Annotated in this window: 45 protein-coding genes and 2 pseudogenes (1 of these 47 running past the window's edge); 15 read left to right on the top strand and 32 right to left on the bottom strand. The window is 54.2% G+C overall.

Features of this window, described 5'->3' with window-relative positions:
- The 4 genes from WG929_RS08010 to rep all read left to right on the top strand — a co-directional run.
- On the top strand, positions 1-1,163 hold the 3' portion of the coding sequence (locus tag WG929_RS08010; RefSeq protein WP_416205625.1) for a YifB family Mg chelatase-like AAA ATPase. The gene continues 361 nt to the left of window position 1, outside the view; only the last 1,163 of its 1,524 coding nucleotides appear in the window; its start codon lies beyond the left edge, outside the window; its stop codon occupies positions 1,161-1,163.
- A gap of 397 nt (positions 1,164-1,560) precedes the next feature.
- Entirely contained in the window at positions 1,561-2,778 is a 1,218-nt protein-coding gene (locus WG929_RS08005; RefSeq protein ID WP_416205624.1) for a YbfB/YjiJ family MFS transporter, read from the top strand.
- Between the two features lie 94 nt (positions 2,779-2,872).
- Entirely contained in the window at positions 2,873-3,091 is a 219-nt protein-coding gene (locus WG929_RS08000) for a hypothetical protein (protein ID WP_416205623.1), read from the top strand.
- A gap of 56 nt (positions 3,092-3,147) precedes the next feature.
- Entirely contained in the window at positions 3,148-5,175 is a 2,028-nt protein-coding gene (rep, locus tag WG929_RS07995) for a DNA helicase Rep (RefSeq protein ID WP_416205622.1), read from the top strand.
- 58 nt (positions 5,176-5,233) lie between these two features.
- Here rep and WG929_RS07990 read toward each other — a convergent pair whose 3' ends face one another.
- Positions 5,234-6,574: an NAD(P)/FAD-dependent oxidoreductase gene (locus tag WG929_RS07990; protein ID WP_416205621.1), complete on the bottom strand. Its 1,341-nt coding sequence runs from the start codon at positions 6,572-6,574 to the stop codon at positions 5,234-5,236.
- A 511-nt stretch (positions 6,575-7,085) separates the two neighbouring features.
- Here WG929_RS07990 and WG929_RS07985 point away from each other — a divergent pair.
- Complete coding sequence (locus WG929_RS07985) at positions 7,086-10,037, top strand: TonB-dependent receptor (RefSeq protein WP_416205620.1); 2,952 nt, start codon at positions 7,086-7,088, stop codon at positions 10,035-10,037.
- 455 nt (positions 10,038-10,492) lie between these two features.
- Here WG929_RS07985 and WG929_RS07980 read toward each other — a convergent pair whose 3' ends face one another.
- The 4 genes and pseudogenes from WG929_RS07980 to WG929_RS07965 all read right to left on the bottom strand — a co-directional run bounded on the left by WG929_RS07980 (position 10,493) and on the right by WG929_RS07965 (position 22,596).
- Positions 10,493-12,313: a ShlB/FhaC/HecB family hemolysin secretion/activation protein gene (locus tag WG929_RS07980; protein WP_416205619.1), complete on the bottom strand. Its 1,821-nt coding sequence runs from the start codon at positions 12,311-12,313 to the stop codon at positions 10,493-10,495.
- Between the two features lie 24 nt (positions 12,314-12,337).
- Positions 12,338-19,537, bottom strand: coding sequence for a beta strand repeat-containing protein (locus WG929_RS07975; protein WP_416205723.1), 7,200 nt, complete (start codon positions 19,535-19,537; stop codon positions 12,338-12,340).
- Between the two features lie 858 nt (positions 19,538-20,395).
- Positions 20,396-21,325 (bottom strand): annotated as a pseudogene (locus tag WG929_RS07970) (two-partner secretion domain-containing protein); the annotation flags it as partial.
- A gap of 242 nt (positions 21,326-21,567) precedes the next feature.
- Complete coding sequence (locus tag WG929_RS07965; protein WP_416205618.1) at positions 21,568-22,596, bottom strand: helix-turn-helix domain-containing protein; 1,029 nt, start codon at positions 22,594-22,596, stop codon at positions 21,568-21,570.
- Between the two features lie 405 nt (positions 22,597-23,001).
- Between WG929_RS07965 and WG929_RS07960 the strand changes: the two genes are divergently transcribed.
- Positions 23,002-23,421, top strand: a complete 420-nt coding sequence (locus WG929_RS07960; protein ID WP_416205617.1) for a GFA family protein — start codon at positions 23,002-23,004, stop codon at positions 23,419-23,421.
- 149 nt (positions 23,422-23,570) lie between these two features.
- Positions 23,571-23,843 carry a hypothetical protein gene (locus WG929_RS07955; RefSeq protein WP_416205725.1) on the top strand — a complete coding sequence of 91 codons (273 nt, stop codon included), beginning with the start codon at positions 23,571-23,573 and terminating at the stop codon, positions 23,841-23,843.
- 347 nt (positions 23,844-24,190) lie between these two features.
- Here WG929_RS07955 and WG929_RS07950 read toward each other — a convergent pair whose 3' ends face one another.
- From WG929_RS07950 to WG929_RS07940, 3 genes are all read right to left on the bottom strand, one after another.
- Positions 24,191-24,505: a hypothetical protein gene (locus WG929_RS07950; protein ID WP_416205616.1), complete on the bottom strand. Its 315-nt coding sequence runs from the start codon at positions 24,503-24,505 to the stop codon at positions 24,191-24,193.
- Positions 24,506-24,644: 139 nt separating this feature from the next.
- Complete coding sequence (locus WG929_RS07945) at positions 24,645-26,477, bottom strand: ATP-binding protein (RefSeq protein ID WP_416205615.1); 1,833 nt, start codon at positions 26,475-26,477, stop codon at positions 24,645-24,647.
- Positions 26,478-26,479: 2 nt separating this feature from the next.
- On the bottom strand, positions 26,480-27,649 hold the full coding sequence (locus WG929_RS07940; RefSeq protein ID WP_416205614.1) for an SIR2 family protein: 1,170 nt from the start codon (positions 27,647-27,649) through the stop codon (positions 26,480-26,482).
- Positions 27,650-27,987: 338 nt separating this feature from the next.
- Between WG929_RS07940 and WG929_RS07935 the strand changes: the two genes are divergently transcribed.
- Together WG929_RS07935 and WG929_RS07930 are read left to right on the top strand one after the other, a co-directional pair.
- Positions 27,988-28,200, top strand: a complete 213-nt coding sequence (locus WG929_RS07935; protein WP_416205613.1) for a phage integrase N-terminal SAM-like domain-containing protein — start codon at positions 27,988-27,990, stop codon at positions 28,198-28,200.
- 17 nt (positions 28,201-28,217) lie between these two features.
- Entirely contained in the window at positions 28,218-28,802 is a 585-nt protein-coding gene (locus WG929_RS07930) for a tyrosine-type recombinase/integrase (RefSeq protein WP_416205612.1), read from the top strand.
- Between the two features lie 150 nt (positions 28,803-28,952).
- Here the strand turns inward: WG929_RS07930 and WG929_RS07925 are convergent, their stop codons facing one another.
- The 3 genes from WG929_RS07925 to WG929_RS07915 all read right to left on the bottom strand — a co-directional run bounded on the left by WG929_RS07925 (position 28,953) and on the right by WG929_RS07915 (position 32,970).
- Positions 28,953-29,843 (bottom strand): transporter, encoded by an 891-nt coding sequence (locus WG929_RS07925; RefSeq protein WP_416205611.1) that lies wholly within the window; start codon positions 29,841-29,843, stop codon positions 28,953-28,955.
- A 135-nt stretch (positions 29,844-29,978) separates the two neighbouring features.
- Complete coding sequence (locus WG929_RS07920) at positions 29,979-31,217, bottom strand: MFS transporter (RefSeq protein WP_416205610.1); 1,239 nt, start codon at positions 31,215-31,217, stop codon at positions 29,979-29,981.
- 124 nt (positions 31,218-31,341) lie between these two features.
- The gene (locus tag WG929_RS07915; RefSeq protein WP_416205609.1) at positions 31,342-32,970 is read right to left on the bottom strand and encodes a GMC family oxidoreductase; all 1,629 of its coding nucleotides are present in this window, start codon (positions 32,968-32,970) and stop codon (positions 31,342-31,344) included.
- A gap of 334 nt (positions 32,971-33,304) precedes the next feature.
- Here WG929_RS07915 and WG929_RS07910 point away from each other — a divergent pair, with 334 nt between their 5' ends.
- On the top strand, positions 33,305-34,249 hold the full coding sequence (locus WG929_RS07910; protein ID WP_416205608.1) for a helix-turn-helix domain-containing protein: 945 nt from the start codon (positions 33,305-33,307) through the stop codon (positions 34,247-34,249).
- Between the two features lie 139 nt (positions 34,250-34,388).
- Here WG929_RS07910 and WG929_RS07905 read toward each other — a convergent pair whose 3' ends face one another.
- The gene (locus tag WG929_RS07905; protein ID WP_416205607.1) at positions 34,389-35,795 is read right to left on the bottom strand and encodes an aldehyde dehydrogenase family protein; all 1,407 of its coding nucleotides are present in this window, start codon (positions 35,793-35,795) and stop codon (positions 34,389-34,391) included.
- A gap of 220 nt (positions 35,796-36,015) precedes the next feature.
- On the opposite strand from WG929_RS07905, the gene atzF reads away from it, so the two are divergent.
- Positions 36,016-37,821 carry an allophanate hydrolase gene (gene atzF, locus WG929_RS07900; protein ID WP_416205606.1) on the top strand — a complete coding sequence of 602 codons (1,806 nt, stop codon included), beginning with the start codon at positions 36,016-36,018 and terminating at the stop codon, positions 37,819-37,821.
- Positions 37,822-37,833: 12 nt separating this feature from the next.
- A complete protein-coding gene (locus tag WG929_RS07895) occupies positions 37,834-38,544 on the top strand; it encodes a GntR family transcriptional regulator (RefSeq protein WP_416205605.1) in 711 nt (236 codons plus the stop codon).
- 95 nt (positions 38,545-38,639) lie between these two features.
- Here WG929_RS07895 and hemW read toward each other — a convergent pair whose 3' ends face one another.
- From hemW to WG929_RS07800, 19 genes are all read right to left on the bottom strand, one after another.
- Positions 38,640-39,785 carry a radical SAM family heme chaperone HemW gene (gene hemW / locus WG929_RS07890; RefSeq protein WP_416205604.1) on the bottom strand — a complete coding sequence of 382 codons (1,146 nt, stop codon included), beginning with the start codon at positions 39,783-39,785 and terminating at the stop codon, positions 38,640-38,642.
- Positions 39,786-39,788: 3 nt separating this feature from the next.
- Positions 39,789-40,286 carry a hypothetical protein gene (locus WG929_RS07885; protein ID WP_416205603.1) on the bottom strand — a complete coding sequence of 166 codons (498 nt, stop codon included), beginning with the start codon at positions 40,284-40,286 and terminating at the stop codon, positions 39,789-39,791.
- A 95-nt stretch (positions 40,287-40,381) separates the two neighbouring features.
- The gene (gene rdgB / locus WG929_RS07880) at positions 40,382-40,990 is read right to left on the bottom strand and encodes an RdgB/HAM1 family non-canonical purine NTP pyrophosphatase (protein WP_369855996.1); all 609 of its coding nucleotides are present in this window, start codon (positions 40,988-40,990) and stop codon (positions 40,382-40,384) included.
- Positions 40,991-41,006: 16 nt separating this feature from the next.
- Positions 41,007-41,474 (bottom strand): DUF4426 domain-containing protein, encoded by a 468-nt coding sequence (locus tag WG929_RS07875; RefSeq protein ID WP_369855995.1) that lies wholly within the window; start codon positions 41,472-41,474, stop codon positions 41,007-41,009.
- On the bottom strand, positions 41,474-42,094 hold the full coding sequence (gene metW / locus WG929_RS07870) for a methionine biosynthesis protein MetW (protein ID WP_435873314.1): 621 nt from the start codon (positions 42,092-42,094) through the stop codon (positions 41,474-41,476). Before metW ends, WG929_RS07875 begins: the two co-directional genes overlap by 1 nt.
- The gene (gene metX, locus WG929_RS07865; RefSeq protein WP_369855994.1) at positions 42,091-43,245 is read right to left on the bottom strand and encodes a homoserine O-succinyltransferase MetX; all 1,155 of its coding nucleotides are present in this window, start codon (positions 43,243-43,245) and stop codon (positions 42,091-42,093) included. Before metX ends, metW begins: the two co-directional genes overlap by 4 nt.
- Positions 43,246-43,309: 64 nt before the next feature.
- Positions 43,310-44,071: a twin-arginine translocase subunit TatC gene (gene tatC / locus WG929_RS07860; protein ID WP_369855993.1), complete on the bottom strand. Its 762-nt coding sequence runs from the start codon at positions 44,069-44,071 to the stop codon at positions 43,310-43,312.
- A complete protein-coding gene (gene tatB, locus WG929_RS07855) occupies positions 44,068-44,490 on the bottom strand; it encodes a Sec-independent protein translocase protein TatB (protein WP_416205602.1) in 423 nt (140 codons plus the stop codon). The genes tatC and tatB overlap by 4 nt, the downstream gene beginning before the upstream one ends.
- Positions 44,490-44,759: a Sec-independent protein translocase subunit TatA gene (gene tatA / locus WG929_RS07850; protein ID WP_369855991.1), complete on the bottom strand. Its 270-nt coding sequence runs from the start codon at positions 44,757-44,759 to the stop codon at positions 44,490-44,492. The genes tatB and tatA overlap by 1 nt, the downstream gene beginning before the upstream one ends.
- Before the next feature lie 21 nt (positions 44,760-44,780).
- A complete protein-coding gene (locus WG929_RS07845; protein ID WP_416205601.1) occupies positions 44,781-45,113 on the bottom strand; it encodes a histidine triad nucleotide-binding protein in 333 nt (110 codons plus the stop codon).
- Positions 45,114-45,149: 36 nt separating this feature from the next.
- The gene (locus tag WG929_RS07840) at positions 45,150-45,482 is read right to left on the bottom strand and encodes a phosphoribosyl-ATP diphosphatase (RefSeq protein ID WP_369855989.1); all 333 of its coding nucleotides are present in this window, start codon (positions 45,480-45,482) and stop codon (positions 45,150-45,152) included.
- 41 nt (positions 45,483-45,523) lie between these two features.
- Positions 45,524-45,907, bottom strand: a complete 384-nt coding sequence (hisI, locus tag WG929_RS07835) for a phosphoribosyl-AMP cyclohydrolase (protein WP_369855988.1) — start codon at positions 45,905-45,907, stop codon at positions 45,524-45,526.
- Positions 45,908-46,136: 229 nt separating this feature from the next.
- Positions 46,137-47,774, bottom strand: a complete 1,638-nt coding sequence (gene ubiB, locus WG929_RS07830) for a ubiquinone biosynthesis regulatory protein kinase UbiB (protein WP_369855987.1) — start codon at positions 47,772-47,774, stop codon at positions 46,137-46,139.
- Between the two features lie 3 nt (positions 47,775-47,777).
- On the bottom strand, positions 47,778-48,482 hold the full coding sequence (locus WG929_RS07825) for a ubiquinone biosynthesis accessory factor UbiJ (protein WP_416205600.1): 705 nt from the start codon (positions 48,480-48,482) through the stop codon (positions 47,778-47,780).
- Positions 48,482-49,243 carry a bifunctional demethylmenaquinone methyltransferase/2-methoxy-6-polyprenyl-1,4-benzoquinol methylase UbiE gene (ubiE, locus tag WG929_RS07820; RefSeq protein ID WP_369855985.1) on the bottom strand — a complete coding sequence of 254 codons (762 nt, stop codon included), beginning with the start codon at positions 49,241-49,243 and terminating at the stop codon, positions 48,482-48,484. Before ubiE ends, WG929_RS07825 begins: the two co-directional genes overlap by 1 nt.
- 104 nt (positions 49,244-49,347) lie before the next feature.
- Positions 49,348-51,123: a C4-dicarboxylic acid transporter DauA gene (gene dauA / locus WG929_RS07815; RefSeq protein WP_416205599.1), complete on the bottom strand. Its 1,776-nt coding sequence runs from the start codon at positions 51,121-51,123 to the stop codon at positions 49,348-49,350.
- Positions 51,124-51,272: 149 nt separating this feature from the next.
- Positions 51,273-51,863: a YggT family protein gene (locus tag WG929_RS07810; RefSeq protein WP_369855983.1), complete on the bottom strand. Its 591-nt coding sequence runs from the start codon at positions 51,861-51,863 to the stop codon at positions 51,273-51,275.
- A gap of 57 nt (positions 51,864-51,920) precedes the next feature.
- The gene (gene proC / locus WG929_RS07805; protein WP_369855982.1) at positions 51,921-52,739 is read right to left on the bottom strand and encodes a pyrroline-5-carboxylate reductase; all 819 of its coding nucleotides are present in this window, start codon (positions 52,737-52,739) and stop codon (positions 51,921-51,923) included.
- Between the two features lie 33 nt (positions 52,740-52,772).
- Positions 52,773-53,477 (bottom strand): YggS family pyridoxal phosphate-dependent enzyme, encoded by a 705-nt coding sequence (locus WG929_RS07800; protein WP_416205598.1) that lies wholly within the window; start codon positions 53,475-53,477, stop codon positions 52,773-52,775.
- 148 nt (positions 53,478-53,625) lie between these two features.
- Here WG929_RS07800 and WG929_RS07795 point away from each other — a divergent pair, with 148 nt between their 5' ends.
- From WG929_RS07795 to WG929_RS07785, 3 genes are all read left to right on the top strand, one after another.
- Positions 53,626-54,660, top strand: coding sequence for a type IV pilus twitching motility protein PilT (locus tag WG929_RS07795; protein ID WP_416205597.1), 1,035 nt, complete (start codon positions 53,626-53,628; stop codon positions 54,658-54,660).
- Positions 54,661-54,711: 51 nt separating this feature from the next.
- On the top strand, positions 54,712-55,827 hold the full coding sequence (locus tag WG929_RS07790; RefSeq protein ID WP_369855979.1) for a PilT/PilU family type 4a pilus ATPase: 1,116 nt from the start codon (positions 54,712-54,714) through the stop codon (positions 55,825-55,827).
- Positions 55,828-56,633: 806 nt separating this feature from the next.
- Positions 56,634-57,281: a response regulator gene (locus WG929_RS07785; RefSeq protein ID WP_369858020.1), complete on the top strand. Its 648-nt coding sequence runs from the start codon at positions 56,634-56,636 to the stop codon at positions 57,279-57,281.
- A gap of 190 nt (positions 57,282-57,471) precedes the next feature.
- On the opposite strand, the pseudogene WG929_RS07780 reads toward WG929_RS07785, so the two are convergent.
- Positions 57,472-57,671 (bottom strand): annotated as a pseudogene (locus WG929_RS07780) (IS630 family transposase); the annotation flags it as partial.

Here is a 57,671-nt window from a genome sequence, read left to right as displayed (position 1 = left end):
GCGCTTTGCCCAGTGCGGTGCAATGCGGACAGGCACAAAGAACGTTGGTACTCAGTGACGGCAATGCCGGTGAAGTTGCTCTGACTCATACCGGCCGGGCGCTGACGGCTCGCTCGTTAACGGAGGTGGTTAATTATCTGCTTGGCAAGGGAGCCCTGACGGACGTCTTGCCGACGCCAGGAGGTAGCGGAGGGCTGCTGGATGTTCCGGATTTGGCCGATGTCCGGGGCCAGCCACAAGCACGCCGGGCGTTGGAAATCGCCGCAGCGGGGCAACATAACCTGCTGTTTATCGGCCCGCCGGGTACAGGAAAAACCATGCTGGCCAGCCGCTTGCCCGGCATTCTGCCGCCAATGAACGAGGAAGATGCGCTGGTATCGGCCTCGGTGTATTCGATCTCCACGTCGGGCGAGGGCTGGCTCGAACGCTGGCGGCGGCGGCCGTTTCGAGCACCGCATCATACCGCCTCGGGGGTGGCGCTGGTGGGCGGTGGCAGTAACCCCCGGCCGGGAGAGATTTCACTGGCACACGCTGGGGTGTTGTTTTTGGACGAATTGCCAGAATACAGCCGCAAGGTGCTGGATGTACTGCGAGAGCCGCTGGAAAGTGGCCGAATTGTGATCAGTCGTGCGCAGCGCAGCGTCACCTTTCCGGCCCGGTTTCAGCTGGTGGCGGCAATGAATCCCTGTCCGTGCGGCTATTTTGGTGATCCGTCTGGCCGGTGTCGTTGCAACGAAGAACAAGTACGGCGTTATCAGGGCCAGGCATCCGGCCCCTTGCTCGACCGTATTGATCTGCATGTCGAGGTGCCCGCGATTCCGGCGGCGCTGCTGCATCAGTCGGCCCCTGGCGAAAGCAGTGCGGCGGTTCAGCAACGGGTTTTGGTCGCACGCCAACGGCAGTTGCACCGACAGGGTTGCTGCAATGCCGAACTGGGCGGCAACGAACGTGACCGGGTCTGCCAGCTGGCCGAGGCCGACAGTGCCTGGTTTCTGGCGGCGGTGGAAAAACTCAACCTCAGTGCGCGGGGTTATCATCGGGTACTCAAGTTGGCGCGCACGATTGCCGACCTTGATGGGGCCGAGCAGATTGGTCGTCCGCATTTACTGGAAGCGGTTGGTTATCGCAGTCTGGATCGGTTTATCCGAGCCTCCGAGGCGTAGGGACGCCCTCCGTGGCTGTCCTAATAACGGCCACGCAATACGAATCCGTAATACGGCCACGGATGTAGGGACGCCCTCCGTGGCTGTCCTAATAACGGCCACGCAATACGAATCCGTAATACGGCCACGGGTGTAGGGACGCCCTCCGTGGCTGTCCTAATAACGGCCACGCAATACGAATCCGTAATACGGCCACGGGTGTAAGGACGCCCTCCGTGGCTGTCCTAATAACGGCCACGCAATACGAATCCGTAATACGGCCACGGACGGAGCCGGGCCCTACGTGACCCTGCATTTTAATGCAGATAATGGACGGGAGCCGTACACTCTGGTGGCTGACGTGGTCGTGTGATTATTCACGTAGGTATCCGATAACAACAATAAAGGGAAATATCCTGTGCAAACATCCGATCATGACGCGCCGCTGACCAGCGACGCAGAGCGCTACCGCGTTGTTTTTGCGGGTGTGTGTGCGCTGATTCTCAGTGTCGGTCTGGCGCGTTTTGCTTATACCCCGCTGCTGCCGGTAATGCAGCTGGAGGCGGGCATGTCGCCCTTGATCGGTGGCTGGCTGGCGACTTTTATTTATATCGGTTACACCGCTGGTGCACTGATGGCGACCCTGATCAAGGATCCGTTGCGCAAGTACTACCTTTATCGGCTCTGTCTGGTGCTGGCGGTGGTCAGTACCCTGGCAATGGGGGTTGTCAGTCATCCGGTCGGCTGGATGTTGTTGCGCCTGGTCGGGGGCTTTTCCGGCATTGCCGGTTTATTGCTGGCTTCCGGGTTGGTGCTGAACTGGCTGATACGCCATCGGCATCGGCCCCAGCTGGGGCTGCATTTTACCGGTGCCGGGCTGGGGATTATCGTGTCTGGCCTGGGTGTCACGGGCATGGCGGGTTGGCTCAGCTGGGATCAGCAATGGATCGGGCTGGGCATATTGGGCATGCTGTTTTTTATTCCGGCCTGGCGCTGGATGCCGCGCCCGGAAGTGCTGCAAGCTGGCAGTGCGCCCGCTCATACACCGACGACTGCCACCTCCCGGCGCTGGCTGATGTTAATGGTGGCAGCTTACTTCTGTGCCGGATGTGGCTATGTGGTCGGCGCGACGTTTATCGTCGATATTCTGGAGGCGCTGCCGTTGCTGTCGGGTAATGGTGCCTGGGTCTGGATTGTCGTTGGTCTGGCGGCGACGCCATCGACCTTTTTGTGGGACAAGGTGGCCCATGGTCTCGGACAAATTCCGGCGCTGTTACTGGCTTATGGCCTACAAACCCTGTCGATGCTGTTGCCCGCGATCAGCGACAACCTGGCGGTTAATCTGATCAGTGCTGCGCTCTGGGGTGGCACCTTTGTGGGCATTGTGAACCTGACGCTGACGCTGATTGGCCGTCGCTTCCCTCATAATCCCGCCAGTGCCATGGCGGGGCTGACACTGAGCTACAGCGTGTCGCAAATGGTGGCTCCGGCGATGACCGGTTATGTTATGACGCTCACGGGCAAATACGAAATGGCATTGCTGGTTACAACGGCGGTGATGATGGTCGGGATGTTGCTGTTAGTGCTGACCCACTGGCTGGAACCGGAAAACCGTCCGCACGCGTCAACCGCATAGCACGACGATCGCGGCTCCCTGGTGGTGGCTGTCGATACTGGCAATCGCTGGCGCTTGATCCACACTGTAGAAAACAGTGTGGATGGATACCCCCATGTCGGATGACCCCAAGGGCAAGCACATACCAACCCCGAAACCGCCACGCGGGCCATTGGCGGGTCTGATGATCTTGCTGGGCGTCGTGGGTCTCATCGTCTGGCTGTTGTTGAGCTATCACGAGAATACGCCCAGCCCATTTCATAACGAGCTGTTTTTCGGGCCGTCGGATGCGGCCGAACCGCTCGACGGACAAGCTCGCAAAGCCGACAGCTGAGCCTGATTTTATTGCGCCTCTGAGCTAGAATGCAGGCCTGATTCAGAGGACATGTCGTGGTCGATTTAACCCAACTCAATCCCCGTCAACGCGAAGCTGCCAAATACGTTGATGGCCCGCTGCTGGTACTCGCAGGTGCCGGTTCCGGCAAAACCAGTGTGATCACCCGCAAGATCGCCTACCTGATCGATGCCTGTGGTATCAAGCCTCACCATATCGCTGCCGTGACCTTTACCAACAAGGCCGCCCGCGAAATGAAAGAGCGGGTCGCGGCACTGACCGGCAAGGGCGGCGCGCGCGGGCTGACGGTATCGACCTTTCACAATCTCGGCCTCAATATTATCCGGCAGGAACTGGCAACCGCAGGCTACAAGGCCGGTTTTTCGATTCTCGACCAGGATGACTGTCGCGGCATTATTCGTGATGTGATGCAACGGGAACACGGCGACGATGGCGACATGGTCGAGCTGGTTCAAAACACCATCTCCAACCTCAAGAATGACCTGATCACCCCGGCCGACGCCATCCATCAGGCGCAAAGTCAGCAGGAAATGCTGATCGCCCAGACCTACTCGATTTACCAGCGCATGCTGAAAGCCTACAACGCGGTGGATTTTGACGATCTGATCATGGTGCCGACGCTGTTGTTCCGGGATCATCCTGAGGTGCTGGTGCGCTGGCAGAAAAAAATCCGCTACTTGCTGGTAGACGAATATCAGGACACCAACACCTCGCAGTACGAAATGGTCAAATTGCTGGTGGGACATCGCACCGGCCTGACCGTGGTTGGCGACGACGACCAGTCCATCTACGCCTGGCGCGGGGCAAGGCCAGAAAACCTGTCGCTGCTGAAACAGGACTTTCCGACCCTGAAAATCGTCAAGCTGGAGCAAAACTACCGTTCCACCGGCTTGATCCTGAATGCCGCCAACCGCGTGATCGACAATAACCCCCACGAATTTCAAAAACGGCTCTGGTCCGATATGGGTTATGGCGACCCGATCCGTATTCTCAAATGTCGCAATGACGAAATCGAAGCGGAGCGTATTGCCTCCGAAATCGTCGAGCGCCGACTGCGTTACGGCGCTGGCTACAAGGACTTTGCCGTACTGTATCGCGGCAACCATCAAAGCCGGATGATGGAAATGAAACTGCAAGCGTTTCAGGTGCCGTACAAAATCAGCGGCGGCCAGTCGTTTTTTGGTCGCAACGAAATCAAAGACATCATGGGCTATCTGCGGTTGCTGATTAACCCCAGCGACGATGCCGCTTTTCTGCGCATTATCAACACCCCGCGCCGGGAAATCGGCCCGACCACCATCGAAAAGCTCAGTGAATACGCCATGAAACGCGGCACTAGCATGCTGTCGGCCACCACTGAAATGGGGCTTGAACAACTGCTGACGCCCAAAGCCGTGGATCGGCTGCGTCGTTTTGGTCACTGGCTGGCGGGCATCACCCGTAATGCCTACGCCGACGATGCCATCGCCGCGATCAAGGAAATGCTCGAAGACATCGACTATGAAGGCCACCTGGCGCAAAGCTCAGCGACGCCGAACCAGGCCGAACGGCGGATGAAAAACGTCTGGTTTCTGGTCGATTCCATTCAGAAAATGATCGACAAAGCTGAAGAAGTGGGCGACGAAGTCACCATCGAAGATGCTGTTGGCAAACTGATCCTGCGGGATATGCTGGAACAACAGGAAAACGAAGACGAATCTGACCAGGTGCAGCTGATGACTCTGCACGCCTCCAAAGGACTGGAATACCCGCACGTCTACATCGTCGGCATGGAAGAAGAACTGATGCCGCATCGTAATGCCATCGAAGCCGACACCATCGAAGAAGAACGCCGCTTGATGTACGTGGGTATCACCCGCGCCAAGCGTTCGCTAACCCTCACCTATGCCGGTAAGCGCCGCCAGTACGGTGATGTATCCGACACCACCCACTCCCGCTTCCTCGACGAACTGCCACCGGACGATATTGAATGGGAAGGCAAAACCGAAACCACCCCAGAACAGCAAAAACAGCGCGGCCAAGAGACTCTGGCCGGGCTGAAAAATTTGTTTGGGGATTTGTAGGGACGCCCTCCGTGGCCGTCCGCAATAGGACACCCGCCCTCCGTGGCCGTTCGGGCGGTTAATGCAATTTCATTTTTGGTTTGATCGCCCGGATCAGCCAGTCCAGCATCACGATAATGGTACCCCGGAATTTGCCGTGTATCGCCAGTTGGTGCATGCGATACAACGACACGTAGAACAAGCGAGCGAGGTTGCCTTCGACAAACATGGATTTGCTGCTGAGGTTGCCCATCAGGTTACCGACGGCGCTGTAGCTGCTCAGGCTGACCAGTGAACCATGGTCGTGGTATTTGAAGCCCTTGAGGGGTTTGTTATCGCGTTCGTTGATAATGTTTTTATACACGCAGCTGGCCATCTGGTGCGCCGATTGGGCACGAGGTGGCACCCGGTTGCCGTCGGCCATGGTGAAGGAGCAGCAGTCGCCGATCACCCAGACATCCTTGAGCGGGTCGCCAGCCGGGTTGTTGGCTTGCAGAAAATCGTTGACTTCAATCTGGTTGGCGCGGTTCAGTCCCAGCCCTTCAATCTGACGCATAAAATCCGGTGCCTTGACGCCTGCCGCCCAGACCATCAGGTCGGCATCGATACGGCCACTGTCTTTGGTTTGCAGTCCTTGCTCATCGGCGGCACTGACCATCACGGATGTCTGGATCGAGACTCCCAGCTCGCGCAGTTCGCGAGTCACGGCGGTGGAAATGCGTTCTGGCAGGGCAGGTAATACCCGTGGCCCGGCTTCTACCAGGGTCACTTGCAGCTGGTGCCGCGACATGCCCGACATGCCATAGGAACGCAGTAGCTCGGTCACCCGGTGCAGCTCGGCGGACAGTTCAACGCCGGTAGCACCTGCTCCGACTATGGCAATTCGCAGGCTGTCACCAGGACGGTTCTGGTGAATATCGGTGAACTGATCAATCAGAGCGGTATGGAAGCGCTCAGCCTGTTTGTGGGAATCGAGCATATAGCAATGCTGCTGAATACCTGGTGTACCGAAGTCGTTGCTGATACTGCCGACTGCCAGCACCAGCGTGTCGTAGTCTATGTTGCGTGGCTGCATCAGGGTTTCCCCTTCCGCATTGCGACGGGGGGCCAGCGTGAGGGTTTTGTTGGCCAGGCTGACGTTGGTCAGCTCGCCCAATTCAAACTGATAGCCATGGCGAGCGCCGTGGGCGTGGTAAGACACGCTCTCGGTGCCAGTATCCAGTGTGCCAGTGGCGACTTCATGCAGGAGCGGTTTCCAGATATGGGTGCGATTGCGGTCGAGCAGGGTAATACGGGCTTTGCCCTTGCGCCCGAGGGTGTGACCGAGTCGGGTCGCCAGTTCGAGACCTCCGGCACCACCGCCGACGATAACGATATGTTGTAAGGCGTTGTCTGGGTGCAGGTTGGTGTCAGCGTTCATGTTCGCTCCTGTAAAAGGTAAAAAACGGATCTGGAATCTGATGGAGCCTAACGGTTGTACAATAGTATGCCATCGTTGATTCAGGCAATGACTCTGGCGTATCAGAACAGAACGGATGCCCCAGTACCTGAGACAGTCGCCTTGGCTACGAATGAGGCGCTACGATCAGTGTACGACGATGTGTGTATGACAAGTAATCGATGCTCGCGATGGGTCATGACTTGTCTGACCATGGCCACCCGCAGATCTTCATCTCTGCCTGGCTTGTGTGACGCTCCCCTGCAGGTTTTTAACCGCCCTGTCATGGTTGCGGGCGTAGCATGCCCGATCGTGCTGGTTCTGTTGGACGTGCCGATGGCAGGGTTCCAGGTTCTCTTCTTCGTTGTTATACCGCTGCATCAGTATTATGCATAAATACAATTCATGGGTGTGGTTCATGGGTGTGATTCATAGGTGCGATGTATTCAGACTATAAAAGCGACGGCCACTGGTTTTGATATCGGAGCGATCAATGAATGACCAGCGTTGCGGTTGGGCGTTGCTGGTGTGTTTGCTGACATCTGGTAACAGCTGGAGTGACGATGGCTGCTTTTATGACGGAGTCAGTCAAACCTCTCTGGCGCACATTATCGAACAGGTGTCGAAACGGTATCAGGTCGGAGTCATCACCACCAGTCGCCAGCCTGAAACGGTGCGTTTATCCCAACCGCTGGGTGATTGCAGCCTGGATGAGTTTCTGACACTGGCGACAGCGCAAGCCGATTGGGCATTCCGGCAGCAAGATGCCGGAGTCGTGTTCTACTATTCTCCGCGTCAGCCTGCCGTGGCCAAACCATCTGCAACCCCATCAGCCGAACCGCTTGATGATCAGCGGGAAGAAGTCGTCGTGAAGGGTATCCGCTTTATTCATGACCCGGCGCTGGTCAGCCGTTATGCCAGCAATACTCTGACGGAAGTGGCGCTGTTGCCACCGGGCCAGCTGGGTGGGCATAACGGCCTTACCGCCGCCATCGGCCGCCGTGCGGCGGTAACTTTCAGCCAGGAAGCGGGGGTCGATCGTAATATCAGCGTGCGGGGCATGAGTTCTGACTTTACCCGCGTTACGGTGAACGGCATGCCAATGTTGGCGACGGGCACCAGTATTGATTCCCGTGGTGCAGTGAACAACTCGCGCAGTTTTGATTTTAATGTCCTGCCGGATGGCTTGTTCAGTGAAATCAGTGTCACCAAATCCAGTAACGCCCGCATCAACGAGGGTGCGATTGGCGGTTCGGTCGATATGAGCACACCGAAACCCCTGCCCGCGAGTGCTACCGATGCACTGGTGTCGCACCGCCAGTGGCTGAATATCCAGCGCGAAAACAATATCAGCAACGGCAGCGATGGCGGGGCAATCTCTGGTGGCTTGCAGGGCAGCGTTGATGATGGCTCGTTCGGCTGGCTGGTCGCTTTCAGCGTGCGTAAACGCACCACGTCGGAGCGGGGTTATTCTACCGTGCGTTGGCAAGTGGCCGACTGGGGAGAACAAAGTTCGTTGTCTGATGAGCAGCAGCAAACCCTGGCTGACGATCTGTTTTATCCCCGCCATAACCGTTATGACATTATTAACCGCGAGTTGACGACACTGGGAGCAACGGCGGTGTTGCAATGGCGTGATGAAAACTGGGGTCAGCTGGATCTGACGCTGGTTGGCTCGCACCACAAGCAGGACATGCACGAATATCACATCAGCTCTGCCGGTATTCGTACCCAGGATCTGAGTGATATCCAGGTCAATGAGTATGAGGTGGGTGCACAAGGGATGGTGTACGGCTCCTTCTCCAATGTGAATATCCGCTCGGAACACAACCATGAAGTGGACATCACGGATCTTGGCCAGATCAAACTGGACTGGAGTCTCCCCCTGTCGACACGCTGGAAAGTGCGATCTGCCCTGGGCTATCAAGCATCCATCTTTGATAGCCCAACCCACGACAACATCTCGCTGCTGGCCTACGGTCAGGACTTCAGTTTTGACTTGCGAGAGAACGACCGCCTGTCGGTGAATCGTTATGGTTTTGATATTACCGATCCCGGTGAATGGGAGCTGTGGCGTATCAGCCTGGCGCAAGATCAGGTCGTTAACCGTTATCGAGTGGCCGAGCTGGAATTTGAACTTAATCAGTCAAACACCTTGCAGCACTGGTTTGGTATTCAATATCAAGCCTTTACTAACGACCGTCAGGAAGCCACGTATACCTACAACAGCCCAGATGGGTTGGTGAATGGTTATTCCCAGCAAACATCGGGTAACTTCAGCCAGGGCTTCGGCTTGAGTGGGTTGCCAACGGGCTGGGTGGTTGCCAATCAGGGCATCATCCCGTCGCTGGGGCTGGATGACAGCTTGCTGGTGCGTGATCCGACCCAGCAGCGACAGCTCAACGAGTATACCTGGGCAGGCTGGTGGCAAACTGTATTCGAGGTTTGGCAACTACCCTGGCCCGTCCGGGGCGATGCCGGCTTGCGTTACGCCACGACGCGTCAGCAAGTACAGGGCAGCTTGCTGGTTGAAGGCGACGATAGTGAAAGCGTGGAAGCCGTTAACTCGCAATTCCGCTACGGTAACTGGCTGCCCTCGCTGCACCTGGTGGCTCAGGCCCGTGACAATCTGCTGTTCAGAGCCGGATACAGCCGCGAAATCGTCAGCCCATCCATCGATTCCCTCACCACGCCGTTATTGCTCAGAACCAGTGCCCGTATTGTGACCAACGGCAACAGCGAGTTGAAACCGATTCGCTCCCATGGCTTCGACCTGTCGGCGGAATGGTATGGCAGCCAACATGAATTTGTCGCCATGGGACTGTTCTACAATCGCATCGATAGCCTGATTGTTGAAGAAGTACAGCAGGTCACTCTCGACCAGCTGCCGTATTACAACCCACAGTGGGAAGCTCAGGACGACGGCGAAGGCGACTACTCTTACCGCCGACCAGTGAATGGCCCAGGCACCGACATCTCGGGTGTTGAAATCAATATCCAGTTGCCGTTTACACGGTTGCCTTACCCGTTGAATCGTTTTGGCATCGATAGCAGTTATGCGCTCAGCCATGCGGTCGCTCGTTATCCGCTGGATGACGGTTACGTCACCCTGCCGCCGCCGGGGTTGTCGCGCCATGTCTTTAATGGTGCCTTCTGGTATCGCGGCGACCACCTTGAAACGGGTGTTACCCTGCGTGCCCGTTCCCGCTATCTGACGCTGGTGCCTGGCAACAACGACAACGACCGGGAAGGCGTCAATGCTTCTGCCATACTGGGGGCTTACGGCAGCTGGCAGGTATCCTCCGAGCTGCAGCTGTCGCTCGACATCAACAACATCACCAACGAAGCCTTCGACAAGTTTGTGGACTCCAGCAACCGGGTTTACAGCTATTCGGTGACAGGCACAGAAGTACGCTTTGGACTGGGTTGGCAATTCGGATTGTGATTGAAACCCGCCCATCGGGAGACAAATCAGCCTTGAGATTCAGCTACCCTAAAGGGGACCTCTATTTAATCCTGCACGGCTCTGCGCGAGTGTTGCCGTTATTCAGGGCAAGGCGGCGAATGCAGTGAAATGACGCGTCCTTTTCACACTCGTCAACACCGCACTGGACGGCGGCAACCCACGCCCTGCGGGGGCTGCCGGATGATCTCGATTCTGTGTCGCCGACGTTTGACGTGACCCGTCAGGCCTGCAAGTCGGCTTCGTAATTCGAAACCATCCGCTAGCCCAGAGTGAGCACCGGCTTAAATAGATGCCCCCCAAAGTAATTTATCCAGCCCCTAATATACTGACTGCCCGGTGTGTCAATATAAGCCCGTTCTGTCAGGCAGCTGCTCGTGCAATATCCGAGTGAGCTGCCCGTCTCTCTGCTGAGTCCATTATTCTGCTTAATAACTCTAATAGCTCGCTTGTAGTGATACATGCAGGCGGCCATGGTCGCCGGAGTCGTTACTGCCGCTGTCTCGCAGTTGCCAGCCATAACTGATCTGGGCGTTGAGGTTGGGGAATAATTGGTAACGCAGGCCTGTTCCCATGCTGTGCAGCACAAAGTGTTTTTCTCCAACCAATGGGTCGGTACTCCATGCTCGGGCAGCATCCTGAAACAGGTAGAATCGCAAGGACTCTGGTGCCCGGCTGTTGAACAGCGCCTGGGCTGGGGCAAACGGCGGTAGAATCAGTTCCTGACTGAACAGCCGGGCGTTGTCGCCAACCACTTCACTTTCTTCATAGCCGCGTACCGAGTTGGCTCCGCCAGTGCTGTACTGTTCGCTGCTGAGCAGGTTGGCCCAGGATTTTTGGGCGGCTACTCGTATCATCCAGTTCCAGCCTTCAAACAATCCTGTCAGGGTGGTGTCTCGTGACAGGTCGAGGTTGGCGTAAACATAGTCTGCGGTAGCGTCGGCGCGGGTTTGCTGGAAGGTGGCGTCGTTGTTATCGCTGCCGAGCCCGCCGGGCGACGCTGTCAGTTGGAGACCCAGGCGGCTGGTGCTGAGCAGTTGTTTCCAATTGCCTTGGTAGCGGCTGCGAAACTGGACGATGCGTGTCAGGTTGTCACTGATGGGGATAATGATCGGCGGTAAAGACAGTTCTAGGGTGTTGTCGCTGGCTTTGCTGTCGAGGCCGAGAATCAGGCTCTGGGTGTAGTCTGTGCCGATTTTTTGCAGCGGGATTTCGTAGTTCAGGCCCAGTTGCCAGCTTTTGCCTTCCTGATTAAACAGCGGGTCTGTGATGGCATTAATGCGTGAGTAGGCCCCGAACAGGGTGAGGTAATGCCGCCATGGCAGGTCGATCTGATAATTCCCCGAGACTGAGCGCGAGTGATGAATATCAAAATCGGTGGTCCATTGCAGCGATGCCTGATGGCCTAGTCCGAAGGCATTACCCCAGTTGGCTCCTGCGTTGAGGCGATCCATGGTGGTGGTGGCTGAGCCGTTGTTGCTGTAACCGGTAAACAGCCGTAGCGGGTATTTCTCTTTGGCTTTGATGACGATGTCGGTGGTGGCCGGTTCGCTGCCTTTTTCTACCTGGAGTGCCGTTGCCCGAAAGGGGTTGCGGTTAATGCGCTCAATATCTTCATTCAGAGCCTGGGTATTAATCTCTGTACCCGGTTGCTGGCGCAGACGCGACAGGTAGCTGTCGTCGGAGAAATAATGGGCTCCTTCGACGCGGATGTGTCCGGCCAGACTGGGCTTGATCACAATACGCACAACCCCGTCGGTAATATCCTGGGGTGGGGTGTAGACCAGTGAGAAGGGTTTGCCTTCACTGCTCAGTTGCAAACGGATGGCCATCATCATGCGGTCGAGCGATTGCCGGGACACTGGCAAGCCGATAAAAACGTGAGTAATGGCGTTTAAGGCGGGAGTATCCCAGCGGTGAGCAGGGCTGTGGTTGTCCAATTCTGTCTCATCTTCCAGTAACACTACATCGACCAGTTTATCCAGTAACCGCTGTTCATCCGGCAATGCCCCAAGGGCCTCGTTACGAAAGCGTTCTATGGCTGCGGCTGGTGACTCTGGTGGCTGCCCATCAGCTAGTGCTTCTGCTTCTACTTGGGGTGGCACCGGTTCCGGCATGATGCGGTCGAGATCCTGGGCTGCTGCCGGAAGATTGATGCCCAGCGTTGATAACAATGGCAGTAGTAACAGCGCTCTGGTCGATATCCGGTGATCCTGGTGCTGGTGAGCGCGCACGGAATTCAGCAGTCTGTTGGTCATATTCAGATATTTCATGTGTCTGCCTTATCCCGGAAACAGCATGGAGGCGAGTGCGCCCACCATGATGGTGCTGTTGAGAACATCTTCTTCACCTTCGCTGTCTGTCACGCTGAACTGGCTAGTCGTGATGCTGTCACCCTTGCTGGCGAGGAGTGTGTCGAATTGTTTTTCTTGCTCGAGGTTGTCAAACACTTCAATACCACGGGCGATGCTACCAACTACGGCGGTCACCACGATGGTGACGGGTATCGCTACCAGACCGGCACCGGTGGCTCCGGTAAAGATTGACGCTTCGGCAGCAATAGCAGCGCCACCTTCTACTACTCCCCCGACAGAGACTGCGGCGTTAACTCCGGCAAAAACAGAAACGCTTGCGGTACTGACCATACCGGCGGCACCGGATGCAAACGGCATGATAAAGGACGTCAGTCCGCCAACAACCAGAGCAGTGGTTGCCCCTGCACCTCCGGCAATGGCGGTGGTGGTGGCAATGCGCTCTCCCACGTCATCTACCAGGTAGTCACCGGCGGCCTCGCTCATAAAGGTATCCCAGGGAACATCGGCTCCCAGGGTGTCGGCCATATTGCTGCCATTGGTTTGTTTGGCTGTGAGCCAGTCGTCATAGTTCTGCTGGGCATTGTCAACGATATCATCGCGGGCACTTTCCAGGTGTTCGGCGAGGAAATCGGAAAATACGGTTTCCGATTCGGTATAGGTCGCCGGATCCTTGCTCAGAAATTCAGTGCTGTAATACGCCAGGGGTTCTGCCAGCAGGGTCATGGCTTCCGGATTGTCGGCGTTGCGTTCCAGCCAGCGCTGGATCATAAAGGGCGTGACATCTTCAATACTGCCACCACTGGTTCGGGTGATTTCTGCCAGCAGGCTGCCGGATTCATAGGTGTAGGTTTCACCGGATTCCATGATGCTTTGCAGGAAACTGCTGATGATGTCGATACCGAGCTGGCTGTTGCCATCGGCGATCAGGGCCTGAATGCCACTGGGTTCACTGGAAGACGAGCTGCCATCACTGCCACTCACCACCAGGGGATCACGGGATACAGTGGGATCATCGCTCTCTGTTAAACGAAAGCCTGACAGGTCGATGCTGTTGTTGGTTTCGTCCAGATTCGGCGGATAGCTGGCCGCCGCGACATTCAGTGTGATATTGCCGTTGCTGACGTCGGTCAGTACATAGTTGGATTCGGTGTTGTAACCATCAAATACCGTAATGTAGAGCTGCAGTGTCAGGCCGTCCGTGCCAACGTCGGTCGAGGTGTAGGTGCCAGGCACCCGGCTGATGCTGGACGATTCGCTACTGCTGGTATTGAGGATCACACCACTGCCAACCAGTGTCGGGTTTTCAAACAGCTCGGCGGCGGTTGGAATATAGATATTATCCAGCGTCGGGACGGTGGGCAGGGTCGGCACCTGGTTACTGCTGACAATCTGGTAGCGAATAATCGGGAAGGCATCGTCGATATCTTCGACGTCGGGCAGGTTGCCGACCGTGGCATCCAGTACCAGATCCTCGTTATTGAGGAAGCTGTTCAGTTCTTCAACATAATCAAAACCGAGATCCTGATCGCTGATATCCAGCGTGATAGCACGTGGCAGAATGGTGAAAACACCGGGGATGCTACCGTCGAGAATATAGTTGGTGCTGTCACTCAGATGGTATCCCCAAATACTGTAATAACCGGCATTGTCTGGCGATTCGAGGAAATCCAGCACCAGCAGGCTGGTCAGGGAATCGTCTTCGGCGAGGCCGTCACCACCGATACTGATGGCATTGATATCACTGTCGCCGTACCAGGAATACAGGGTGTTGCCACCAACGGAAAGGGTACGTGGTGTGATGACCATTTCACTGCCGCTGGTGTAGCTGATGTTGTAGTTGGGGTTGATCTGGGTGACCAGTTCATAGGTGCCAGCATCGGCATATTGATCCGGCAGCGCCGCGATCTGGATGACGCTTTCGAGTGAGTCGAAATCAGACAGGCCAACGCCACTGATGGTTATCTCATTGCTTGAGTCGGGGTTGGCATCACCGTACAGGCGTTCGACGGCGTTGGTCAGCGTCAGGGTCATCGGACGTGTCTGAATGTTCAGGCTGCCTGGATCCAGAGTCACAATGTTGTAGTTGCTGTTCTGCAATGTGTAATAACCGGAATACAGGCCGACACCGGCCGACTGGTCGGGCAGGCTGAATACCAGCAGGTCATCAATGCTGTCAAAACTGGCCACTCCCTGTGCTTCGCTAACGCTGGTTACCTCGTCAATGCGGTAAAGGTCGCCCAGTGTGCTGTTGGCATCACCATACAAGCGGTCGAGATTGAAGAAGGTCAGGCCGATGGTGCGTGGCGTGATTTCCACCGTGGTCGAAAGACTGCTGCCGTAATCAATAGCGTAGTTGTTGTAACGGCTGCCGCGATTGAAGGTGATGGTATAGCTGCCAGCGTCAGCTTCTATGTCTGGCAGGCTGTAGGTGAGCAGGTCATCAATGCTGTCGAAGGATGCCAAACCGGTGCCAGCGACGTCGCCGCTGTAGACGGTGATCAGTGATCCATCCGGGTTCTCTTCACCATAAACACGGCTGTAACCGTCGGATATTCCCAGTACCAGTGCACGGGGTGTGACCGTCAGATTACCGCTGAAACCCATAAAAGTGTAATTGTCAGAGATCAGGCTGGCGCTGAGGTTATAGCTGCCAACGCTGGCGGTTGTGTCTGGCATGGTGATGTCCAATACGGTATTGAGCGGGTCAAACGCGGTCAATCCATAAGACAGGTCGCTGTCGATATAACTGCCGAGGTTCAGCGCATCACTTTCTCCGTAAATACGCTCCAGTTCGGTCAGGGTAATGGCCAGTGGCCGTGCTGTAATGGTCAGTTCACCGGTCACACTGTTAACCCGGTAGTTGGAGTTGATGCTGCTGATATTGATGGCATAACTGCCGACATCACTGGCGATATTGGTGCCGGTGCTGGCGGTTGTGAAAACGCTGTCCAGGGTATCTCCCGGTGCCAGCAGATCGGTGGTATCGAGATAAAAGCGCCAGTCGGAGTCTTCTTCACCGTAGACCCGGCTGACATTGGAGAAGGTTAAATCCACCGATTTCTGTTGAATCACAAAGCTGTTATTGGCAAATGACTGCAACTGGTAGTTGCCATCCAGCACCGTCGCCTGCAAGGAATAACTGCCTGTATCGGTCGTGGCATCGGTAGGGTCATAAACACTGACGACATCGGCGGCCAGGGCTCCAAACTGCAAGCCTGCCACATTCAGGGCGCTGCTGAAGTCGATGCTGTCATCACCGTAGGTGCGAGTCAGATCAAAGTCAGAATCAAGCAGCAGTACCAGCGCTGCCGGGGTAATCGCCAGGTTGCCGTTACTGACGTTCAGGTTGTAGTTGGGGTTGGCCGAGCTGACGCTGATGGCATAGTTGCCGACGTCAGACGTCGGGTCAGCCGCAGTGTTGTAGAACAGGAACAGATCGTCGAGGCTGTCGTCGAGTTTCAGATCACTGTTGAGGGTCGTGCTGAACTCCGGATTGGCCGTGGCATATTGGCGGGTGGCGTTATCCACAATCAGCGAAATCGCTGCCGGGGTAATGGTCAGCAGGCCGCTGTTATAGGTGATGGCGTAATTGGCATTGGCCGCTGATGAGGCCGCTGACGAGCTAGCCGTCAGGCCATAACCACTTTCCAATACACCGGAAGAGGCGGTTGCGGTGGTGTTGACGACAACACCGGCAATATCGTCCTCGCTATCAAAACTGGCCAAGCCGTCCATGCTGACGGTAAACACCGGGTTGTCTTCGCCGTATTCACGGCTGACATTGTCGGCGCTAATGGTTAACAGGCGTGGCAGCACATTCAGGGTGCCGGTGCCAAAGGTCAGGTTGTAGTTACTGGCGCTGCCGGCCACAACACTGACGTTATAACTGCCAACCCCGGCCTGGGTTGAGGCGCTGCTGACAAACTGTTCACCGGTGACCACCGCTGCGCTATCGCCGTTACGCAGACCAACGGCGGTGAGCACAAAGTCCGGATCATCATCACCGTAATAACGGGAAGACAGTTCTGGCAGTATCAGCAGGTTGGCGCGGGTAATGGTCAGGGTGCCGTTATTAAGGGTGACGTTATAGTTAGAGTTGATCACATCGGCTGTGGCGGTGATGGCATAACTGCCTGCGTTGGAACCGATCGTGGCGTTGGTACTGAGGCTCAGGTTGCTGAGTACATCCTCAATGCTGTCGTCGAGTTTATAGCCACTGGCGTCTCGATAGGTCAGTTCGGCGTTATCGAGGCCGTATTCACGGCTCTGATTATTGACATTAAAAACCAGCGTCGCCGGGGTAATCGACAGGGTGCCGTCAACATAGGTGAGGTCGTAATTGTTATTCATTATGCCAGTGGCACTGACGGCGTAACTGCCAACATCCGAGCTGGCCGAAGCCAATGTGGTGAAATCCAGTCCATCGGTGCCGACGGCTGCACCAGAGACCTGATTACTGATCTGGATGCTGAAATCGGCATTGTCATCGCCGTATTCACGGCTGCTGTTTACCACGGTGACGGTCGCGGCGCGCGGGGTAATGGTCAGCAACCCGTTGATACGGGTAATGCTGTAGTTGCTGTTATTGCCACCACTGACGCTAATGGCATAGCTGCCGACATCATTGTAAATCCCGCTGACTCCCGTGGCCGTTACCGTGCCGATATCGGCGGCGGTATCAAAGCTGGCCAGGTTGACGTAATTGAGGGTATAGGCAGAGAGCGTGTCACCAAAAATACTGCTCTGATCATTCGCGCTGATGGTCAGCTCGCGGGGATCAATGGTTAGCGAGCCAGACTGATAACTGATGCTGTAGTTATCGTTGACCGCTCCGGTAGGAGTGATACCGTAGGTGCCGACATCGGACTGCACCGTGGCACTGGTGAGGAAGCCCAGGCCACTGATATCTTCGGATTTATCCCCAGCCACCAAACCACTGAACAGAGCGGAGAAATCCGGGTTGTTATCCCCATACACCCGGCTGGTATCGATAGCGCTGATGGTAAGCGCCGCCGGGTTAATCGCCAGCACACCACTGACGTACTGGATATCGTAGTTACTGTTGCTGGCGCCAGTGGCGTTGATTTGATAATCACCCACGTCCGAGTCTATGGCGGCGGTGCTTTCCACGGTCAGGCCACTAATGTCGGTGCTGTCGTCTCCGGCCACCAGACCGGCATAACTGACATCCAATAACAGCTCATCGGTTCCGTAGATCCGTGACTGATCGTTGGCAGTAATGGTCAAAGCCGCTGGAGTAATGCTCAGGCTGCCACTTTCGTAATGGATACTGTAATTGGCATTGGAAGCATTGGCCGGGGTAATGCTGTAGGAACCGTTAACAGAGGAGGTGACCACCGCATTGGTGGTGAACGACAGGCCATTAATATCACTGGCGTCGTCACCGGCGGTGAGGCCGATATAGGTCGCACTGAACAGCGGGTCTGATGCGCCATAAATACGTGTAGCGTCATTGGCTTGGATGGTCAACAGGGCTGGATCAATAGTCAGAGTACCGCTGGTAAAGCTGACGTCGTAGTTCTCGGCACTGGCTCCATACGGGGTGATGGTATAGGTACCGACGTTGGAACTGGAGGTCGCCGTGGTGGAGTAACTGATCTCGGTAAGCAATACAGACGCATCGTCATCATCGACAAAACCGCTGATGCTGGCAGTGAACTCCGGGTTGTCCTCACCATAGAACCGGCTGAGGTCATCGGCCATGATCGACAGGATCTGGTTACTGATGGTCAGAGTGCCTGGTTCGTAACTGACGTTGTAATTGCCGTCGGTGATGCCAGAGGCATAAATATCAAAAGTACCCGTGCTGCTGCCATCCGCGTTGGTGCTGAACAACAACTGGCTGCTGTAATCGCTGGCCAGATCACCAGCCACCAGGCCAGACAGGGTGGCCGAATAATCACTGCTATCCGGTGTCAGGCCGTCGTAAACGTGGGCGAGGTTAGCCGCAGTGACGGTCAGCTCGGCCGGGGTAATGCTGAGCGCACCATCGATATAAGTGTAGGTATAGTTGGCATTGGTCGCGCCTTCCGGGCGGATAGCGTAGGTGCCGACAGCCGATGTGATTTCAGAGTCCGGGGTAGCAAAACCCAGCGTCAGAAAGTCGGCCTCAGTGTCGTCCGCTTTCAGGCCGGAGAAAATAGCGCTGAAGCTCGGGTTGCTGTCACCGTACAAACGGCTGGCATCACTGGCGGTAATGGTCAGAGGTGCGGCGGTGACGGTCAGCAGCCCGGTGCCGGTCTGGTAATCAAAGGCATAGTTATCGGCAACAGCGCCGCTGGCAATGATGTCATAACTGCCAACATTGGAGCCGAGAACGGCGGTAGTGGTGTAACTCGGTCCGGTGGTTAACACGGCCTCTGCTTCACCATTTTTAAAACCAGTGATCAAGCCGGTCAGTGCCGGATCTGCATCCCCATAGATACGGCTAGCGGCGGTTGGGGTCACGGTTAGTAACGCCTGATCGATGGTCAAATCGGCGGCTATACCGGCAAACTGGTAGTCATAGTCTGACAACAGGATACTGCCCAGCGATACCGTAATGGCATCGCTATAAACACCGGCATTGCTGCTGGTGTTCAGGCTGGTGGTGAGGCTGGCCGTACCCGTGAACACATCGGCCACAAGGTCGCCATCCACCAGACCACTGACGGTATAAGTAAAGGTCGGGTTGTTATCACCGTAACTGCGGCTGGTCTCATTGGCGGTAATGGTTAATACCGGAGCCAGACTGTAGAGGAAGCGGTTACCGGTCTGGGTAATGCTGTTTGGTGAGTTGTTGGTCCAGGTTTTGTTATACACCGGGGTGCCGATCAAACCACCGGTGACGGTATTGGCCGGGTCATCGGAATAGATCAGAAAACGCCCGCTGCCGGTGGTGGTGACGGCATTGGCTCCGGCCTGGTTGATAAAGGAGCCGGACTGCGCGGCCAGCACAATATTCTGGTCTGCGCCGCTGGCGATGACGGTGCCAGCAGCCAGGGTCAGGTCACCCGTTGTCACCAGGCTGATGGCTCCGCTGATATTCGAAAAATCGCCGTCAACGATCAGGCCATCTCCGCCCTCTGTCAGCGAAAAATCCCCCTCAATCACACCGTTTGCAACCGTGGCTGTCAGAGTGCCGATGCGGTTATTGCTGTTGTCGATATGTACCGAACCGGCAATGCCTTCATCGACATCATGCCCATTGCGCTGGCGGCTATCGGTCTGGATATCGAGGGTATCGGTGATCAGGGTGCCGTCAATCTGGATACTGCCCATTGGCCCGAGACTGCTGTTGGATCTTGCTATTTCAACGTCGGTATTACGTTTGATCACCACCGAAGCGGCTGTGATCGTAGCGCTGCTATCGACGTTCAGGTCACCACTGGTACTGATGCCGTCACCCATCAGGTCGGCCTCATAGAGCAGCCCAAGGCCCAGTTCCAGATGGCTGCCAATCCCCTCCAGCGAGCCGTTAATCCGGATTTCATTACCCGAGTTGAGTGTCAGGTTATTGCCGGAACTCCAGCTGACATCGTCATTGATTTCAATCGAGCTGTCGGTGACCAGCGTGTCGGAGTCATAGACATAAGAGGTGTCCAGCACCACATTGCTGGTGGTCAGCAGGTTGGCCAGATCCGCGCCTGCCATAAGGTCTCCGGCGTTGCTGCCAATGGTCTGGTCAGCACTTGTTATGGTTAGGGTGCCGGTATCACCGGCTATTGCACTGAGATCGGCACTGCCGCCAAATTGCAGCGCCATTTTACCGGTGACACTGGCCGAGCCACCATTGCCGCCAATAGTACCGGCGCTGGCACTGATCTGGCCGTCAAAAATCGTGCTGTCCTGTGCCGTAACCAGTACCGAGCCACCGTCGCCACTGACTGACGTTGCGGCGACATCAATCACCGCCGTGCTGGTTACGTTGACGGTTGAGCTGGCACTGTCATAACCCGTGTCGTTGTCGCCGATCCATACTTCGCCGCCGCTGCCATCATTGTTGTGTGCCGCCAGCGTACCGCTGTGCTGCAGATCACCTTCTTCCGCAGTCAGCAATATCCGGCCATCAAGAGTGGCGGAGCCTCTGGCGCGCACCACACCGGTCTGGTTAATCGCCAGATCGTAGACACTGCCACCGGCGGCTTTCAGTTCCGCCTGGGCAGCCTCAATCACACCACTGTTTTCAACACCGGTCAGATTGCTGTCGGCGACGACGGAAGCCCGGATCAAAATATGGCTGTCTTCATCGGGGCGGAATACTACGTTGTTACCGGCAGCCAGCGCGGCGACACCCTCTGGTGCCGAGAGTGTGCCCTCGTTACGCACCTGATAGGCAATCAGGATCACATCGCCATTGGCAGCGGTGATCTCCCCCAGATTGACCACGCTGGCCAGCGAGTCTCCGGAAAACTCCTGATCACCACCTTCCATAAAGTTGGTATCACTGATATCCAGTGCCGAAGCCAGAAACTCGGCAGTGTTGATATGAGCATCGGCCCCAACCACCACCCCATTCGGGTTAACCAGATAAACCCGACCATTGGCCTGTAGCTGTCCCAGTAACGAGGACGGATCAGCACCGGTTACCCGGTTCAGCGCCACGCTGTCACTGTTGAGCTGATCAAAAATTACCGTGGCATCGGCACCAATACTGAAACTGTCCCAGTTAGTGATCATACGGTCCGTCAGCTGCTCCACCGTCAGGGTATTGCCACTGCTGGAAATGTTGCCGCTGCCATCGGTAATACTGCCACCGGTTGGCAACACCAAGGGGGCTGCGTACAGCGGCGATGCACCCGCCAGCAAGAGAATGCTGGTGGCGGCAGCCGATGTGGCCAGGCTATGGCGGCTGCCTTTACCTGAAGCTTTTTTACCGCAAGATCTGGCCAGCTCGCTGACCACAACGGTGGATTGGTGGGCGTGAGACCAGATAATACGGAAGACAGAATTCATAGCAGAGTCCATATGCCTGGCACGAGCATAGGGCACAGTGCCCGCGTTCTCGGCTTTGGCGATGCTTTATAGGGGTAATGAGTGATACCTGGTGAGTGCTGCCAACGCTTGGCGTCGCCAAGGCGGGCATCAGAAATCAGCTGATAAGACTAGCAAGCGGGGTGGAAAGGGAACTATCCCATTTCCGCAAAGCGTGAGATGGGGGTTGATACGCAAGGAGGCGTGCTGGATGAAGACACTGCTCAGCCAAGCGCGTTACGCAGGGTAATAGAGGGAGACTCACCAAACAGTGCAGCGTAATCGCGGGAAAAACGGCCGAGATGCCAGAAATGCCAACGCATGGCGGCTTCGGTTACCGTGACCGTGGCATGAGACGGATTACGCAGCAGCTTGCGTACCCGGTTGAGCCGGAATATGCGCAGATAGGTATTGGGCGTAAGCCCGAGTTGGGCTTTGAAACTGTACTGCAGGGTGCGTTCACTGACGCCGGTTTCACGGCAGAGATCAATAATGCCGGGGCAGGACTGGGCGTTGGGTACAGATTCAAGATAGGCACTGACATGATGCACCAGGTGTGCTGCCCGGCGGCGGGTATCTATGGTTGAAAAGGGCAGGGTGGAGAGCGGCTGTGACGACTGCAACATCAGCATCAGATTGTCGGTTATATAACGCTCCATACCGTCACCCGTAAGGTATGGTTTGCCAGCAGAAAAGTGCCTCAGTAACTGGTTGATATTCTGATCCAGCTGAGCCTGCCCCAGCGTTTCAAAACACATCAACTCCGGGTCGTAGGATCCTTCCCAGCGTTCTGGATCAATAATCATCGCCTGTTGCTGAAAATGCTCCTGATCAAAACGAAAATACACCGTCTCGGCTTCACTACCGACCTGCACATCCACTTCGGTTCCGGCTGGGATCAGGAATAACGCCTTATGGCTGGCCTGATGTTCAGAGACCCTAGCGGCGTCGATGGTGCCTCTGACATAGGAGAGGGTGCAATATTTCTCGTCCATGATGCCGCGTTTGTGCACAGTGCAGTTCTGGCGCTCGATCACCATCTTGATGCCTGGCAGATTCAGTTCCTGATAGTGGCCCGCATAAGTACCGCTACCGATCTGGTCGATCGTAACTGGCACCCAGTCCTGTGCCGAGGCTTGCTCGGATGCATCCTGCAGCGGCAGATCTTTGAAGACGATGCCGTTTGTAATGGTAAGGGATGAACCGCTTTCAGTAGTGTTCAGGGGACAGTTATTCAGAACAGAATGTGTCATGGCATTATCCATGTGTTTCGCCATTTAACATGGGCTAATCCACCATGACTGCAAATCTGCAACATGGCATTCATGAGCTGGCCAGCATATCCCTCATTAAAGGCGTGTCAATTAATGGCAGGGTCTATGGCCTGTGTGGGTGAAATGTCAGTTCCGGTATATGAACTGGGTCCGGTTTTAGAGAAAACCCGGTAGAGGGTTTGCAGCCTGACCCTGATTGCAAAGTATTGACTAACTCATGTACAGCGGGTGATATGGCAGAGAAAAATTCAGCCTGATGCCCGCAGTGGGCATCAGGGTGTAAGGCGTCGTGGTCCTGTAGCCAATGCGTGCCAGAACGTAGTTGGCTGTTTGCTACCGGAATCCGTCAGACATTGGGGTGTTGTTTGGGTATAGGAGTTGAGAATGAGTGTTACAACTGGCGGCTGTCTGTGTGGACAGGTTCGATATCAGATCAGCGCAGAACCAGGTCCATCGCGGATTTGCTGGTGCCGGGATTGTCAGAGTATTGCCGCTAACGGCACGGCCAATGTGGTTTTCCCGACCGATAAAATCGCGGTAAGCGGGATAGTGAGCCGTTTTATACGGGTAGCGGACAGCGGCAACGAGGTAACACTGGGGTTTTGTAACCAGTGTGGCACCCAGCTGTTTTCGGATTCCACCGGCCGTATGGGGCTTACCGTTGTCAGAATGGGCACGCTGGATAATCCTTCAGCAATCAGGCCGTCATCGAATATCTGGTGTTCCAGTGCGCCGACGTGGGCCAGTATTGACAAGTCGCTGGAAATCCGGGAATTCGGGCCTGCACCTGTGGTTGCCAGGTGAGATTTTGATCGTTGGTGCAAGTTGGGCAATTTGGTGCAATAAGGTGAGAATCGCATCAGAAGGACAGGGCTGAAGAGGATTCCTCTCCAGTCCTTATTTACCCAATACTGCTGTGCGGGCGCTCTGGTATCGAATAAGAGGAAGGGAATATGCGTTGCAAACGCCTGCTCTCCAGAGATCCCGCTATGTCAGCATCGTTGTCCGATGAATTTTTCACGTTAAAACCAACAGTGGGCGGTCAGGAACTGACCATGGCCCGTTATTCCATTGAACGTCGTGAAGCCGTTCTGAAGAAACTGTTGCCACCTCATAATCGCTCGGTGCCGGAAGTCTCCCGAGTGCATGTGATTGTTAGAGTGCATATTGCTTACAGGCCCAGATCACCTTTCCTGCTGAAATGCGCTAACTCTGAACTGAATTGATTCATAAGCTCTGTATCATTTTCGGAAACAGCGCCCACCCACATTTTGAACAGCCCGAAGCCTATTGAAGAATGCGGATCGTTTTTCTCTTCCCGCAACCCCACTTCCATATTGGTGAGTTTGTTTATGTACTCAATTTGCTGTGGTTTAGATAGTGCCTGGAACTCCGAAGGGCTATTGTATGATTGGTGGAAGATGCTATTTGCCATATTGATAGCGTGACCTACTGAAATTTGAACAACGTCGTCAGCTTGCCGTAATGCCTACGTGACAGATTCGAACTCTTCTCGCAACGCTTTACGATTGGGATCTTCTTTTTTCTTTCCGAAACCAAACATATTTTCCTCCTATCTGGGCAAATGGTTTTTACAGGCCATAAGCACATTATATAAATGGCGGTCATATTCTCCGCCGTTTGGATTTGCTTCTGCCCTCATCATTTGATCATATTCTTTCATTCCAAATTCTGCTTCCATGCCGTTTGTCGTGCATGTGCAATATGCTTTTGCGTTCTTCATGGGAAGACCTTGAGATGACATACTTTCTGCACATCGATCTATGTAAGCAAGCTTGGCACCTCTGGGCCACGAATCTGTAGCGCTGACATTTGCGGATAGTAAGACAAGCACGATGCTTGTTGTAATAACGAAAAGGCTTCTCATGGTTGTTCTCCTTGCACTCTAACGCCCGCTTCACGGGCAACTTGTAGTGAAGCATTTTTGTGTGATACTGACGCGCAGCGGCAACACAAAAATGCGAAGCGAAAAGTTGTCCCAGTGGAAGCGCTTGTTATAACCCCGTTCAACTCGTCATCCGTTTGGTTATTTCGTCTAACTCGGTTGCAGTTAAGCGTGGCATAGACCAACCTTCAGCGAAGGGAATCGTGCTGGATTTAGGTAACTTATCCTCATCTAAATCTCTAATTTTTATCCTTGATGGTATAGCAGCTCCTTCACCGACAAAAATTGCTTCTTGTTGAGATAGAATAGAAAGTGAACTCACCATTCCTGATAGCCCATCAGGTAAAAAACGTGCAACATGCTGCTGATCAGCTGAATTTGTTAATCGAAGTACGACCCAAGTTCCACACTGAGAAATAACAGTACTATCTACATCTGCTGGGCGTTGGCTAACGAGCATAAGGCCAATACCATATTTGCGGCCTTCACGCGCAATCCTTCTGATTGCATTTTGGGCTGCCACATATTGAGCCTCGCCTTTATCTGGAACATACCGATGGGCTTCCTCGCAAACAATCAGGATAGGATCTTTTATTTTTTCACTCTGCTTTTGATGCACTTTGTATTGGAATAACAACCTAGCAATTACGGCTGTTAATGGCCCTGCAACTTCATTTGGCAAACCAGAAATATCAATAATTCTTACGTCTTTATCAGCTTCTGTACTAACACCAACAAATTGATTCAAAATTTTAGAAAGAGAATCATCACCTTCTTCCCAGTTTTTCATTAGAAATACTAACCTTGAATCCTTTCTAAGTACTTTTAATTTATCTAGAACGGATGCTGCTGAAGATTTCGAATATTCACCTGCTGGTATTGTTTCATGCACTTTCTTAGCATTTAGTCGGCCAGCCTGTATATATCTAATGTGGTTTTCAAACTCATAAAGTGAAAATGGGCACGGTTTATCTCTATCAAAAGAAAGGGTTTCAGTAATATCCTTTCCATCTATTAATTGAGGGTCATCAATATTAGTAACACCGTTCAAAGCTTCAGTTCCAAACTCTGAAGGACACGCCTTGAGAATACCTGCAGCAACCATACGGGCATGACTTAATGCTTTATGCACAACATTATTTTGGCTTGTTGCACTAAAATCTGTTTTGCCAATAATCAAATTAGCTAACTCATCGCTAGACATTAACCAGTAAGGTAGGTTTATTTCTTTTTGTCCATCCACATCATCAGCAAGCACACCATAAGCCCGAAATAATAATGCTCTTGTCTTAAATGCCTGACCATACTCACCATGTGGATCTATTATTATTTGAGGAGATAAAAACTTATCTTCATGCTTGTGTTCAAGGACACTGTGTAATATTGCGGCTACTGTTCCTGATTTTCCTGAACCTGTAGATCCCAGAACTGCACAATGCATTCCAAACATTTTGTTTATATTCACTCTACAGACTGATGACTCAGATGCGCTGTATGTCGCAAAAGGAACTAGAGGATTAACTGCATCATCAACAGCACCTTCAGCAGATTGATAAAGTTTGGATGTTTCTTCGCTAGTTAAAATATAAACACTTTGAAGTGGTAGTGGATAGGTCTTAATGCCCCTTTTAAAAGAAAGCTTATCTGTCGAGTTTTTCCAGTGACCCTCGGCAAGCAGCTGTACTTCCATTATCCGTTGATCTGAATCTTCAGTTATTTGTTGCCCGCTCTCTAATATCTCCTCTGAACGCATGCGTAACATGGTAACAACTCCGAAAATAACCTTTCGTCCATAGTGAATTTTAATCATGCTCCCAATTTGACCGATAGGGTATACACGACCTTCATATGTGCTAGATAATTCAGATATATTATTCGACAACTCGACCTTTACAGATGTGCCAGATACTTCTACAACATGACCAATTTTCAATTCATCAATAGGGTTAAACATATTTATACCTCACAGCCGTTTTGAAGAATTCCAGTCATGCCTTTGAATGTCCACCAATAATCGGTTTCCATTCTTTTATAAGGACCATCAGTACCGACATACAGACCATTAGTTGTTGCAATAAAAACTCGTTTGCCAAAAGAAGAGTTACGCCACTTTTCCAAGCATTCGGGAATTGACTCTCTGCATTCAACAAAAGCTAACAGTACCGTTTTGTTGTTAACTTTTGACATGGCAACTTCTATTTCATTATTAATATGTTCATCACCAAAGCTATACCCACAAACTGCCAATACATTGGGGGCTTGTGAATTTAATGAGCTTCTAAAAAAATCAAATTGTGTCGAGAAGGGATCTTGTTGGGTAGCAATATATTTTGTTGATTGTGGATAAATTAAAACTCGCTTTGCAGCTTCAGGATATTTATCATTTGACCTTACTCGCCAAACGTATCCTTTGTCACAGAGAAACCAATCAATCGAACCATGCATTTTAATTATATTTGCTCTTTGCCCACCTAAAGGTAATGTATCTCCATACGTTACGGTGCGGTAAGCTACTGAACCACCTGAAAAACCATCCCAATATGGGATCCTATTTAGAGCTAAAGCATCTTCAATTAAAGTGTCGTAATTAGTGGTAAATAAATTTACAGGTTTTCGCCTATCTTGAATTCCGGCCTGCTGATACTTGAAAAGTACTTCAATAAAATTGTAATGCGCATCTATCGAAACGATTGGACTATCAGGGCTCCCTTCTTCTATAACATTTCCAGACCCATCCTCAACATAACCAGATCTAATAGTGTCGGATATAATTTGAAGTATTTCGTGATGAATTAATTCTAAGCCATCTTTGGAAAATACTTTGCCGTCGATGTTAACTTGTTTTGTCTTACTCCTTTCTGCGAGAGCAATATAATCACCTAGATGGCTGAGAATATGCTCCACATGACAATCATCTGGCAATTCAGATTTGAGTGGTGACAAACAGTTATTGAATGCTTTAAAGTTATTTATTTTTAATATATTACTTACGCGATTTGTAAGTGGATACATTAATGGCAGCTTTGCATCATAACTAATACCTGCACCTAACAGCCAATTTAATTCTGAACACTTTAAATTTTCTTCTAGTTGAGATATCAGCTCATTGTTAGACGTATCGTCCATGATTTCTCCGATGTGAATTAGGGGTTATAATAGTTTATTCATGCGCATGCGCGTTTTATCTGGTGGCACGATTTGTTGCGAGAGGAGGGCAGGTATTTGAATTGACTGATGATTTCCGTTTTCACGAACTCTCCTCCCTGGAAAAAAACGCATGCGCGTTTTTCTGTTTTAACGTGCGCATTAATTCTACGCCAAAAGCGCAAAACCATTGAACGTCATGGGCTTACGCTAACAGTAACCGAAAAAATGCGCAACCTCTCTGGAAATACGAGCATGGATTTTCTCTTCGATTTTATTGTACTGTTCATGCATACAGTCTTTTAAGGAGGAGTAGAACCATGAGTAAAAGTCCGTTTTTGAACCAGATCTCTCGTTTCATGCGGCTGAATGGATACAGCCTTCGAACAGAAAAAACTTACCTTTACTGGATCAAAGCCTACATACGCTTTCATCAACGCCAGCACCCGAATGCAATGGGCCTGTTGAGGTCATGGGTTTTCTGGATCACCTGGCGTCTGACCAACAGGTGTCATCGCCAGCATGAGTCATAGAATACCCAGCGAGTGCCTTGAATGCTCTGGTATTTTTGTACGACAAGTTTCTTCAGCGTCCTCTGGGCGGGCTGGATTTCAATCGAGCGAACAAACCGAGGCGTCTTCCTGTCGTTTTGAATCGCTCAGAAGTTCAGGCGATTTTTAATCAACTGGACGGCCGTAACCGTCTGTTATTTGCACTGCTCTATGGCTCCGGGTTGCGGATCACCGAATGTTTGAGGCTTCGAGTCAAGGATATCAATTTCGACGCAGGGTCATTGACGGTTCACGATGGCAAGGGGGGAAAAGATCGGGTCACGCTGCTCCCCTCGTCGTTACATGATTCGCTACACCAGCAAATAGAAGAATCACTACCAATACAGCTTGAAGATAATCAACGCGGGGTTGGCCCCTCCCTCCCTGGCGTGCTGGGCAAAAAATACCCAAATGCTTTCCGCCAACCTGCCTGGACGCTTTTATTTCCCTCCAGCGGTTTGTGTTTGCATCCCCATACCGGAATTAATTGCCGCCATCATTTGCACGACAGTGTTCCGTGTAAAGCACTGAAAATCGCCGTAGCAAACAGTGGTATTGCCGTTACGGCAGAGGCTGTTTGCTAGCGGAATCCGTCAGACATTGGGGTGTTGTTTCTTACTCTTCTTGCGGGCGTAACGCAGACCTGGCGGGACATGCCTTGCTCAACGTTCAGCAAGGCATGTCCCGCTAGTCGATCACATCCTGGAAGGGGGCGGATCAGGAGGTAGGTAAGATCAGAACACTCTGACAATCCGCAGCTGGAACTGGGTGTCTTGCTTGATGCCTTGTTTTACTTCCAGATCCTTGCCAAATAATCCCTGCAGTTGCCATTGCGGTGCGACAAAGTGGCTGATGGTTGCCCGCAGGTAAGTGGTCGACTGTGAGTCGTTCTGGCTGACGCCATTGATGCGACGTTCTGCTCCACCAATATGGCCGAGACCGGCACCCAGCATGGTGTTGTCGTCTATTTTGTAACGCAGGTAGCTCTGCAGTTCGTAACGCATGCCCTGTTCCAGTTTGCTGGTGCCATTTTGGTAGTCATTGTTGGCACTGTACCAGGAAGCATCTGCCGCAGAATCCAGTGCCCAGTGGGCATTGAAGTGGCGAATGTAGGTCGATTGCAGCAGCAAGCGCCAGCGATTTTCCCCCATGTTCAGCTCCTGGCTCTTGTCGTAGTTGCCGCTCGGGGTGTACAGAAAGGGTGCCAGTGCCAAGACGTCCTTGTTGGCTGTGTTGAGTGTCCATTTGAACGGCAGGCCCAGTATGGCATCGCCCTGACCATCGGCGTCACCCAATACATTGGCCTCTCCAGAGGTGGTCAGCGAGCCGTAGGGCACCACAATTTGTGGCTCCATCATGACGCCATTGGACAGTTCAATGTTGTGTAGCAAGCGGACAATGGCCACCTGGGTATCCAGCTTGAAGTTGTCGGATACTTTTTTGCCCTTGTTGTAGTAATCGGAGCCTGAGGTGGTGTTGAGGTACAAAATGGCCAGGTTGAGTTGGTCTGGCAGTGGCTCGTAGTCACCGACACTGATTTCCAGAGCCTGGGTTGAGACAGAATAAAGCAATCCGGCGCTCAATAAGCCAGTCAGAGTGATTGCGTTGTAGGTGTGATTAGCCATGGTGGTTCCTTGTTTTTGTTTTTGTTTTTGTTGTTTTGGGCAGCTTGTCTGCCCGATGACGGTAAAATTTAATAATCAGCAGGACTGCCAGCCCCAGCTTCTGGCAAACAGGCAGCCTCTCGTCGTTAGCGGTGGTTATCCATGGGTTGTGGCCAGGGCTTCGGTTGCGGTGAGATGACCGACCTTGGCCGGTGCGGTTTCTTTCAGGAACAGCGCCAGTACCATGGCGATCAGTGAGCCTGCGGAAGCAATCCACATGACGATGTCCAGCCCATAGGCATCGGCCATAAAGCCCGCCACGGTTGGTGTAATAAAGCCTCCAAACAGCTCACCAACCCCCATAATCAGACCCAGAGCCGTGGCCACTTGTGAGGCCGGGACGGTTTCAGCGGGAATGGTCGCCATAAACAGGGTGAAACAGCCGAGGCCGGTGTAGGTCAGGAACACCAGCGGCAGCATGGAATCGGCATCGGCGTACAGCAGTACCATCGGGCAGGCGGTGGCAATCAGGGTGAACAGAATCATCATGGGTTTGCGACCAAAACGGTCAGACAGCGCCGAAATGACAAAGCCCCAGATCATCCAGGCAAAGCCCAGGGAGCCCATGATGCCGCCCATGGCGTCTGGTGCGAATCCACGTGCCTGCATCAGGAAGGTGGGAGTAAAAGAAATCAGGGTAATAAACCAGGAGATGTAAAAGCAGGAGATCAGTACACAGAGCAGGATATTGCGGTTTTTCAGCAAGGCCTTGATGTCGCCCTTGCCTCCCAGGTGATGGGTCGCTGCCATGGATTCATGCACATGCTTGTTGCGCACAAACAGCATGATCAGCGCGGCAATGATTAATCCCGGCACCAGGGTGGCATAGAAGGCGGTGCGCCAACCGTAGTCCGTCGCCAGCCAGATCAGGATGGGGGGTGCAATGATGGCACCAATCAAACCCGGTGCAGAGGCATTCACCAGCCCCATGTTGAGGCCACGACGTTTGGGGTTGGAGGCTGCTGCCAGCAGCGACTGGGAAATAGGCAGTACCGGGCCTTCGGCGATGCCCATCAGGCCTCGGAAAATCAGCAGGCTGACAAACGTGGTGACCAGACCCGACAACGCGGAGCAGAGAGTGAAGGCGATGACGGAAATCACCAGAATGTATTTTTTTGACTCTTTCTTGTCGGCAATATGGCCCAGCGTCATACCAGACAGTGCCCACATCAGTGCCAATACTGACGACAACATGCCCAGATGGCTGTTGTTCAGATTCAGGTCTGCCGCCACAAACGGAAACAGGAATGACAGTGCCAGGCGGTCGAAAAAGACGAAGCCAAAGCAAACGAACAGAATCAGCAACAGCCGATTTTCATAGGTATTAACGTTCATGAGTACACCGTATTGTTGTTGTTTTAGTGGTCAAAAAAACCGGCCTGCCAGTCAGTACAGGGTGCGGCAGGCCGGGTCGAGCAAACATGCTAGTTAACGGGCGAGTGCCAACGGGATAGAACAATCAGCCTGTCTTGTGCTGCTGAGGGCGATTGGCACAAGCCTCCAGACCAAGGATGAATTCGGCACAACGTTCGGCAATCATGATGGTCGGTGCATTGGTATTGCCGGAGACCAGCGCGGGCATCACCGAGGCGTCGCATACCCGTACGCCTGCTACGCCGTTCACTTTCAGGGTTGGATCAACCACGGCGTCCGCATCGCTGCCCATTCGGCAAGTACCTACCGGGTGATAGACGGTTTTGGCATGGCTGCGGACGTGGGCTTCCACTTCGGCGTCGGAGATGTGTTCTTCACGGGATGGACGCAGTTCGTGACTCACCAGTTCGGCCAGTGCCGGAGCGCGGAGAATCTTGCGGGCCAGTTTGACGCCGCGTATCAGGGTGTCGACATCGTCCTGTTCTTGGAGCGCACCACTTTCGAAGATCATTGAATCGACGGGATTGGCGCTGCGCAATTTGGCGAACCCGCGTGATTTTGGCCGTAAAAAACAGGGGTTGATGGAAATACCATGGCCTTCAATCGGCTCTCGATCGACATCCCCCACCAGCGTTGGCAATACGTGGAACTGAATGTCCGGGCGGCCACAGTTGGAGGTATCAACAAATCCACCGGATTCAACCACGTTGGAAGTCAGCAGGCCGGTTTTGAACAAAGACCACTGGATGCCGTGTTTGAGGGCTTTCAGGCCGCTGTCGTTACCGAGCAGGCTGATGGGTTCTCGGGTGCGACCGTAGATCGATACTTCCAGGTGATCCTGGTAGTTCTGGCCCATTTGAGGAGCATCGTGCAGCAGGTTGATGCCGTGTTCGTGCAGGTGATCTTTCGGGCCAATGCCCGACAGCATCAGAATCTTGGGTGTCGACAGGGCTCCGGCAGTCAGAATCACTTCTTCTTTCACGGCAATCTGGCTCAGGGCTCCGGTCTTTTTGTCGATCAGCTCGACCCCGGTGGCCTTGCGTTGGGCATTAAATACAATGCGGGAGACATAACTGCCGGTCTTGATGGTCAGGTTCGGGGCATTTTTCACGGCGGCCAGGTAGGTCGCGGCGGTACTGCCACGCTGACCATCAAAGGTAGTGGTGTGGTAAAAACCAATTCCCTGTTGTTGCTCGCCGTTAAAATCGTCGTTGTAAGACAACCCCAGTTGTTGAGCCGCTTTGACAAACGCCAGGCTGAGCGGATGACGGAAGCGGGTATCACTGACTTTCAGCGGGCCGTCGTTGCCATGGTAAGCGCCACTCAGGCGCATATGGTTTTCAGAGCGCTTGAACGCTGCCAACACGTTATTCCAGCTCCAGCCGTGACAACCCTGGGCTTCCCAGTCGTTGTAATCCTGCTGCTGGCCGCGAATATAGACCATGGCGTTGATTGAGCTGCCGCCGCCCAGCGTGCGTCCCTGCGGTACGTAGGTTTTGCGTCCGCCCGCTTCCGGCTGGGGTTCACTTTGGTAAATCACTGAGCGTTCGGAGCCAATCACGCGGATAAACGTGGCAGGCATATGGATATACAGGGAGTCATCGGCGGGGCCATCTTCCAGCAGCACAACCTGTTTACCGGCATTGACCAGACGATGCGCTATGACACAGCCAGCGGAGCCACCACCTACGACAATGTAGTCAGGGTTATTCATAAGATTTCTGAACTCGTTATTGTTATCTGCAAGGTACTGACGGGGTGTCAGCGACGGCTGCAACCAGAGGCAGCTGTCAATTCAGTGGAAAATTATGACGAGGGAAAAACGGGCTGGCTTAATCAGGAAAGTCGCCCGATTTGATTACTCAGGACAGGGCACTGGCCGTGCAAGGGCGGTGTGAGAAGCCTGTGGCGAGACATAACAGGACGAGTTTTCTTGTGGTTACTTAACATATTTACTATGTTTGGTGGGCGTCGTAGGATGGGACGGGAAGGTGATAAAAAAATACCAATACCAATAACAATAACAAGAAATAACAGCAGGAGGATGTATGGCACTGACCCGCTCTCTGTGCATCTCCACCAGCCAGGTTCCGGCCGCCATCAAACGCCAGTTCTGGGAAGAGCATGTACGCCAGCATGTCATTAAGGTGGATTGTCCCACCGAGTCCAAAAATGGCATCGAAGCCACTCTGGAGCAGACCGAGTGTGGCCTGATAACCATCAACCGGATTCAGGCCAACAGCCATGCGGTGCAACGCAGCCGGACTGAAATTCAAGCCGATCCCCGGCAGTCGGTATTTTTATGTCTGATGCTGGCAGGTCATGGATACTCTTGGCAGGGTACTCGCTGCGCTAACCATGTGCCTGGCGATATTGTCCTGTACGACACCACTCGTCCGTACGGTCAGGGTTTCCCGCATGATATGGAAATGCTGGTGGTCGACATCCCGCGTCAGGTGTTGGAGCAACAACTGGGGCATTGGCAACCGACTGACCTGGTACGGCTCGACCGTCATGCGCGTGTGGGGGTTTATAGCAGCGAGAATCTGTATCAATTACTGACCCGGCCCTGGCATTACAATCACCAGGGGATGAGTATTTCTGAGCAGGTACTGGATAACCTCGCGAGTCTGATCAAGACACAACAGGTGCCTGCTTGTAGCCGTTCGCGTCATGCCTTGCTGCAGCGTAGCCAGAGTTACATTGATGGGCATCTGGAAGCGGATTATCTGACCATCGAGCACATCAGTGACATGATGAAAGCCTCTCCCCGACAGTTGTCACGGGCGTTCGAACTGGCTGGGGTGACGCTGAATCGTTATATCTGGAACCAGCGACTGGAACGCTGCCGGGTGGATATTCTGGCGCAGCCGAATACCAGCCTGACGGATATTGCCTTTACCTGGGGGTTTAACCATTCCGCCCATTTCAGCCGCAGCTACAAGAAGTATTTTGGCGAAACGCCGACGGAAACCCGCAAACTCGATCGTTAGCCCGCCAACCGGCCAACCGCAGTGAGCAAACCACCATGGCGTTGACGAGCATGGCCGTTCGTATTGCTGGCCCGAACCAAAAAAGGCGCTCAGGGAGCGCCGAAAACGACTGAGTGTCAGTCAGCAAAAGCGGGTCAAATTACAGAAACAGCACTTGAATATTGGTATTGGCCAGCAGCCCTTCCTTGCCAAACTCAACCCCCACACCGGAACACTTCACCCCACCGAATGGCACATCGGGTTGAATGGCTCCATGCTTGTTATGCCACACTGAGCCACATTCCATACGGGAAGCCAGCTGGCGGAACTGTTGCTGGTCGTCGGTCCAGATGGAGCCACCCAGTCCATTCTGATTATCATTGGCCGCAGCGATGACAGCGTCGATATCGCTGAACGGAATAATCGGCAGTGCCGGGCCAAACTGCTCATGCTGTACCAGCGGGTCGCTGGCAGAGTCCGTTGCGATCAAGGTGATCGGAAAGAACAGCGTATCGGGATCATCCACCGGGCCGCCGAGCAGTAATTGGCTACCCAGCTCCAGTGACTGGCGCACCAGGCGGTTCACCTTGTCAAACTGCATCCGGTTCTGGATGGGGCCAAGGTCGCTGTTGTCGTCAAATCCGTCACCGACCTTGATCGTCCGGGCAAAGGCCACCAGCTCGTCACACACCTGTTGGTAAATGCTGTCGTGGACGTACAGGCGTTTCAGGGCTGCACAGGTCTGGCCGTTGTTGATAAAAGCGCCCCAGAACACACCCGGTGCGATTGCTGCCGGATCGCAATCCGGCAGCACAATGCCAGCGTCGTTGCCGCCCAGTTCCAGCGTCAGGCGTTTGAGAGTATCGGCAGCAGAGGCCATGATTTTCTGGCCAGTCGGTGTTGAACCGGTAAACACAATCTTGCCAATTTTTGCGTGGGATGACATTGCCGCCCCAAGGCTGTCGTCACCGGTAAGGCTGTTCACTACCCCGGCTGGTAATACCTCATTCATCAGTTCGATCATTCGCAGCGTTGACAGCGGTGTGAAAGGTGACGGCTTGTTCACCACGGTGTTACCGGTACGAATGGCCGGTATAATATGCCAAACCGCAATCATGACCGGCCAGTTCCATGGCGTAATAGAGCCGACAACACCAATCGGCTTGCGATGCATCTCAACCCGGCCGTTGTCGTTGTCTTGTAGTACCTCGACGGGTATTTCCAGCGCGGCGTTGTAGCGGGCCCAGGCAATGGCACCACCAATTTCAAACATCGAACCCATGCCCGCCATGGGTTTGCCCTGTTCAGATGTCAGAATCCGGGCCAGTTCTTCATGGTGCTGTTCCAACTTGTCGGCCACCCGGTGGCAGTAGTCCTGACGCTCTGCATCCGACAGACCTGACCAGGCAGGAAATGCCGCTGCCGCTGCCGCGACGGCCTGATCAAGGTCTGCGCTGGTCGCCAACGGTGCCTTGCCAGCCAAGTCGTGTGTGGAGGGGTTGATAACGTCGAATGAGGCATTGGCCGACAGGGTCTTGCCTCCCACCATGTTGTTGAAAGAATACATACCGGGTTCACCTTTGTTGTTTTTGTAGAAACAGAGCTGCAGTTTGGTCTGGCAGTGTGACCCAGCCCCAGCCCGCCAGCTTGATCCCAACGGACAGGTATTTGATCGGTTATGACCGTGGTGGGTGAGCGAGATCACTTTCCTGGTTGGATCTTTGTACTAGCTGGCACGGCTCTCGCTCAGTATCTTGTATACAAGTTTGAACACCATGGAGAAACCAATGACCGCTAGCACATTATCCCCGTTGTCGGGCTGGAATCTGAGTGACTGGGCCAAGGCGTATCAGTCGGGCCAAACCCCACAGCAGCTCTTGCCACAACTGCTGCAACAGATTCGTGAGGAAGAGTGCGACAACGGTAAACCGGTTTACGGCAGCCCCTGGATAACACTGGCGACCGATGCGGTGCTGGCGCAGCAGCTTGCTTCACTGGAGGGCAAGGCTCCGGCGTCGTTGCCCCTTTTTGGTGTGCCGTTTGCGGTGAAGGACAATATTGATGTGGCTGGTTTTGCAACCACGGGTGGTTGCCCTGAGTTTGCCTTTACCCCGCAACGCGACGCGACCGTGGTGGCGTTGCTTCGGGCTGCTGGTGCGGTGGTAATAGGTAAAACCAATTTGGATCAGTTTGCTACCGGTCTGGTCGGCGCTCGCTCCCCTTACGGGCCGGTGGCTAACAGCTTCAAGCCGGAATACGTCAGTGGGGGTTCCAGTTCTGGCTCTGCCGTCACGGTGGCGCGTGGGCAGGTGGCGTTTTCGTTGGGAACGGATACCGCCGGGTCGGGTCGGGTACCTGCCGGTTTTAATCATCTGGTGGGGGTCAAGGCCACCAAGGGATTGGTCAGTACAAATGGCGTGATTCCTGCTTGTAAGAGCCTGGATGTGGTCTCCATCTTTGCTTTGAACAGCCGGGATGCCGAACAGTTGCTGGATGTGGCGGCGCAGTTTGATGCCGCTGACCCTTATTCTCGTGAGTCTGTTGCGGTGCCTCAGCGTCGTATCAAGCGTCTGGCGATACCGCTGTCGCCGCAATGGTTTGGCGATGTCGAACAGCAACAGGCTTATGAACAGGCTTGTGTGTTGGCCAGAAAACACGGTTTAGAGCTGGTTGAAAAGGATTTCGGCCCCCTATTCGAAATGGCCGCGTTGTTGTATCAGGGCCCCTGGGTGGCTGAACGCTACGCGGCTGTGGGCGAGTTTATGGAGCAGGATTTGCCCGGACTCGACCCGATTGTCAAAAGCATCGTACTGAGTGGCAAGCTCCCCAGTGCGGTAGATCAGTTTCGGGCAGAATATCGTCGCCTGGAGCTGATGCGCTACGTGACGGCCTTGTTCGACGATGTCGACGCGCTGTTTGTCCCAACTTCCCCTCATTTCCCGACCCATGCCGCACTGGCAGAACAACCGATTGAGGTGAACAGCCGCAACGGCGTGTACACCAACTTTGTTAATCTGGCCGATCTCTCGGCATTGTCGCTGCCGGCGGCGTTACGTCGCGATGGACTTCCCTTTGGCATCACCCTGATTGCCCCTGCCTGGCAGGATCGTGCCTTGCTGGCCTGTGCCAACCGTTGGGAAGCGGCACTCAAGCTGCCAGAAGCGCCTGTCTTATTGGGGCGCAAGGCGGATGAGTCGGTAGTGATTGCGGTGGTTGGTGCGCATTTAAGCGGTATGCCACTGAATCACCAGCTCAGCCATCGTTCTGCCCGGCTGGTCGAGCAAACCGTTACCGCCGACCAATACCGCTTGTACGCCCTGGCGAACACCACGCCACCCAAACCGGGCCTGGTACGGGTCGGTGATGACGAGCAGGGTGTGGCGATTATCGTCGAGTTGTGGCGGCTGACAGCGGCTGCCTTCGGCAGCTTTGTGAATGAAGTGCCGCAACCGATGGGCATTGGCAAAGTGGAGCTGGAAGATGGCCGTATTGTGAATGGTTTTATGTGCGAAGCCGCTGTGCTTCCAACAGCCACCGATATCAGCGAGTTTGGCGGCTGGCGGGCTTATGTCAGCCGTAAGCAGGCTGATTGAATGGCGACGGCAGTGACTGGAAACAACGCGGGCCAGACTCGGCCCGCGAACGTGGCGGAGCGCATTTACCAGCAGCTTAAAACCGATATTTTTGATTTTCAGCTGCTACCCGGCGACCGCTTTAGCGAGTCGGAAATTGCCAAGCGTATGAATGCCTCCCGAACGCCTGTTCGGGAGGCGCTCTACCGACTCGAGCGGGATGGTTTTGTGCAGGTCTATTTTCGCAGCGGCTGGCAAGTGCGGCCGTTCGACTTTCAGTATTTTGAAGAGCTGTACGATGTTCGTACCCTGATGGAAACCGCAGCGGTTCGACGGCTTTGTGGGCTGGAAGATCCGGCTGCGCATCTGCAGGAGCTGACGAACCACTGGTGTGTAACGCCAGACAAGCGCTTGTCCGACAGTGATCAGGTGGCGGAACTGGATGAGAATTTTCATTTTCAGCTGGTGGCGCTGGCGGGTAATAAGGAAATGGCGCTGTTGCATCGCAGTGTCTGTGAACGACTGCGCATTATCCGGCGACTCGACTTTACCCAGCATGGGCGGATTGCAGCCACTTATGAAGAGCATCGGCATATTTTGGCATTGATCGGACAGCGTCACGGCGACGCCGTTGTGGCTGAGTTAAGTGGGCATATTGAGAGCAGCAAAAATACCGTGCGTGCGATCACCTTGCAGCGGATTCAGGAAGCCAAGAGTCGTTATAACCTGAATATCCGGGTATAAATACCGGTTTGCGGTATCACTGCCGGGTAATGGTGCAAGCCGGGTAATGATGTGTGGTTGTTCGCAACGGCTGCGCGAGTGTCTTGTGCTGGTATTCAGAGAAACAAGCCCAACAGTTCATTCAGGTATTGTTGGCCACGTTCGGTAGCACGAATATCCTCTCCAACTTCCAGCAAGCCCATGGCTTTGGCCTTGGCGATTGGTTCAGCCACGCTCGCCAGTGTTTGTCCGGTACGTTGCTCAAAGCGTTCGACCGTGATACCTGCACGCAAACGTAACGCATTCATCAGGCATTCCAGCCCCATCTCTGTGCTGGCAATGTCGTTACTGCCAGCCAGGAAAGCCTTGTCGGGGTTCAGGTAATCGCTTGGCTGGCGGGTTTTCCAGCGTCGGGTCGCGTGGATCTGGCCGTTGTTATCCCGCTTGCTGACTTTGCCATGCGCACCGGCACCAATACCGAGGTAGTCGCCAAACTGCCAGTAGTTGAGGTTGTGGCGGGCCTGTTTGCCCGGCTGGGCAAAGGCGGAAATCTCGTAGTGGGCAAAACCGGCTGCTGCCAGGCGCTGCTGTCCGGCATCCTGGATGTCCCAGAGTGTCTCGTCTTCCGGCAGGGCTGGTGGACGTTTGTAGAATTCGGTGTTGGGTTCGATGGTGAGCTGGTACCAGGAGAGGTGCGGCGGGTTAAAGCTCAAGGCCGTGTTGATGTCTTCCAGGGCATCGGCTAGCGACTGTCCGGGCAGACCATGCATCAGGTCGAGATTGAGGTTGTCGAATCCGGCCGTGCGGGCTGCTGTTATGGCGGCTTTGGCTTGGGCGCTATCGTGAATGCGGCCGAGTTTTTGCAAATGCAGGTCGTTAAAACTCTGAATGCCCATCGACAGCCGGTTGATGCCTAATGTGCGATAGGCGGCAAAGCGATCCGCTTCAAACGTACCGGGATTGGCTTCCAGGGTGATTTCTATGTCGGTGGCGAATGCCAGTCGTTGCTGCAACCCCTCGAACAGTTGTTCGTAGGCCTGGGCCGATAACAGGCTGGGGGTACCACCGCCAATAAAAATGGTCTGGATAACACGCCCGTAAGCCTGCTCCCGTTCGCTATCGAGGTCACTCAGCAATGCAGCCACATAGTCTGCTTCCGGCAATTCGCGGCTGGCCGTGTGCGAGTTGAAGTCGCAGTACGGGCATTTACGAATACACCAGGGAACGTGGATGTACAGACTGAGTGGCGGCAACTGGCGCATTACTCAGTTCCCGTTGTTTGGGTTGCTGTTGTGATGATCGTTGTGGTGTTCGTTGTGGTGTTCGTTGTGGTGTTCGTTGTGGTGTTCGTTGTGGTGTTCGTTGTGGTGATCGTTGTGGTGTTCGTTGTGGTGTTCGTTGTGGTGTTCGTTGTGGTGTTCGTTGTGATGTTCGTTGTGATGTTCGCCGTTGTTGTCCGGGTTTGCGTCGGCCTGGGTATCGGGATCGGTAGCGGGCAGCAGGTCAGCAACGGCAACGTCGAGTGTTTGTAACAAGGCTTGAACCTGAGCTTCCATCTGGTGTTGCTCGTGGGAAAGGCGGGTTTGTTCCTTATTCAGTTCGTCGTTCTGTTGCGTCAGCGTGTCATTTTTTTGTTCAGCAGCCGTCAGCGCCTGTTGAGCCTGTTCCAGGTCTTCTTGCAGCTGAAGATTTTCCAGTTGCAGATTTTCCAGGGTTTGAATGGTTTGGGTAATCTTGTTTTGTAATTGTTCGAGTATTTCCACGATGTGCTTCTTTTCTCAGATAAACAATGCACCACATAGGGTGCTGGAAGTCCCTCACCAGGCTGAAGACAGAGTGTGAAGGGGTAAAAAAAGCGTCAGGGCTGCCAGCGTTGCAGCAGCTGCTGAATGGCCTGGCCCCGATGCGAAAGAGCGTTTTTACGCCCCTTGTCGAGATCGGCGGCAGCACACTGCTCCGCTGGCAGGTAAAACAGCGGGTCATAACCAAAGCCGTTGCTGCCGGAAGGCCGGGTCAGGATGGAGCCTTCCCAGCTGCCCTGAAAAACCTGGGGCGTCGGGTCTGTGGCATGGCGCATGTAGACCAGTACGCACTGAAAACGTGCGGTGCGTTGTGCCGCCGGGACGTCGACAAGACGTTGTAATAACAGGCTGTTGTTGTCGTTATCGCCGTTTCCCGCGTTGTTCATGCTGGCAAAACGGGCAGAGTAGATACCCGGCTGGCCTTGCAGGGCGTCCACTTCGAGACCGGAGTCGTCAGCCAGTGCTGGCAAGCCGGTGATGGCGGCAGCATGGCGGGCCTTGATAATGGCGTTTTCTACAAAGCTGAGTCCGGTTTCTTCGGCATCGCTAACACCCAGCTCGCCCTGTGCCACCAGAGTGATGTGTTGTGCGGCAAAATGGCTGTCGAACAGTTGGGAAAATTCCCGCAGCTTGCCAGCATTGCCGCTGGCGAGAACAATTTTCATAACAGCGCCTTGTCGGTCAGTCTTCTTCGTAAAAACGCTGGCTGAAGCGTACATCGAAGTGTTTGTCGCTGCCATCCGGGGCAACGTCGAGCCGGATACGGTAGGTTTCTTCTTCATCAAAGCGGAACGTCGCGATGTAATACACGGCGTTGGTTTCCTTTATTTCCTTGAACTCCAGTTCGCTTTCCTGGCCAATCAGGTTTTTTATGGTGCCATGGATGGTGGCGGTAACCGGCAGCGGCAAGACGTCGTCATTGGGGTTGTTTAATACCGAAATACTGAGGAAGCCGAGCTTGCGCGAGCGTTCTATGCCATAGGCGCTGGCGACATCTGGACTGAGAAAGCTGCTGGTCAGACCAATGTAGTGAACTTCATAGTCGCCAAACACTTTTTTTTGTTCACCACGGTCAGCCAGTACAGTCGGGCTTATCAGGGCGCTCAGGCTTAACAGCAGTGTTAAACAGGTGATCCATCGTGTTTTCATCAGGTTCTCCGGGTCAGATGATAAATGGCAATTTCTCCCAGCAGCGAGGGCCAGAAGTGAATTGCCCAGTGTTCCTGGTGATGATCGTCCAGCACGGTTTTGCTGAGGATCCGAATATTTTTTGCTACGCACAGTTCTTCAAAGTCGGTCACGGTGCACAGGTGAATATTCGGTGTGTTGTACCAGGCATGGGGCAGGGTTTCGGACATGGGCATCCGGCCCTTGAGAGCCAGATACAAACGGGTACGCCAGTGGCCAAAATTTGGGAAAGTGACAATCGCCTCGTCGCCGATACGCAGCATTTCGTCGAGCAATTCGTCGGGTCTCTCAACCGCTTGTAATGCCTGGGTCATGATGACGGTATTGATGCTGTTGTCTTTGTAATTGCGCAGGCCGTCGTTGAGGTTTTGCTCAACGACGTTGACACCATTGGCGATGCAGGCCGTGATTTTGTCGGGGTTGATCTCCAGACCATAACCGCGCACGTTTTTGTGTTCCTGCAGGTAGCGTAACAATTGGCCTTCACCACAACCGAGGTCAAGTACCTGGCTGTTGGGCTGAATCCATTGCTGGATAATGGACAGGTCGGTACGCAGGGAGGCAAGGGAGATGCTGTTCATGAACGACCCTCCAGTTCGTTGGCGATGCGATTCATATAGGCATCCAGTACCTGGTGGTAACGGGTAATGGGCAACAGAAAGGCATCGTGGCCACCATCGGAATCAATACAGGCGTAGCTGACGTTCTTGTCGGCTTCGATCAGGGCGCTGACAATTTCTTCGGAGCGTTCCGGTGCAAAACGCCAGTCGGTGGTAAAGGAGACCACCAGGAAGTCACAGGATGCATGGCTCAGGCATTTGACCAGGTCGTGATCGTAATCGCCAGCCGGGTCAAAGTAGTCGAGCGCCTTGGTCATCAACATGTAGGTATTGGCATCAAACCGGGTGCTGAATTTTTCACCCTGATAGTGGAGGTAGCTTTCGACCTGAAATTCAGGCGCGAAGCTGTAGTTCAACTTGCCTTCCTGCAGTTCACGGCCAAATTTCTGCCGCATGGCGTCATCGGATAGATAGGTCAGGTGACCGAGCATGCGTGCCTGGGTGAGACCAACCTTGGGAATGGTGTTGTGTTCCAGGTAGTTGCCATCGTGGAAATCCGGGTCTTTGGCAATGGCCTGACGGGCGACTTCATTAAAAGCAATGTTCTGCGCCGACAGCTTGGACGCCGAGGCGATCACGACGGCATGTCGCAGGCGCTCGGGATGCTGGATCGCCCAGCGTATGACCTGCATGCCGCCGAGGCTGCCACCGACAACCGCTGCCCACTGCTGAATACCCAGGTGATCCGCCAGTTGCGCCTGGCTGGCGACCCAGTCACGCACGGCAACAATCGGAAAATCGGGGCCATAGAGCTTGCCGGTTTCAGGGTTGTGGCTGACCGGCCCGGTAGAGCCAGAGCAGCCCCCAAGATTGTTCAGCGAGACGATAAAAAACCGTTGGCTGTCAAACGGCTTGCCCGGCCCGATGGCGTTATCCCACCAGCCGGGTTTGGCCTCATCCATGCTGTGATAACCGGCGGCATGGTGATCGCCGCTGAGAGCATGACAAATCAACACGGCATTGGAACGATCGGCGTTGAGTTCGCCGTAGGTTTCGTAAACGAGATCGTATTCTGGCAGCACGCGACCACTGCGAAGTGTCAGTGGTACATCTGAATGAAACTGCTGGGGAGTAACCAGACCGACGGAATCGTCAGGGATAACTTCCGGCATGGTAGGCGTATTCCTGGAGTGTATAAACTGGGTAAAGCGCGAGTGTATCAGTAAACGCGGGGAATCACAGGTTGTCGGTAGCGTCCGGCTGTTCGCCCTCGGTGGCCGGTTTGCGGATCAGGCGGGAAGCCAGTACGCCCCCTTCAAACAGCGCGTACATGGGCAGCGCCAGAATGGTTTGGGAAATGATATCCGGTGGCGTGACCAGCATCCCAACGACAAAACAGCCGAGAAAAATATACGGGCGTTTTTCGCCCAGCGCAGCAACCGTGGTAAGACCACTCAGTACCATCAAAAACGTCGCCACCGGGATTTCAAAGGCAAAGCCAAAGGCAAAAAAGATTTTCAGGATAAAATCGAGAATATTGGCAATGTCCGGCATAAACGAAATGCCATCCGGCCCGGCCATGGTAAAGAATCCAAATGCCAGTGGCAGCACCACGTAGTAGGCAAACAGAATGCCGGAGTAAAACAGCACGGTGCTTGAGATCAGCAAGGGTACGGCAAAGCGTTTTTCATTCTGATACAGGCCCGGCGAGATAAACCCCCAGACCTGATGCAGCATAAAAGGCATGGCGATCAGCACTGCCAGCACCAGCGTCAGTTTGAACGGCACCAGAAACGGCGATGCCACACCGGTGGCGATCATTTGTCCTTGAGTGTCGGGGAGCAATACCGACAACGGTTGCACCAGAATCAGATAGAGGTCGTTGGCGAAATAGAACATGCCAAGGAACAGCGCCAGTACCACCAGTACCGATTTCAGCAATCGGTTACGCAGTTCGACCAGATGGGCAATAAGGGGTTGTTCCTGATCCTGGCTCATGGTTCGGGTTTGGTGTCCTTGGCGGGCGTGATTGGCCCGGTGGGTGTGGTGGGCAAAATGCGTGGTTGGCTATCGGCACTGGCTGGCGGGTTTTCGATGGCCGTGTTTTCAATTGCCGGATTGTCGACGGTCTGGCCGTCAGCTGCTGCGGTATTTTGCTGCTGGTTGTAGTCACGCACGGCAGCAGGCCGACGAACATCGTCATCCAGAAAGGTAGCGTAGGGATCCTTGAGTTTTTCGCGCAATTCATCGGCACGCACCTGACGTTCCAGTTCATCCTGGAAGTTATTCATGGTGCGGCGCACACGGCCAATCATCAGGCCAACGGTGCGTGCCGCCTTGGGCAAACGCTCCGGGCCGAGTACCAGCAAGCCTAAAACACCCACCACGACGAGCTCAAGAAAGCCGATATCAAACATCAGGGACGACTCTGATCCTTGTCTTTCTGTTCACTGAAATCGGCATCCTTGTTGATGCTGTCGGATTGGTCTGAAGTCAGGGGTTTGGGTTTGGCCGTCGTGGCAGCACCGTCGTCGTCCTTGTCAGCACCCTCGTTCATGGCGCTTTTGAAGTTCTTGATTGCGCCGCCCAGATCGCCGCCCATATTACGCAGTTTCTTGGTGCCAAAAACCACGATCACAATGACCAGAATAATGGCCAGTTGCCAGATGCTGATACCGCCAAGCATAAGAGTGTCCTCGTTGAGTACTCAGAATCCGGGCAGCGCACGGCCGCCCAGAATATGAAAATGCAGATGAAATACTTCCTGACCACCTTCAGCACCGGTATTGGTGATGGTGCGATAGCCGGTCAGGTTCTGTGTGGCGGCAATATGCGGAATGGTCAGCATCAGCTTGCCCATCAGGGCACCGTCGTCTTCACCCAGGTCGTTGAGGTTGACGATGTGCCGCCGTGGAATCACCAGCACATGGGTATCTGCCTTGGGGGCGATATCATGGAATGCCAGAAACTCTTCGTCTTCATATACCTTGTTGGCGGGGATGTCACCTGCCACTATCTTGCAAAAAATACAGTCAGTCATGTGGATGTCCTTGCTGATGCACGACCTGCGGCACGGTTATTTGTCGCTGCGCGAGGCTTTTTCTTCCAGCCCGGACATATTGAAGCGACGGGCCAGCTCGTTAATCACGGCTTCCGGGCGTTCGCCCAGATGGGCCAGTGCTACCAGGCTGTGAAACCAGAGATCGGCGGTTTCGTATATAACGTCCTGGTTGTCGCCACTGTGCTCGGCATCTTTGGCCGCGAGAATGGTTTCGGTGGCTTCTTCGCCCACTTTTTCCAGAATCTTGTTCAGACCCTTGGCGTACAAACTGGCGACATAGGAGGAATCTGCCGATGCGCCTTTGCGTTCGTCAAGGATGTCACCCAGGGCGGAGAGAATATCACTCATTTTGATAACAACTCTGTGAATTATGTAATACCGAAAATGACTTAGTAGATTTCTTTCGGGTCTTTTAATACCGGGTCGACGGCAACCCACTCGCCGTTTTGCCAGACCTGATAAAAGCAGCTTTCGCGGCCGGTATGGCAGGCGATACCGCCGATTTGTTTGACCTGCAAGACAATCACATCGGCATCGCAGTCGAGACGCACTTCGTGTAATTGCTGGACGTGGCCGGATTCTTCACCCTTGCGCCACAGTTTTTGGCGGGAGCGTGAATAATAAATGGCGCGGTTTTCCTCAACCGTGAGGGCGAGGGCTTCGCGGTTCATCCAGGCCATCATCAGGATGCGACCGGTTTGGTAGTCCTGGGCGATGGCTGGTACCAGCCCGCTGTCGTCCCATTTTACGGCATCTAGCCAGTTGCTGTTCATTCTGCGTATTACCTGCTGCTCGACACGCCGGGCGATCAGCTGCCGATGATTCAAACATGTGTCGCACACCTTGCCGCTGTGTGCGACACATGCGTTTCAAGTGTTATTGACCGTCGCGAGCATACCGCAAGCCAGGGGGCGTGCTCAATTATTGGATCAGGCCTGCTGAGTGCCGGTGGCTCTCAGAACAAGGCATGAGAAACGCTATTGGCGTGCTAAATAAGCGACGTCAGGCCTTGAGCAGTATCCAGAGCAGCCCCAGCGCGCTGATGCTGATGCCGATAATATCCGGGATTCCCAAAGCAACCGCTTGCCACCAGACAAACAGACCACCGACGCCCATCAGACTGGCGAGAATATGATGGCGTTTTTGCTGGTTCTGATACTCCAACGCTTGCCGCAGCGCGACGATTTCTCGTTGCAGTTGTTGCTGGTTTTCGTCCATATGGTTGATTCGGGTCAGGGCGCCATGAATCAATCCCGGCATTTTTGGGGCTTTTTCGATCCAGGTTGGCAGCTGGCGCTTGAGTTCCTGTAGCGCTGCTTTTGGGCCAAAGCGGTCACGCACCCAACGCTCCAGATAAGGTTTGGCAGTACTCCACAAGTCCAGTTGTGGATAAAGCTGACGGCCCAGACCTTCGATATTGAGCAGGGTTTTTTGCAATAAAACCAGTTGTGGCTGCACTTCCATGTTAAAGCGCCGGGCGGTACTGAATAGCTGGATCAGTACCTGACCAAAGGAAATCTCTGCCAGCGGCTTTTCGAAAATGGGTTCGCAGACACTGCGAATCGCTGCGGCCAGATCGTGTACCTTGGTGGTGGCAGGCACCCAGCCGGAATCAACGTGTAGCTGGGCGACCTGATAATAATCCTGATTAAAAAAGGCCAGCAGGTTCATGGCGAGGTAATGCTGGTCTTCATCCGTCAGGCTGCCGACGATGCCGCAGTCGATGCCGATATATTGGGGTGATTCCGGGTGCTCGCGAGAGACAAAGATATTGCCAGGGTGCATATCGGCGTGGAAAAAGCTGTCGCGGAAGACCTGGGTAAAAAAGATCTCGACACCACGCTCGGCGAGCAATTTCATATTGGTGCCCTGGGCGCGCAGTTCTTCGATATTGGCGACGGGAATACCGTAGATGCGTTCGCTGACCATGACCTTGGGGCGGGTGTAATCCCAGTAAACCTCGGGAATATAGAGGTAATCGGAACCGGCAAAATTACGTCGCAGCTGGGTGGCGTTGGAGGCTTCGATTTTCAGGTTCAGTTCGCCATAAATGGTGTGGCGATAATCATCCACTATTTCCATCGGTTTCAGGCGGCGGGCGTCAGCGGAGTAGGCTACCGCCAGGCGGGCCATGGTTTCCAGCAACTGCAAGTCCCGCTCTATCGTGTGTTCGATTTTGGGTCGCACGACCTTGACCACCACGTCCTTGCCATTGTGTAACTTGGCGGTATGTACCTGGGCGATGGACGCCGATGCCAGTGGCGTGGATGAAAATTCGGCAAACAGCTGCTCCACCGATTGGCCCAGTTGAGCCTCGATCAGGGCAATCGCCTGATCTTCCGGAAACGGCGGCACCTTGTCTTGCAGGCGTTTGAGTTCCTGCACGATATCTTCTGGCACCAGATCCGGTCGGGTTGAGAGGATCTGACCAAACTTGATAAAAATGGGGCCGAGGGCTTCAAGCGCCAGGCGCAGACGAGCCCCGCGACTGAGATTGGATGGCACCGGGCTCAGTCGCCATGGCGCAATCCATAACAAGACGCGTAAACCTGGCGGCAGGTGCTGCAGCGGGATCAGGCTGTCGAGGCGGTATTTGGTGAAGACAAACAGGATTTTCCATAAACGCCAGAGTCGCGACACGGTTTATACCTCTCCCGCGTGTGGCTGAGCGCTGCCGTTAGTGCCATTCGCTGCCGCCGCCGCTTCCAACTGCTGGATCCGTGCCGCCACCCGGTCGGCGGCCAGTGTTAACTGGTCGATCTGGTCGGCGCTGTGATCCATTTCGGCCTGGGATACGACCAGCCCGGCTTCATCGACGGCGTAATCGTGGGCGGCAGTGGCAAAGGTCTTACCGGTTGTTTTACCCCAGTTCATCAGGCCACGAATGCCTTCGCCGAGCTGGTGGGCGATCAGGCCGCCGGTGACCGGGCTGAGCATGGCTTCCCAGTCGATATCGAGTTGATCAAGCAGGCCACTGACTGCCATGGCCAGTTCGGTGTCGCCCTCAAGCGCCAGCGAACCCGACATCAGCGCGCTGGCCTTGTTGCTGGCGCGGGCCAAAGCGACAAAGTCAGGCAAGGTGCCAGTCAGGGTGACATCGGCCAGCGTCACATCGGCTGTTGCCATGTCGTCTTTAGTGGGGTCGAGGCGGGTCATGCCCAGCTGCACACCACGGTCGAGTATGCGGACAGAGAGCGTTCCGGTTCCGGTGCAGCGGATCTGTATCAAACGGCCGTTATGGCGCTCCAGCTGCTGCAGGGTCGCGGGATCATATTTGAGAGCATGATTGAGCGCCGCTTCCCATGGCAGGCACAGGGCGTGAGTGAGTTCTGCTGGCAGAAAAAACATCAGGGCTTGATTCCCCGGTGCAGCGCGACCACGCCACTGGTCAGATTATGGTAGGAACAGCGTACCAGACCGGCGGTCTCCATCATGCCTTTCAGGGTTTCCTGATCCGGGTGCATACGAATGGATTCCGCCAGATACCGATAGCTTTCTGCATCATTGGTAACCAGCTTGCCCATAAACGGCAAGGCCGAGAAAGAGTAAAGGTCGTACGCTTTGCTCATCAGCGGGTTGGTCGGTTTGGAGAATTCCAGTACCAGCAGGCGTCCGCCGGGTTTTAATACCCGTGCCATCGAAGCCAGTGCGGCATCCTTGTCGGTGACGTTACGTAAACCAAAGGCGATGGTGACGACATCGAAGCTGTTGTCTTCAAACGGCAGGCATTCGGCATTGGCCTGTACGTATTCAATATTGCCAACATAACCCTGATCGGTCAGACGGTCGCGGCCGACATTGAGCATGGACGAATTGATGTCTGCCAGTACTACCTTGCCCTGGGGGCCGACAATCCGGGCGAATTTTTTGGTCAGGTCACCGGTGCCTCCGGCCAGGTCAAGCACCTGGTTGCCAGGACGAACACCGCTCATCTCAATGGTGATGCGTTTCCACAGGCGATGCACCCCGAACGACATCAGGTCGTTCATCAGGTCGTACTTGGCGGCCACCGAGTGAAAGACATCGGCCACCATCGCCTGTTTTTCGTCGGTAGCGACGGTTTTATAGCCAAAATGGGTGGTTTTTTGATCCGGCCGTTGTTGCGACATTGGGCACCTCCAAACGTGGTCGGCCATTTTAGCCATGCGCGCGGCGAAAGTCTTGCGCTGTGCCCGTTTGTGGCACGGCGCTATTAAATCGGTAAGTGGTTCAGTTAAACCCGTGAGTGGTTATCGGAGTGACTGAGCCAGTCGAGGGCATCGGTCAGGGTTGGTGCAAAGTGCAATTGCTCCGAGTTGCGGATCGTTCCGGCCCGCGCCAGGGTTTTTAACGGTTGAAACTGCAGGTCGGCCAGTACCAGCTGCACCGCATGCTGCTGACATTGCTCAATAAAGCGGTCGAGTGCGGCCAGGCCCCCGGCATCCAGCAGGGTGACGGCATCCATATACAGTACCAGGCCGCAGATTTTATCCGTCTTGGTCGGCAGCGGGTTGCTGCTGTGTTCCAGCGCGGTCAGTAGTTCACCAAACAAACGGTCGGCAGCGGCAAAAAACAGTGGCCCGTTGATTTTATAAACGCGCCAGCCCGGCGGCAGTGGCGCAGGAATCAGCCGGCTATGGTCGCTGATATCGACACAGCGTGTCATGGCGGCCACATTCTGTACAAACAGCAGCGCTGCCAACACAATACCGACAGCAATGGCGATGACCATATCGAACAGCACCGTGAGAGAAAAACAGGTAATCAATACCAGAATGTCGGAGCGTGGCGCGGTGCGAATAAAGTGAACCAGCTTCGGTGCTTCGGAAATATTCCAGGCCACCATCAAGAGTAACGCCGCCATGGCCGCCATCGGCAAGTGAGCCAGAACGGGTGCCAGCAGGAGCAGGCCGATCATCACCACAATGGCGTGGGTCACTGCGGCCAGTGGTGAACTGGCTCCCGCGCGGAAATTGGCCGCCGAACGGGCAATCGCTGCGGTGGCGGTAATGCCTCCAAAAAAAGGCACCAGCATGTTACCTAATCCCTGACCCAGCAGTTCACTGTTGGCGCTGTGGCGGGTCTGGGTCATACCATCCAGCACCACGGCACAGAGCAAGGATTCGATAGCACCCAGCATGGCGATGGAAAACGCCGCTGGCAGTAAGGCTTGCACCATGGCCCAGTTCCATTGTGGCACTTGGCCGTTGGCATCCGCGACCTGCCATGGCCAGGCAAACTCGGGCCAGAAGGGAGGAATTCCCTGACCGGCGGAGCCATCTGGCCAGGTAAAACTGAAGCGGGAGCCGATGCTGGCAATGTCATACCCGGCCGCTTGCAGTAACAGGGCAACGCCAGTACCGGCCAGCAGTGCCGGAAGATGTGCGGGAAATCGGCTGCCGAGGCGATGCCAGCCGAGCAATACCGTCAGCGTTACCGCGCCGGTCACCAGGCTGGGCCAGTGCGTTTGACCAAGGCTGGTCACCAACATGGTGGCCTTTTGCCAATAGTGGCCAGACAACGGCCCGAGGCCAAGGCCGAGCAGATCGTCTACTTGCAGGGTGGCAATTACCACGGCGATACCGGCAGTAAAGCCGAGGGTGACGGCTTCGGGAATGTATTCAATCAGGCGGCCAAGACGCGCCAGCGCCATGGCGATAAGAATCACCCCGGACATCAGTGTTGCCATCAGCAAGCCACCAAGGCCAAATTGCTGGGCAATCGGCAGCAGAATTACCACGAAAGCCGCCGTCGGGCCGGACACACTGAAACGGGAACCGCCAGCCAGGGCAATCACCAGACCGGCGATCATGGCGGTGTACAAGCCGTGTTGCGGCGCGACACCGCTGGCAATAGCAAGGGCCATGGACAGCGGGATGGCGATAATACCTACGGTCAAGCCCGCAGTCAGATCCCCTGTCAGTTGCGGCAGACGATAAGGGCGTTCAAGGCAGGTCTGACGCAGGGCATCGCCCAATCGCAGCGAAAACAGAAATGCACGATGTGGCACGGCGACTCTCCGGCAGCAATGGGGTACGCAGTATAACGCCGGTGCTGCCGGTTTGGGTGAACGAAAGTCAAGTATTCAGGGAAGCGTTGATCTGCTGCCCGTGAGGTTCCGGCCCGGTATGCCCAACGAATGCATACCGGGCCGTCGGCTCACATGCCCATTGCCAAGCCGTGCGGCATGCCGGTGAGGGCCGCGAGCTGGCCAATGACCATGATTTGCAGTACCTGGATCAGCAGGAAAGCAATAATCGGTGACAGATCCAGACCACCAAGATTGGGCATGGCATTACGTATCGGCCGGATAGCAGGCTCGATAATCTGGTTAATCAGAATCAATGCCGGGTTGTAGCTGTTGGGGGCAATCCAGGAGGCGATGACGATGATCACCAAGCCCCAGAAATAAATATTAAGCCATAGCGACATCAAACCAATCACTGCCCATACCAGCAGGTAACCCCAAGGCAACGAAAATTGGCCCGCGACCAGCAAGATAGCGATCATCAACAGCAGCTGGGCGAGATAGGCCAGTACCAGTGATGCGATATCCAGCCCACCAAAACCGGGAATAACCCGCCGCAGCGGAATCAGTAACGGATTGGAAAAGCGCAGAATAAATTGTGAAATCGGATTATAAAAATCCGCTCGTACCAGCTGCAGTAAAAAACGCAGCAAAAAAACCAGCAATACCATACTGCCGATGGTGTTCACCAGCAGCATACCAACTTGTGACAGGGGAGACATGCTTACTCCATTTGTTGCTTGAAAACTGCAATTATAGTCTTGTCAGGAAATGCGCTGTTATTCGCTCAGTTCCCGGTTCATTTCTGCCGCCCGTTCTTGGGCTGCCGACATGGCCGCCTGCACGATGTCACGAATATGAGCGCCTTCAAAGGTGAATATTGCCCGCTCCGTGGTGCCTCCAGGCGAGGTGACCCGGCGGCGTAATTCGGCGGGGCCAACATCTGACTGCGATGCCATCATACCGGCACCCAAGGCCGTTTGTACGGTCAGGGCACGGGCGGTGTCTTCACTCAGACCCAAGCGGGTTGCGGCGGCGATCATCGCTTCCATCATCAGGAAGTAATAGGCCGGGCCGCTGCCTGAGAGTGCGGTGACGATGTCGAGTTCCTGCTCGTCTTTTAACCACACGGTGGATCCCGTTGCCTGCAGCAGGCGATCGGCACCGTTACGCTGGTTGATGCTGACCCCGTCACTGGCGATCAGTCCGGTGGCACCGGCTCCGAGCAACGCTGGAGTGTTGGGCATACAACGGACGATGGCGTTGCAACCACTCCACTGTGACAGGTTACTGAGGGTAATACCGGCGGCGATCGACACCAGCAACGGCTGTCGCGTCTTGAGGGTTTCCCGCAGTGGTTGCAGAACGCCTTTCATCATTTGTGGCTTGACTGCCAGAATCACGGTATCGGCGTTACGAATGGCTTCCAGGTTGTCGGCAAAGGTCTGGATGCCAAAAGTGTTGGCCAGTGTCTGACGCTTGTCTTCGCCAGGATCACTGACCTGGATCAGCTGGGCAGACAGGTCTCCCTGACGCAGCAGGCCACCAATAATGGCGGTTGCCATGTTGCCGCCACCAATAAATGCAATTTGAGTCATAGGGAATCCTTGTTGTTAGCGTGAGCGTCAACGTCAGGCCACACCCGGCTGTCCGTTACGTGCACCAAAAATATCAGTGCCGATCCGTACCTGGGTTGCGCCATGGTGGATGGCCAGTTCCAGGTCGTTCGACATGCCCATCGACAGTGTATCGATCGTCGGGTACTGCTGTTGCAAGTCTTCAAATAATAGCCGCATCTGTTGAAACTGGCCGACCAATATCGACTCGTGTTCGCTGGCTTCCGGGATGCACATCAGCCCGCGCAGCTGCAAGCGGGGCAGCGAGTCTACCATAGCGGCCAGCTGAGCGACCGCTGCCGGTGCCAGGCCAGCCTTTTGTGGCTCGGCACTGATGTTCACCTGAATCAGGACATTCAATGGCGCTAAATGATCTGGCCGTTGTTCGTTCAGGCGCTGGGCGATCTTGTCGCGATCCAGTGTCTCCATCCACTGGAAATGTTCGGCGACGGCGCGAGTTTTATTGGACTGCAGTGGCCCGATAAAATGCCATTCGATATCGGCCAGCCCGGCCAGGGCGGTGATTTTTTCGACGGCATCCTGTAAGTAGTTTTCTCCGAAGCGGCGCTGCCCCTGCTGGTAACATTCCTGCACCATACTGGCGGGCTTGGTCTTACTAACCGCCAGCAGGGTAACTTCTTCGCTTGCCCGGCCACTGTTCTGGCAGGCTTGCCGGATACGTTGGCAGACGTTCTGGTAGTGTTCAGCAAGTGTAGACATTAGTGACACTTTGGTTAGGATGAGTGGTCTTTCAGAGTGTTGAATACTCTGGCATATGACAATCATATAAAAGGTTGATCCATGCCGTCACCTGGCTCATATATCAGCTGTACGAATATTGTGTTGCGCCGACAGAGGAGAACAGGCGATGGATATTACCGAATTGCTGGCATTCAGTGCCAAACAAGGCGCTTCGGATTTGCATTTGTCGGCGGGCTTGCCCCCAATGATTCGTGTTGATGGCGATGTCCGCCGGATAAACGTTCCGGCGCTGGCTCATAAAGAGGTGCACTCGCTGGTGTACGACATTATGAACGATAAACAGCGCAAGGATTTCGAAGAATATCTCGAAACCGATTTTTCCTTCGAAGTGCCCGGCGTCGCCCGTTTTCGTGTCAACGCCTTTAACCAGAATCGCGGTGCCGGTGCGGTATTCCGGACGATTCCATCCAAGGTGCTGAACATGGATCAGTTGGGTATGGGCGAGGTGTTCAAGGATCTGGCTAATATACCGCGTGGTATTGTGCTGGTGACCGGGCCAACCGGTTCTGGCAAATCGACGACGCTGGCGGCCATCATCGACTATATCAACGACACCAAACACGACCACATCCTGACCATTGAAGATCCGATCGAATTTGTGCACGAGTCAAAAAAGAGCCTGATTAACCAGCGCGAAGTACACCGTGACACCCTGGGTTTTAACGAGTCCCTGCGCTCTGCCTTGCGGGAAGACCCGGATGTGATTCTGGTGGGCGAGATGCGAGACCTGGAAACTATTCGGCTGGCGCTGACCGCGGCAGAAACCGGTCACGTGGTGTTTGGCACATTGCACACCACTTCGGCGGCCAAGACCATCGACCGGATCGTTGACGTTTTTCCGGCCGAAGAAAAATCCATGGTGCGTTCGATGCTGTCGGAATCCCTGCAGGGGGTCATTTCCCAGGCCCTGCTGAAGCGGGTTGGTGGTGGCCGGGTAGCGGCCCATGAAATTATGATTGGTACTCCGGCGATTCGTAACCTGATTCGTGAAGACAAGGTGGCGCAAATGTATTCGTCGATCCAGACCGGTGCGGCCTACGGCATGATCACCATGGATCAGTCGCTCAAGACGTTGCTGGCCCGTGGTCTGATTTCCCGCGAAGCGGCGCGGGAAAAAGCCAAAAATCCGGATGCCTTCTAACATCGCAGGCCAGCCAGGCCGGTATATTTCGACGCAATGGAGTAAGCAGTCATGTCGATGGACAAGTTTCTACGATTGATGGTCGATAAAGGCGCATCGGATCTGTTTATTACAGCCGGTGTAGCGCCATCAATGAAGGTGAATGGCCAGATTTTACCGCTGGGTAAATCACCGCTGGCGGCGGAGCAAACGCGGGATATCGTGCTCGGGTTGATGAACAGCAAGCAGCAGGATGAGTTTGAAAGCACCAAGGAACTGAATTTTGCCATTAATGCCCGAGGCATCGGGCGTTTTCGCGCCAGTGCGTTTTATCAGCGTAACGTCGCGGGCATGGTGCTGCGGCGAATCGAGACCCGGATTCCGGGCGTTGACCAGCTTGGCTTGCCCGATATCATCAAGGAACTGGCGATGACCAAGCGTGGCCTGATCCTGTTTGTCGGCGCGACAGGGACGGGCAAATCGACGTCGCTGGCGGCGATGATTGGTCACCGTAATCGTAACAGCAAGGGCCATATTCTCAGCATCGAAGACCCGATTGAATATATCCATCAGCATGACGGCTGCATCATCACCCAGCGTGAAGTCGGCCTTGATACCGCCAGTTTTGAGGTAGCGCTGAAGAACTGTCTGCGTCAGGCACCGGATGTCATCATGATCGGCGAGGTACGTTCGCCGGATATTATGGAGAGCGCCGTGACCTTTGCCGAGACGGGTCACTTGTGCCTGGCGACGTTACACGCCAACAACGCCAACCAGGCGCTGGAACGGGTGATTCACTTTTTTCCGCCAGAGCGGCATGGTCAGGTCTGGATGGATTTGTCGCTTAATCTGAAGGCGATTGTTGCCCAGCAACTGATACCGACGCCGGATGGCCGTTCGCGCCGGGCGGTGATTGAAGTACTGATCAACTCACCACTGGCGTCGGATCTGATTCGTAAAGGTGATGTACACGCGCTCAAGCCATTGATGAAAAAATCCAACGAAATGGGGATGCAGACCTTCGATCAGGCCTTGTATCAATTGTATGAGCAAGGCGAAATCACCTATGAAGATGCGCTGGCACATGCGGATTCACCCAACGATCTGCGGCTGATGATCAAGCTGGCATCGGAAACCGATGCGGAGCATCTGGTTGGCATGAGCAAGAGTTTCAAACTCGAAAACTAAGGGGCGTTCTCAACTGGCCTCAGCCCAAAGGGTTATGGTTAAACATCCATCATGCGGTGTTGTTGAACTTGAAAAGGGCCCACCATTCTCTGCGTTCAACGCCTTGCCTGCTGGATTTTTTCTCCATAACAGGGCGCGTTAACTAATTGAGAGCGCCCCCTAGTGTCCTTTAACAAAAGATAATCGAATTAATTGGAGTTTCCATATCTATATGTTAGTACGCTCAATACGCAAGGAGCCTGTCATGGGACGCCCTCTCAAAGTATTAACAATCACTGATCAGGAAAAATAGCGTTGCAGAAGTGGCTACGCCGTCGACAAATGCCTGCGGCAGAACAGACGCGAGCCAGAATTATTCTATAGAGTACGGAAGATCTTTCAGGACAGGAAGTCGGCGAGCGCGTTGGTGTGACGGCAGAGACCGTCAGCAAAACCACGTTTATTTTACCTCCACGTCGGCATCATGGCTCAATCTGGTAGACAAGTTCTTTGTATTGATTTCCCAGAGATGGATTGAACGAAACTCCCACCGGAGTACCCTTGAGCTGGAAGCGTCTATCCGAGATTTATAACGATGATCCAAAGCCCTTAGTGTGGAAGAAGACTGCGGATCAATTCATTGAGTCTATTGCTCGGTTATCAGACAAGTTAAAGACCTGACGAACTTTTGTTGGTTTCTCTGAATGATGTCTGTGATAAGCGTTATTTTACCGGAAGCGGTATGGGAGCCGAGCTTCTTTCTTTTGCGGATCAGTTAACCGGACAGTAGTGATATTCTTGCTGTGGTGTAAAGGAACCGGGGATTGGTGTTGAAAGTGGCAGGAACAGAAAAAACACGACTGGATATTCTGATTATTGATGATCATCGCATGTTTGCGGATGCAATGATGACGCTGTTTGAAGCGGCGCTGGCGCCATGTCGGGTGTGTTGTGTCGCCTCGGCACAGGCGGGGTTGCAGCAACTGGTCGGGCAACATTGGCAGCTGGTGTTGCTGGATTTGGGCTTGCCCGATATGGATGGTCTGGTGCTGTTGCAACGATTACGTCAGCAAAACGCCGAATTGTCGGTACTGGTGTGTACCGCCGAGACCCGGCCAGCGCTGTTGAAACGGGTAATACAGGCGGGTGCATCCGGCCTGATTGGCAAGAGCCAGTCGGCCGAAGATGTGTTGCAAGCGGTGCAGCTGGTTGCAGCTGGCGGGCGTTATCTGACGCCAGAGACCATTGAGGCACTGGCCGGGCCAGAGCCGATAGACGCTGATGTGTTGACCGAGCGGCAGCTGGTCATTCTGCGTTTGATGCAGGCAGGCCATAGCAATCGCGAAATTGCCGAGTTGCTGTTTGTCAGTGCGAATACCGTCAAAACCCATGTGCGCCTGATGTTCGACAAGCTGAGTGTGAACAATCGCATTGAATGCCTACGTATTGCTCATGAGCGCGGTTATATTCATTGATCCCAAGCCTAAGGGGGGTCTCAACTGGCCTCAGCCCGAAGGGTTATGGTTAAAAATCCATCATGCGGTGTTGTTGAACTTGAAAAGGGCCACCATTCTCTGCGTTCAACGCCTTGCCTGATGGATTTTTGCTCCATAACAGGACGCGTTAACTAATTGAGGACGCCCCCTAGTGTCCCTTAACAAAAGTTCACTTGGTATTTATCTTATCTGATAATCGAGCAATGGACTCGATGATCTGGTCAGCAGTTTTTTGCCACACAAAGGGTTTCGGATCATTGTTATAAACGGCCAAATATTCCCTGATGGAGGCTTCCAATTCACGAGTGCTTCGATGGGAATTTCGCTTAATCCATCGCTGGGAAATCAAGGCAAAGAATCTTTCGACCA

The organism is Oceanobacter antarcticus, from assembly GCF_044962685.1.
Taxonomy (GTDB): Bacteria; Pseudomonadota; Gammaproteobacteria; order Pseudomonadales; family Oceanobacteraceae; genus Oceanobacter; species Oceanobacter antarcticus.
The sequence above is the reverse complement of the archived record's forward strand: the minus strand, read 5'-3'. Positions and strand labels throughout refer to the sequence as shown.

What these genes read in the sequence shown, in the direction of transcription:
- WG929_RS08000 (WP_416205623.1), top strand. Translation starts at nt 2,873, where the DNA reads ATGTCGGATGACCCCAAGGGCAAGCACATACCAACCCCGAAACCGCCA.
- WG929_RS07990 (WP_416205621.1), bottom strand. Translation starts at nt 6,574, where the DNA reads ATGAACGCTGACACCAACCTGCACCCAGACAACGCCTTACAACATATC.
- WG929_RS07985 (WP_416205620.1), top strand. Translation starts at nt 7,086, where the DNA reads ATGAATGACCAGCGTTGCGGTTGGGCGTTGCTGGTGTGTTTGCTGACA.
- WG929_RS07980 (WP_416205619.1), bottom strand. Translation starts at nt 12,313, where the DNA reads ATGACCAACAGACTGCTGAATTCCGTGCGCGCTCACCAGCACCAGGAT.
- WG929_RS07965 (WP_416205618.1), bottom strand. Translation starts at nt 22,596, where the DNA reads ATGACACATTCTGTTCTGAATAACTGTCCCCTGAACACTACTGAAAGC.
- WG929_RS07960 (WP_416205617.1), top strand. Translation starts at nt 23,002, where the DNA reads ATGAGTGTTACAACTGGCGGCTGTCTGTGTGGACAGGTTCGATATCAG.
- WG929_RS07955 (WP_416205725.1), top strand. Translation starts at nt 23,571, where the DNA reads ATGCGTTGCAAACGCCTGCTCTCCAGAGATCCCGCTATGTCAGCATCG.
- WG929_RS07950 (WP_416205616.1), bottom strand. Translation starts at nt 24,505, where the DNA reads ATGAGAAGCCTTTTCGTTATTACAACAAGCATCGTGCTTGTCTTACTA.
- WG929_RS07945 (WP_416205615.1), bottom strand. Translation starts at nt 26,477, where the DNA reads ATGTTTAACCCTATTGATGAATTGAAAATTGGTCATGTTGTAGAAGTA.
- WG929_RS07940 (WP_416205614.1), bottom strand. Translation starts at nt 27,649, where the DNA reads ATGGACGATACGTCTAACAATGAGCTGATATCTCAACTAGAAGAAAAT.
- WG929_RS07935 (WP_416205613.1), top strand. Translation starts at nt 27,988, where the DNA reads ATGAGTAAAAGTCCGTTTTTGAACCAGATCTCTCGTTTCATGCGGCTG.
- WG929_RS07925 (WP_416205611.1), bottom strand. Translation starts at nt 29,843, where the DNA reads ATGGCTAATCACACCTACAACGCAATCACTCTGACTGGCTTATTGAGC.
- WG929_RS07920 (WP_416205610.1), bottom strand. Translation starts at nt 31,217, where the DNA reads ATGAACGTTAATACCTATGAAAATCGGCTGTTGCTGATTCTGTTCGTT.
- WG929_RS07915 (WP_416205609.1), bottom strand. Translation starts at nt 32,970, where the DNA reads ATGAATAACCCTGACTACATTGTCGTAGGTGGTGGCTCCGCTGGCTGT.
- WG929_RS07910 (WP_416205608.1), top strand. Translation starts at nt 33,305, where the DNA reads ATGGCACTGACCCGCTCTCTGTGCATCTCCACCAGCCAGGTTCCGGCC.
- WG929_RS07905 (WP_416205607.1), bottom strand. Translation starts at nt 35,795, where the DNA reads ATGTATTCTTTCAACAACATGGTGGGAGGCAAGACCCTGTCGGCCAAT.
- atzF (WP_416205606.1), top strand. Translation starts at nt 36,016, where the DNA reads ATGACCGCTAGCACATTATCCCCGTTGTCGGGCTGGAATCTGAGTGAC.
- hemW (WP_416205604.1), bottom strand. Translation starts at nt 39,785, where the DNA reads ATGCGCCAGTTGCCGCCACTCAGTCTGTACATCCACGTTCCCTGGTGT.
- rdgB (WP_369855996.1), bottom strand. Translation starts at nt 40,990, where the DNA reads ATGAAAATTGTTCTCGCCAGCGGCAATGCTGGCAAGCTGCGGGAATTT.
- WG929_RS07875 (WP_369855995.1), bottom strand. Translation starts at nt 41,474, where the DNA reads ATGAAAACACGATGGATCACCTGTTTAACACTGCTGTTAAGCCTGAGC.
- metW (WP_435873314.1), bottom strand. Translation starts at nt 42,094, where the DNA reads ATGAACAGCATCTCCCTTGCCTCCCTGCGTACCGACCTGTCCATTATC.
- metX (WP_369855994.1), bottom strand. Translation starts at nt 43,245, where the DNA reads ATGCCGGAAGTTATCCCTGACGATTCCGTCGGTCTGGTTACTCCCCAG.
- tatC (WP_369855993.1), bottom strand. Translation starts at nt 44,071, where the DNA reads ATGAGCCAGGATCAGGAACAACCCCTTATTGCCCATCTGGTCGAACTG.
- tatB (WP_416205602.1), bottom strand. Translation starts at nt 44,490, where the DNA reads ATGTTTGATATCGGCTTTCTTGAGCTCGTCGTGGTGGGTGTTTTAGGC.
- tatA (WP_369855991.1), bottom strand. Translation starts at nt 44,759, where the DNA reads ATGCTTGGCGGTATCAGCATCTGGCAACTGGCCATTATTCTGGTCATT.
- WG929_RS07845 (WP_416205601.1), bottom strand. Translation starts at nt 45,113, where the DNA reads ATGACTGACTGTATTTTTTGCAAGATAGTGGCAGGTGACATCCCCGCC.
- WG929_RS07840 (WP_369855989.1), bottom strand. Translation starts at nt 45,482, where the DNA reads ATGAGTGATATTCTCTCCGCCCTGGGTGACATCCTTGACGAACGCAAA.
- hisI (WP_369855988.1), bottom strand. Translation starts at nt 45,907, where the DNA reads ATGAACAGCAACTGGCTAGATGCCGTAAAATGGGACGACAGCGGGCTG.
- WG929_RS07825 (WP_416205600.1), bottom strand. Translation starts at nt 48,482, where the DNA reads ATGTTTTTTCTGCCAGCAGAACTCACTCACGCCCTGTGCCTGCCATGG.
- ubiE (WP_369855985.1), bottom strand. Translation starts at nt 49,243, where the DNA reads ATGTCGCAACAACGGCCGGATCAAAAAACCACCCATTTTGGCTATAAA.
- WG929_RS07810 (WP_369855983.1), bottom strand. Translation starts at nt 51,863, where the DNA reads ATGTCTCCCCTGTCACAAGTTGGTATGCTGCTGGTGAACACCATCGGC.
- proC (WP_369855982.1), bottom strand. Translation starts at nt 52,739, where the DNA reads ATGACTCAAATTGCATTTATTGGTGGCGGCAACATGGCAACCGCCATT.
- WG929_RS07800 (WP_416205598.1), bottom strand. Translation starts at nt 53,477, where the DNA reads ATGTCTACACTTGCTGAACACTACCAGAACGTCTGCCAACGTATCCGG.
- WG929_RS07795 (WP_416205597.1), top strand. Translation starts at nt 53,626, where the DNA reads ATGGATATTACCGAATTGCTGGCATTCAGTGCCAAACAAGGCGCTTCG.
- WG929_RS07790 (WP_369855979.1), top strand. Translation starts at nt 54,712, where the DNA reads ATGTCGATGGACAAGTTTCTACGATTGATGGTCGATAAAGGCGCATCG.